Raw genomic sequence first — 57,671 nt, forward strand, 5'->3', positions numbered from 1 at the left:
AAGAGCATCAATAACAAGGGATTGCAGGGCTTAGCAACAGGAACTTACAAGCTCAAGCTGGTGGCAACCGATAATGATGGCGCCACAGCTCAAGCCACCAAGAACCTGACCATCAAATCCACTCAAACTAAAAAACGCTGAGCCTCCAGTCTGCTTGTCGAATCCCTATGACTTTTGATGTCTTGGGAGATGACATGCTCTCTCAAGAGTAGATCCGCTCAAGGCAATGCTTGAACCCAGATGATACAGTAGGGACTTAAAAATCTACGCAAGATCTTAGTCCCCAGAAACGGAGAGCCTCCTAGAGGTATCATCTTTTGGAGTGATGTGATTGATGCATCTTCATCGACGCTCTTTGCCTTGTGGCTCAAGCTTTGGTGTATCTCCTTCAACTTCTATGACCGCTTCCGTTTTAAATGATTAGGGTTGACCCAGTGTTGTTATCTTATGACGCCAAAACTGCTGCTTACCCTAATGCAACAGGGGTGTTATTTTGCCATTTGTAGCTTGGCATGGCACCGTTAGATGTAGCCACAAACTCACCCATACGACATGCTCGGCTTAACGCTGATTGTGGGTCTTCCGTCCCTTGGACTAATGAGGTTATGAGAGCTCCCAAGAAACTATCTCCAGCACCCACGGTATCTTTAACTTCAACTTTGTTGGCTTTCTCACTGTACCACTTATCATCAATTAATAGACCTGCGCCGTTTCCTCCATCCGTGATACAAATTTTTTTATCACCGACTGATTCTTGGAATACCCGCGCCATATCTTCTAGTGAGGAATTTTCTGAATCTACCAACACCTTTAATTCATCTGCGTTCATCTTGATAAGATCTGCCTCTTCCGATAGAGTTCTGACAAGTTCAAGGTCGTCAAAGGGGGGACGTAAATTGACATCAAAGCACTTGAGGGCATGTTCTGCCCCATTAAGCAAAGCGGATAGAACAGCTCGGTTAGGAAGCGCCCGTAGCGCAAGGCTTCCGAAGATAATCGCACTAGCTCTATGCGCTATTTCTTCAAGATGTGAGGTAAGCCCAATGTGATCCCACGCTACATTTTCTTTAATCTCGTAAGTCGCATTGCCAGCTTCATCAATTGATACGAGCACCACACCCGTAGACTTATGGTCAATTACCGTAACAAAGGTATCCGATAGCCCAGCTTTCTTGAGGCGCCGTAATATTTCCTCTCCTAAAAAATCGCTGCCTACAGCAGTAACTGGATAGACCTCGAGGCCACCCTGCTGAATATGGTAGGCTACATTACACGGTGCTCCTCCCATGAAAAGCCCCGCTGGTAAACAATCCCATAATACTTCTCCAAAACAAAATACTGGACCCTTACTTTCCATTGGAGCCGGCCCCCGTTTTCTCTGCCTTTAGATGCAACTCATGACAAGCGCGGATATAAGAAGCCGCGGACCATGCCTGATAACGTTTCCCCATAGGTCTGCCTGTTTTTCCATGGGCCCATTCATTAAATTCCCATTCATCTTCCACACCAAGTTTATTGAGCTCTGCTAATTTTACTAGCTCTCGCGCAGCGACATCAGCGAGTCCAAGTCTATGAATAAACACAACCCATAGCCCCCCCACCAGAGGCCATATACCCCCGTTGTGGTAATGATGCGGCAGATTCAAAAGGTTCACAGTATAATAAGGCATCCAATCAGGATCCCCCGCTTGCACCGGCGGATACAAGTTGGCTATGGGCCAAGGCTCATTAACACCCACTCCCCACAAGTATTTAAAGGCGGTCTTTGCACGATCTATATCTAAAAGATTAAATATAAATGCCAGCAAGTTTCCAAAGGTGTCACACCTCCAATTAAAATTAAAGGGCGAGATTTGAGCTAAAAGATACTGCGCATCACCAACCGAAAACTGTCTATCTGCAAAAGTTACATTGTCGTCCAGTTGCTGTGCCCTTTTGGTCGTAGGCCAAAAATTGTCTAGAATCTCGGCTTGAATATGCTGCGACCAGCGGAAATAGTCCGCTGCTCTATCATGATCACTCCTCCATTCCATGATGTGCCCATAACAAACATTGGTTCGGTACCACAAGACCTCGTCGTATAGAACATTATAGCTGCGTCCAAACAAGTCAGTCCAATCACCTGCCTCTGGAATTTCCAAAAGGCCATCATTATTACTATCATGCGCACTTAGCCAATTCATGACTTTTTGCAATGAATCAGCATATTGCTCTAAAAAGTCAAAATCCTCTGTCGCACGGACATAGGTATAAAAAGCAATAACCGCCCACAATCCACTATCAATCGAACAGATACCCCCAACACCAGAGTAATCAGGCTTTCCCGAGTCGATACGAACATTACTCGGAATTTGTCCATTTGGTGTAATGTTATCAAAGAGCGTCATCAACGTTTGTTTCTGAGCTTGGCGCATCTTGGGGCTGTCCAAAGAAATGCTACAAATAATAGTAATTGCTCCATCTCTACCCCAAACGCTGCGATAGTTCTCATCTGTTCCCGTCACTGTATTGTCTTCTAAAGAAGCCGCAGAAAACCCCATGGGAGTAATGTTCTTCTCGAGTGTCCTAACGGCCTTACGGTACCCCTCTTTGATCAAGCTCTGCTCTTTCTTGGAAATAGAAGTAAGCAAACCTTCCTCAAAGAGCATCCTTAAGGAGGGGTCTACGTCAATCTGTAGATCCCTAACTGATTGCGCGTCAGGAAGTTTATCTATCACTCCAAAATGCCTTAGTCCAAGCAGTACGCCATCCGCCATGACATCTTTTGCCAAGTAAACATCCTGATGATTGACAACCGCCTCGAAAAGCTCCGGCTGAGCATTATCTACCACTATGCCTTTAACACCTGGAAGATGGAACATACTTGCGTCTGTTCCGCTATCCCCAGCTACAAGAACTTTATCTAGAGGAATCTTTAACCAGCTACATAGCCAATCTAGTGCCTGATCCTTATTGGCTCTAGCAGGAAGGATATCCAAATATTTATAACGCGAATAGTTAACAACCACATCCAGCCCGGCACCTTTAAGATTTTCTTTGAGTTCAGCGATCACTTCATCACTCGCATTTTCCAAAAACCAACTAGACTTGTAGGTATGAAGCAGCTCCTCGGGCTGCTTCTCAGTTCCGGGAATTGCTTCTAAAATTCTCTCCACCTCAGACAAATCCCATCCTTGGCAAAAATGACCCCGAAATTCAGGAACAGATTCTCCCTTTTTACAATCCCAAACATCTGTTCCCAAGAGACTGATGATGTAATCTGGTTCTGGCAACGTTTGCTCTTCTAAGACTGTCATGATCTCCGCGTGTGGACGGCCTGAATTTAAAATAAGCAAGGGCTTACGCTCTGGCTCAAGCCCTTCCCAGGACTGCTTAAACTTAGCTACCGCCTCCGGGTTACCAAGCAAAGTCCCATCTAAGTCTGTTGAAAATAAACGTATCACTAACTTATACTCCTTTAACTGTGCAAATAAGCCGAGACCATTTTACAGTTTCCATGGCATCTTTAACGACTCCAGCTATTTAGGTCGTCCATACTGGGCATGCCAAAACCTGATGACTTCCTTTGCTCTACCGCGCTTATCAACTGTTGCGCTATTCCAGTCCACGTAAACAAACTGCGTGCCAATTGCGCACCGTTTCTGGATAAGCGATTCCAAATTTTTGGATACTTCAATGCTTTCATCATCGTTATTCCTAAATCCTCTTTATCAAATGTATCGGCATATAGACCGTGATATCCATAGTCCAGCACCCGGTAAAGTCCTCCATGAATCGTGGCTACAGTTGGAGTGCCACAAGCCATGGCTTCGATAGCTGTCATGCCAAAAGGCTCATAACGGCTGGATAGTGCAAAAACATCTGCCGCCCTGTAAAAATCTGCCAGATCATCATCTGAGACAAAGCCAGAGAATTCCACCCGATCCTGTATTTTTAACTCTTGGGCTAAGCGCTTGAGACTATCAAGAATCCCCGTTTCATATTCATCCATCTTTTCCCCTCCGACTGCCAAGTGCAATCTGACATCTGGCATTCGCTTAGCAGCTTCCGAAAATCCCTGAATGAGTAAATCATACCCCTTATTCGTGGCTAAACGCCCCAGGGCCATCACGGTTTTCTGAGTCATATTAAATTTCTGTCTCAGGGCAGCTCGGGAAGCACTACTTACGGGGAAAAAGCGATTATCATCGTAGCCTGGCGGAATCATACGAATTTTTTCTGCAGGCACATCATAATCCTCTCGAATCATATCCACCTGGATCGGAGTAGTGGCAATCACCATATCGCACTCCGCATAGAGTATGCGCTCGTGGTGATTCCTTCGGCTGAAATTAAAAGTTTTTTCGAACTCCTCCTTTTTTTCCGGGTAATCCTTCTCCATTTGGCGCTCTTTCCAAACTCCTAGGGAATGAGGGGTGTGAAGATGAGGAATCTTGAGAACCGTGCTTAGATGCTGGCCAGCAAGCCCAGCGTCCCAATAGTGGCTGTTAATAAATTCGTATTTTAATTGATACTTTTCTATGAAGCGCAGTGTATGCTCACCCCACTCTGGCAATTTTTTGTAGAGATACTCCTTGGGGATGAAATCCTTCCCTCCACAAGGCATCCTTAAGACCCTTACTTGGTCTCCCATTTCGTCGATCTCCGGTTGATCCTCGAAGCGTCTTGTCCAAATATCGACCTCATATCCAAGCTGAGCCAATTTCTTCGATAACTCCAAAACAAAAACAACTTGCCCACCCGTATCTGCAGCACCTAAAGGGGGCTCTGCTGCAACATAACCATGGGTGGATATCATGCAGATCCGAGGCAGCCCGGAGTCATTTATCAAATTACCATCAACCATAGCTGCCAGGTTAGTCTGGCTTTACACTTTCTGGAAGAAGAAATATTGAAGAGTCTCAAAAGCCTCGTAAAATAGCATTTCATTTAAAAATCTAACCGTTGCTTTGCCAGAAGCATGATCTCTCCGAAGCGTGTCACACTTCCACAAACTAAGCACTTATGACTCTCAATAACTAGCAGCCAGAAAATAACCTACCCCATGAAACTCATACGTTTTGGAGAACCTGGACAAGAGAAACCAGGACTTGAAATAAAGGACGCTCGTTACGACGTGAGCAATTTGGTACGTGATTATAACGAATTTTTTTTCGCAAAGGATGGCATTGCTAAGCTTGCTACTGATTTTAACAAAGGAAACGCTTCCGAGATATCACAAGATGTGCGACTTGGCCCGCCCATCGCCAGGCCTAGTAAACTGATATGTATTGGGTTGAACTACCATAAGCATGCCGAAGAACTAGGAATGGAAGCACCCAAAGAACCTGTCGTCTTTTTCAAATCGACAACTGCTATCACGGGGCCCTATGACAATGTTATGATCCCTAGAGGTGGTGAGAAGACAGATTGGGAAGTCGAACTGGCCATCGTTATAGCTAAGACTGCTCGTTACATTTCCAAAGACAAAGCCATGGACCACATAGCAGGTTACACTCTGCACAACGATGTCAGCGAACGAGCCTTCCAATTAGAAAGATGCGGGCAATGGGTGAAAGGCAAGAGCTGTGATACATTTGCTCCACTGGGACCATGCCTTGTCACCAAAGATGAAGTCCCAGACCCACACAACCTAAATATCTGGCTCTCTCTAAATGGCCAAACCATGCAAAATAATAACACCAAGGATATGATTTTTGATGTCCCCACGTTGGTGAGCTATTTATCAGAATTCATGACCCTGTTACCTGGTGATGTCATCTCTACCGGTACACCCGAGGGAGTTGGCTTTGGCTTTGATCCACCAGTCTATCTTAGGCCGAATGACATTATGGAATTAGGCATTGACCGCCTTGGAACCTCGAAACAAAAAGTCGCCGCCTTCCGTCCTCAATCTTATGGAAATGGCACAGAAATGCATAGGTATAAATGACAGGCGCCTCAAAAGCTCAAATTTAAATATATGAGCAAACTATTTATGCTTTCTCCTTAAGTTAAATACAATTGCGCCGATCTAGGTGCATGATGCTTACTAAAAATTGCTCCTTCGCGTACATTGTCTGCTTCCTGTTACTTACAAATATTACTATTTGTCCCATAGCCACAGCAGGTCCTGGATCTGATCCAATGGGACTAGATGTGATAGAAGTGGACTATGAGAAAAAGAACTGGAAGTTTGGAGATCCCTTCAAGTTCTATGATGACAAGCTGCAATTTGACTTTGAGCTGAGACAAAAATTTGAATGGAGGGATAATACGGTTGATTTCACAGACAAGAGTGACATTCGCGATGATGCCGGACTTTTGTCGCGAGTTCGTCTAGGTCTTAAATGGATTGCAACCGAAGAACTCACCTTTTATTCACAACTACAAGATTCCCGAACCCTGTTTGATGATCCTGAAGGAATCGTGGACAACAGAGAATTCAGTAAAAACGATAGCCCCATTGATTTACGACAAGCTTGGGTCAAATGGGACATGCAACAGGATATCCCCTTCACTTTAACCTTTGGCAGACAAGTATGGAAATATGGCGACAGTCGTTTATTAGGAGAGGATGACTGGGGCAATAATTCAAACACCTTTGATTCCGTCAAACTTCGCTACCATGCTGATGACTACTGGGTAGAATTTTTCTCTGGCTGGATCGTAAGACACATCACAGACAGCTTCAATGAACCTGACACAGAGGACCTCATTACAGGTCTTTGGTCACATACCGATATCATCCCCAAGGTCGATTCCAATTTTTATGCCATTTTTCGGAGCAAGAGCGATGTGGATACAAAAACCGTTCTTAAAAATGTAGACAAGCAAAGCTCAGGAAATGTCGCTCCCGCTGGTGACTATTTAACGCTGGGAACTTTTATCAAAAGTAAGAAGGGTGAATGGGATAATTGGGATTTTGAAGCAGAGCTTAACCTGCAGGTCGGCGAAATTTCCAATCCGCTACAAACCAGCTCAACTTTAAAGAAAGTAGTAGTCAATACCTCTCGACAAGACCATTTGGCTTTCGCCAGCCACATTGAGGCCGGATACAAACTAGAGAAAGAATACAAAACGAGAGTATATGTAGAATATAACTATGCCAGCGGCGACGACGACCCCGGAGACGACATCAACCACAGCTTCCAAAATCTACATCCGTCCAACCATTATAAAGACGGGCGTTATGGCATTATGGATCGCTTTGCTTGGTCAAATATACATAACCTAGGCTTTGGCATACAGACGAAACCCCTAAAGAACTTCTCTGTTAAACTATCCCATCAGCTCTATTGGTTAGATTCTACAAACAGTCCTTGGACCGGATCTGACCTTAAACCAGTGGGTGACAAAGACCGCTTTGGTAAAGCTCTCCAAAAGAATGTCTCCCACTTCGTAGGTAACGAACTCAACCTAGTCATGAAATATAAACCAAAGAAATGGTTTAGTGTAGAAGTAGGCTATGCCCACTTCTTTGCCGGTGATTATGTTTACGATACCGACCCAATTGATAAAGGGGTGGATGACGCAGATTTTCTCTATCTAAAAACCACTCTCGCTTTTTAGAGATCTGAGCATTCTTCACCTTTTCCTCTTTCCTTTTCCCAAAAAATCTGGTCATAAAGACAAAACATGTTGACTTTTACTGGATCCCCCGATCAAGTCGTGGGATGAGGTTAGGATATGGTGTTAGGAAGGAGTCATGATATAGTTTGGGGTGTTGGTAAGAGGATCATACCCGTGCGGATTCACCTTCCTTATGTCATACCTCGGTTTGACCGAGGTACTTAGAGGGAACAGGCACGGCATTTTGGGCGAATTCTTTCCTCCAAGCATGATCTTTCCGTGGGAGACTTTCTAGATTTGATCTCTTGATGCCGGCCTCGATTTAGGCGAGACGCAAATTCTCAAGATTGCTCGATCAAATTGTAAGATGACGGTAGGGTGGGCTTGGTGGTGAGATACGGGCAAGTCGTGGAGTGAAGGAAAAGAACTTGGTAGAGACAAAGCGAGGGTTAGGCTTCATGTCATAGCCGTATGGAACTCAGTTATGACCATCAAATCAGGGACAATGCGCGTTTGAATCATGCTTATGCTTGCCAACCGCCGATGTGCTTCGCACTATCTGGGCTATGCCGTATCTTGCCATTCATACCAATACAGATATACCAGCCGCCAAGCATGACACCCTTTTAAGGGAGGCCTCTAAACAGGCTTCTGAGTCTCTAGGTAAGCCTGAGCAATATGTCATGGTTTCGTTGTATCCCAATGAAAGTTTAAACTTTGCCGGAAATGCTGATCCTGCTGCTTATATCGAGCTTAAGAGTATAGGCTTGCCTGAGTCTAGGGCTCTAGATCTATCTGCCAGTTTATGTTCTTTTTGTGAGGCCCACTTAGGGATTAGTCCTTCAAGAATTTACATTGAGTTTTCGGATGCACCTCGTGCCATGTGGGGATGGAATGGAAAAACCTTTGCTTAGAGATATTTACGGTCCCACTAATCTCTGCTTTCCCATCTCCGAAACGAGTCCTAGTCTTCCGTATGCACTGGATCTATCTTATTTTGGGTATCTTGTTTGAAGTGGCGGGCTCTGCTTGCATGAAATTCTCCAAGGGTTTTACATACATGACCCCTTCCATTCTTATTTTTGTTTTCTACGGGATCGCGTTCTTTTTCCTAAACCTTTGTGTCAAAACATTGGAGATTGGGATGGTTTACGCCATGTGGGCGGGTATAGGGACCGCATTGATTGCGCTCTTGGGGATTCTGTGCTTTCAAGAGTCCGCCTCTTTTTCTAAACTATTCTTTATTGGGCTTATCATTGTGGGTGTTGGTGGGCTTCATTTAACGTCTATGTCCCATTCTTAAAGATGAAATCGAGTTCCCCTCTCTATCTCATTGCCGGGTTGTTTGCTTTGCTTATTATTGTATTAGGTTTAGTAAACAGGTATGAAATTATCACTGTTCCGGAGCAAGGGAAAATAGTCAGATTAGATCGCTATACAGGGGATGTGAGCGTAGAGGATATGTATCCCGCATCTGTAGAGCCCTAAGGAGCTGCCTCAAAATGACTAATCCCATGGTAAAGTGTCCCACCTGCGGAAAAAAGGGTCATTGGTTTGCGACTGATTTGGGGCCCTTTTGCAGTAGGCGTTGCAGACTGATTGACCTTGGCAAGTGGTTTGATGAAGATCACCGAATTTCAGAGCGATTGCGCCCAGATCATCTAGAAGACTACGAAGAGCTTCCGCCTGGCACTTATCTGGATTACCCGGAAAGGGATTAGAGTCTTCCTATTTGCGCAGCTTGTTCTAGGGTCAAAACATGATCGCATTTATTTCAGGTAAACTTGTCGAATCACTTCCAGGGCGAATCATTATTGAAACCGGGGGATTAGGATACGAAATTCTCATACCGAATTCCACCTACGAGAATTTGCCAAATGAAGGGCAAGACCTGAGGCTCTGGACACATTTGCAGGTTAAGGAAGATGCGCATACGCTATACGGGTTTCATAAAACGGAACAGCGTGATCTCTTTAGGCTGCTCATTTCTTATGTCTCAGGCGTAGGGCCCAAATTGGCGTTATCCTTATTGAGTGGATGTACGTCGCCTCAATTTCGCACGGCAGTGGCACATGGCGATGTAGGATTTCTTTCCAAGATTAAAGGTGTGGGCAAAAAAACGGCTGAGCGCATCATTGTTGAACTCAAGGATAAAATGGGGGTGACGGAGGCGTGGGCAACTTCAACGGGAACAGCTTTAAGTGCTAGTGAGGAGGTTGTTAATCCGCAACAAGAATTAAATAACGATGCCCTGTTGGCTCTCATGGCATTGGGCTATAAACAACCTCATGCTCTTAAAGCTCTGGAGAAAGTAACAGAAAAAACGAGTATTGAACAGATGGTTAGGGATGCCTTGAAGTTGTTGTCCTGAATAGTTTTTTAGCCAACGAACTGCCAAGGTGCTTCAGTTCAAGGTGAAAATTAGCCTGATGTGATTTGCGTCATCCGAGTTTAAGTGGCCAAATCACTTTAAAAATTTCTCAAAATCAATAAACTGACTCTATGGCTGAACATACCATTGCGCAATTTAATCATGATGAAGCAAATTCCGACCATTATGAGATTTCACTGCGCCCACAGAGATTAGAAGATTTTGTCGGCCAGGATAAAATCAAAGAACGTCTCCGAGTCATGGTGCAATCAGCCAAAATGAGGGAAGAGGCTCTGGATCATCTTCTTCTCTGCGGCCCGCCGGGCCTGGGCAAAACAACTCTGGCAAATATTCTCTCTCAAGAACTCAACGTCAATCTTCGCACGACCTCTGGGCCAGTCATTGACAAGGCCGGCGACTTAGCTGGTCTGCTCACCAATTTGCAGCAGGGTGATATTCTCTTTATAGACGAAATCCATCGGCTCAATAAGGCGATTGAAGAGTATCTCTATCCAGCTATGGAAGATTACCGGATTGATATTATTATTGATCAAGGTCCCAATGCGCGTTCGGTGTGTTTGAATCTTCCCAAGTTCACGCTCGTTGGAGCCACAACCCGCGCCGGCATGCTTAGTGCACCACTTCGCTCAAGGTTTAGCATGATCAATCGCTTGGATTACTACTCTGCTGAGTTTTTGCAAAAAGTTGTCTTACGTTCAGCTGATTTGTTAGATTTGCCTATGGATCCGAATGGAGCTTTTGAAATTGCCCGCCGGTCAAGGGGCACGCCTCGGATAGCGAATAATCTTTTGCGTTGGGTGCGTGACTATGCCTTAGTCAATGCAGGTGGAAGAGTAACATCTGAAGTTGCAGACAAAGCTCTCAATATGATCGAAATTGATTCCCATGGACTCGATGAAATGGATAAGCGAATTTTGGAGGCTCTGATAAATAAATTTCAAGGGGGACCTGTTGGGATGAGCTCCCTGGCGGTTGCTACTGGCGAAGAGCCTGGCACGGTTGAGGAAGTGCACGAGCCTTACTTGATTTTAGAGGGCTATTTGCAACGCACACAACAAGGTAGAATTGCTTTGCCATTGGCTTATGAACGGCTAGGGCTAACGGCTCCCAAAAGGCAAAATGAGCTTATATAGTTGCCAATAACCAAGATTTAACATTTTCTCTTCACAGACTAGAAATTGGGTCTATTGTTTCGCCCAATGCCTAAACGCGACGATATTCAATCGATTCTCCTCATTGGTTCAGGACCCATTATTATTGGTCAGGCTTGCGAATTTGATTATTCAGGCGTTCAAGCCTGTAAAGCTTTGAAAGCAGAAGGCTTCAGAGTCATCTTGGTCAATAGTAATCCGGCGACGATTATGACGGACCCAGAGTTCGCTGATCGAACCTACATAGAGCCTATTACTCCAGAAGCTGTAGAGCTCATTATCAAAAAAGAGAAACCGGATGCGCTTCTACCAACTTTGGGTGGTCAAACGGCCTTGAACACCGCGATGAAGCTTTTTGAGTCGGGGGTGCTTAAGAAGCACAATGTGGAAATGATAGGCGCTAATGCTGATGCGATTCATAAGGGGGAAAACCGCCAAGTCTTTAAAGAACTAATGATCAAGATTGGGCTAGATGTCGCCCAGTCCGGGATAGCTCACAATCTTCAAGAGGCTAAGGATGTTGCCAAAGAAATTGGACAATTTCCAGTCATCACGCGGCCTGCTTTTACCTTGGGAGGCACGGGCGGAGGTGTTGCTTACAATTGGGAGGAGTTTGAGGAGTTGGCAGCTCGTGGATTAGATCTATCACCTACAACAGAAATTCTGATAGAAGAGTCACTTCTTGGATGGAAAGAGTATGAAATGGAGGTCGTTCGGGATAAGAATGATAACTGCATTATTATCTGTTCCATTGAAAATTTTGACCCTATGGGAGTGCATACCGGAGATTCTATAACGGTAGCCCCTGCGCAAACTTTAACAGATAAAGAGTTTCAATACATGCGGGATGCTTCCTTTGCCATCATCCGTGAGATAGGTGTCGAGACTGGCGGGTCGAATATCCAATTTTCAATAGATCCTAGATCTGGCCGCATGATTGTCATTGAGATGAACCCCAGGGTATCGCGCTCATCGGCCTTGGCATCTAAAGCAACCGGATTTCCCATTGCCAAAGTTGCCGCCAAATTGGCGGTTGGGTATACTCTGGATGAGCTCAAAAATGATATCACACGTGATACACCAGCTTCTTTCGAGCCCACGATTGATTATGTAGTCACTAAGATTCCTCGATTCACTTTTGAGAAATTTTCTGATGCTGACAGCACCTTAACATCGCAAATGAAAAGTGTGGGAGAAGCCATGGCTATCGGCCGAACGTTTAAGGAGTCCTTCCAGAAGGCGGTTCGATCACTTGATCTTAAAGAGAGGGACGGAAGCTTGGCTTTGGGGTCCCCTACAGAGAAAGAGCCTGATGAACTGATACGAACTAAATTGCGCTCCCCGAACAATCAGCGCCTATGGTGGATAACCCATGCATTACAGCACGGATTTTCTCTAGAAGAAATCCACCAAATTTCTGCGATAGATCGTTGGTTTTTGCAGAATATCAAGCAGATTTATGATCTCTCTATTGAGGTTGAAGATAAATCTTTTGTAGGCAATAAAGAGTTATTACCTCTTCTCGCCAAAGCCAAAAGCTACGGTTTCTCTGACAAACAAATTGCTGAACTCACTGCACCAAAAGACCAGTACCAAGAAGCTAAGGATGCGCTTTTGGCCTGGAGAATAGAAAATGGACTGACACCAAGCTATCGCCTCGTGGATACTTGCGCGGCAGAATTTGAAGCTTATACCCCATACTTTTATTCCACCTATGATCGCGGGGACAATGAACATAGGTTAACAGATACAAAGAAAGTGATTATTTTAGGGGGTGGTCCAAATCGTATAGGCCAAGGCATAGAATTCGATTACTGCTGTGTACATGCAAGTCTCTCTCTGCAGAAGCAAGGCTTCGAAACGATTATGGTAAATTCCAATCCTGAGACAGTTTCCACGGACTATGATACATCTGACAAGCTCTACTTTGAACCACTTACAGTAGAGGATGTTCTGAGTATTTATCATGCAGAGAATACCAACGATTCAGTCTTAGGTGTCATTGTGCAGTTTGGAGGGCAGACCCCTCTCAATCTTGCTTCAGGTTTGGCAAGCAAAGGTGTCCGTATCATTGGCACTTCTGTCAATTCTATTGAGAGGGCGGAGGACCGTAAACTATTCCAAGAGATGATTCAAAAGCTCGACCTTCGTCAGCCAATTAATGCAACTGCGATTGATACGGAAGGTGCACTTAGCGCGGCAACAAAAGTGGGATACCCTGTTCTTATGCGTCCGTCCTTCGTTTTAGGTGGACGCGCTATGCAGGTTGTTTACAGCGACAAGGAGCTTCTCGAATACATGGAAACAAATACTGTGCAGGTTAGTTCTGAAAGACCTGTTTTGTTGGATCAGTTTCTCGATGACGCGACAGAAATTGATGTGGATTGTTTAGCGGATGGAGAGAAAGCCATTGTTGGTGCCATTATGGAGCATATTGAGCGTGCTGGGGTACATTCAGGTGATAGTGCTTGCACCATTCCTCCCTACTCTTTGAGTTCCGGAATGATCGAGACAATTCGGTCTGCTACGTTGGCAATCGCCAAGGAACTTCATGTGAAGGGTCTGATGAATGTGCAATATGCTGTTAAGGACGACACGCTTTATATTATTGAGGTAAACCCTAGAGCCTCCCGAACTGTGCCTTTTGTCAGTAAGGCTGTTGGAGTGCCACTGGCAAAGTACGCTTCGCGGATTATGGCTGGAGAAAGTCTGGACGACATTGGCTTTCATAAAGAAGTTACACCGGATTACTTCTGCGTGAAAGAAGCCGTTTTTCCTTTTGTTAAGTTTCGAGGTGTTGACATATTGCTCGGCCCAGAAATGAAATCAACTGGAGAGGTCATGGGGATAGATGCAGATTTTGGTTTGGCCTATGGCAAAGCACAAATGGCGGCTCAACCCCCTTTGCCCTCAAAAGGCAAAGTATTTGTGTCCGTGAGGGATCAAGACAAGGAGGCTGCCATCAAGCTAGCAGGAGAGCTCTCCGGACTCGGTTTTGAAATATGCAGCACGCATGGCACGGCACAAGCCATTCGGGATCATAAGATTCCTGTGACGCCTTTACTAAAACTCGCTGAAGGAAGACCAAATGTCCTCGACTTGATTAAGAATGATGAAATCAAGCTGGTGGTTAATACTCCTGCAGGTCCAGTCGCGCGCCAAGACGAGGTAAAAATTCGCACGCAAGCTCTTTACCATCATGTTCCAGTCATGACCACCATTTCAGCCGCTCAGGCGTCTGTTGAGGCGATAGCTTCCTTTAAGAAAGAGGGTTTAAGTGTGCAGCCTCTACAGGATTACCACGCAAACTGAGTTTGGTTCACTACCCCGTCTCATGCACGGTTGCCGAAGGTGAGTTGCGTTTTTTTAGTTTGCTTCCAATTAAGACTGCTAGGAAGAAGGCTGCAAAAATAAAGATACCTGTAAATTGGAGTTTTGACCAAAGCACCCAGAGGCTGCTGCCACCTGCTACTAGAGTAGCGACAAACATCGCACCGTTCCAGACAAACTTCATTTTGCCTTGTGGCGTTTGTTTTCCCAATAATGTCTTTTGATTCATTAATAGGAAAAAGGCAATATAGGCAATAGGAAGAAGGACCATGCCAAAAACCGATGTAGGAATAGCTAGCCAAAGCTTTGCTTGATTCCAAGCAAAAGGTCCAATAGCCCCAATGAATACCATGAAAACACCTATCCTGAAATAGTGCTTGTTTCCAGGTTTATTCAAAGCCTCGCATAAACAGAATCCGTTGATTGTCATGAGTACAATTGCGGTGCTCAATGCCATTCCAAAGATTCCTAGGCCAAATATATAATGGGCTAGAGTAGGGCCTGTGATGGGTGTTAATGCGTTAGAGAGTTGGAATGCGTCTCTTTTAACGAGCATGGCAGCCATACGCTTTTCGGCTACAGGCATCTTTGAAATTTGCTGTATGATATCATTATCTGAGAGATTCGCAAAGGCTTCGCCACCTAATTGGCTTTTGAGTCGCCCTTCTAAGTTTTTCTGGTAGCCACTTTGTAAAGTCTTAGGAACTTGGAGCTCCAAGTTATTTTGTGAATTTTCCAGGCCTGCCGGGATTTTGGCATGGAATTGAGAGGCTGAAACAATGACGACACAGGCTGTAGCTATGACAAAGGGAATAAAAAGCCCAGTAGATAAGTCAAAAACCGCGAGTCCTTTAAACTCTTTACTCCAGCCTTTCTTTAGCATCGAATAGGGAAGTAAGAAGGTCATATTAATGCCGACAGCAGCAGCAGCAGCACTGATAATTATCGAGCGTTGTTGATCAACAATTAAACCGCTCCAATAAGCTCTTCCCTCAGCGGTTAAGTCCGCCAGAAATGGGGAGAAGCTCGCCGTAGGTTCTGAAAGCGAGCTCCAACTGGGGATCAGTCCGAGGAAAATCTTATTCCATGCTACTTCACCACTGATGCTCATGCGAATGACAACCGCAAAAAAGCAAAGCACGATGCCTCCCACCATGGTTTTCATAGTCCAATCAAATGCCTTTACACCCCATCCCCCACGGCTGTAGAGCATGACGACTGTAGCCGCTACAGCTAATGTAGTGCCAACAATGATGATTTTGCTCCATGGTTCGGGAATGCCGCCCTCTCCTAAAAACTGTGGTAATAAGTTTTGTTGAACGGCTGCCGTAGCAAGGGAAAATTGCGGCATGGACCAAACCATGTTTGCAGCCATAGAAGCAAGTAGCCATCCCCAACCAAGAACAGGGCTGATGTGTTCATTGATCGCTTTGAAAGGGCTCTTGCCCGTGGAAAGTGTGACGTAGGCTATGGCACTTAACATGATGACTCCAAGAATCATAGCCAGAGGTTGTACCCACATAAAGGCAAAGCCAGCTATGATTCCTAAGTAAAGGGCTGATGAAAGCGAGCCACCCCCCAAGGTGATTGCGCTTTGGATCCAACCTGGTCCAGATAATTTGGTATAGGCCAATAAGGTGCCCAAGGAGCCTTGGGCTTTTCCTTCGGTAATGATTTGTTTATGTTTTTCGATATCTGGGTTTGAAAAGGATTGAGAAGGTGTTACAGGATTAGTCATTCCATCAGGAGCTTGGTTTTCTGTGTTGATCATCCTTGTTCCTTACGTTGATTATTAAGGAGGCGTAGTAATCCTTCAGTCTTTATAAGAATCGGCAATTTCTTGGGCCATTAGTGATAGTTCAGCCGCTTTAAAAACATGCTCTTGGGTCATCGCTTTTTCAGTTCTATTGAGTAGGTCTAAGATAAGCTCTCCAAAAAAGGGATACCCTACTTTCCCCTCACATTCAATCATCTTAGGTTCATGATCAGTTGTGAGATAAATTCTCTGCCCCGGGTTGCCTGATTGGGCAATGTCTAAGTATTTGCGGACTTCCAGAGTACCTTTAGTGCCTAAGACGAAAGTGCGTCCATCACCCCATATAGGCATTCCGTCAGGAGTCCACCAATCTACTCGGCAATAGCACGAGGATCCCGTTGAGGTGATGAGTTGGGCTTCGCCAAAGTCTTCCAAGCCGGGTTTGTCAGGATTGCCAAAATTAGCTACACGCGCATATTTGACAACGGCATCTTCTACACCGGCATAAGTCAAAAATTGCTCAAATTGATGCGATCCAATATCTGTAAGAATGCCTCCGTAGGCTTCTTTATCAAAGAACCAATCAGGTCTTGCAGATTTAGAAAGTCTATGAGGCGCTATGATGAGCACTTGAAGAACGTCGCCAATCAGGTCCTGACTTATTAATTCTCCTGCATGCCAGCCCGCTTCTGTGTGAAGGCGCTCCGAGAAATAGACCATGTATTTTTTATGAGTCTCTTTGACAAGCTTCTTAGCTCTTTCAAGTTGTTCTAAGGTGGTGAAAGGAGATTTGTCAGTAAAATAGTCTTTACCAGCTCGCATAGCTTTTTCCCCGACCTCATATCTTTTATTGGGTATAGCTGCGGCATTGACTAAAAGAATCTCCTGATCATCTAGAATCTGTTCATAGCTATCAGCAACGGAGATGCCTGGAAATTTTTTTAAGTAGCTTTCAATTTTTTGAGGATCTGAATCGTATACCCATTTGCATACACCTCCAGCTTCTAAAAGCCCATTGGTCTGCCCATAGATGTGACCATGGTCTAGGTATGCTGTGGCAAAAACAAACTCTCCCTTTTCAACGACTGGTTTTGTTTCTCCAGATGGTGCGTAGTCAAACCCCGTCTTGCTCATTCTTTATTTTCGCTCACTCATATTGGGATATGTTTATAATGTGACTACAGTCAATAGCAAGTGAATGCGTAAGTTTGTATAAAAATTTCTTGAGAGATTTGATTTACCTAAAAGACTTTGCCATGTCTACGGGCGCTTTAGCCTTAATTGTTTCGCGTGATAGAGAATTTTTTTTGCGTTCAACTAGAGCTTCTCGGTATTCTATTCCATCGAGAGGAAGCAGGACGCGTTGCTCCTTCCATGAAGACAACAAGATAGCGTTAGCTATTTCTACGGACATAGAGGCATCTCTCAAGGGGCCAATGAGCGCATCATCATTTGCAAGTGCATCGATGAAATTTCGCAAAACTCCAACATGCTGAGTACCTTTGTCTTCGCCAAACTTTTCAGTTCGAGTCTTCGTTTCAGGTGTTCCAAACATGTCATCTGTTTGTTTGGAGAATTCGTCAGAGGGCTGCGACAGGGTGCTCACAAGAAGTTCTCTATTTTCCGCTATAATTGTGCCTTTGTTACCTACAATTTCTAGCCTGTTCACTCCGGGGTGTTCGCCTGTTGACCCTACAAAAATGGCCTTAGCTCCGGATGGCAAATCAAAAAAAGCGGAAACACTGTCCTCTACTTCAATGTCATGAAATTTACCAAATTCGCACTCTGCCCTAACAGACCGTGGCATACCAAAGATCCAAGAGAATATATCGATATTGTGGATGCATTGGTTCATAAGTGCTCCACCGCCTTCACCAGACCAAGTGCCTCGCCATGGACTGCAGCTAAAGTAAATTTCAGGTCGAAACCAGTTTGTCATAGTCCACTGGATTCGGTTTAACTCGCCTAGTTCGCCATCCGAGACAAGATCTCTAATTCTAGTGTAGTAAGGGTCGGTTCTTTGATTGAGCACAACTGCAGCAACTTTATTTTTTCTTTTGGTAAGTTGTATGAGGTCTCTGGCATCTTGGATTTCCAGTGCCACTGGTTTTTCGACAAGCACATGCTTTCCAGCTTCAATGGCTTCCACCGCCAGACTCGCATGCAAGTGAGTAGGGGTAGCCAGTATCACGGCATCAATTTCTGAATTTTTTAAAAGCTCTTTGTAATCTTTATAATAGCGAACTCCACCCATTGATGATGGATCCATATCTGTTCTATCCGAAACGGCTAAAAGTTTGGCGCCATGGATTTTGTCTTCAGTAAGATTGCTGGCATGCAGCCTCCCAATATTACCAAAACCAATCAGCCCGAAATTTATCATATGAATTTTGCTCGTTAAATTATTATTAAATCGATATGAGGCTAAAGAGACTTAAAGATTTTGCAAGATCTTGGCTTCAAGTAACATAGAGTTTTCTAGGAGTATTACCTTTTTTGAGACTGATGTCTTAACACTATTTGGATGGGGCTACGCACTTGACCGCTTCGCTTTAGCTTGCTAGTAAAGGCTACGCGAACAGGATGTGATGGATATATCTTCGTTGACTCTCTTTTTCTTGTGGCTCAGGCTCTAACGGATTTCGTTCAGCTTGTATCAGATCATCCAGGCCAGGCTAAATGGATCTTAAGCTTTTTGATGGGCCGCTTCTCGAATAGGGGGGTTTTCCATTACGGCGTAATATATGGTAGCAATACAACCCATCAACTGGTCATCTTCCGATTCACTGATTTCAATAGCAAAACCTTCACTCATGTGTTCTAAGATTTGGTTATCGATTGATATTTTAATGGAATCTTGCATATGTGCAATGAGCTCTCGCAAATCGCCGCCTATGATAATGAGTTCCGGGTTAAAAACGTGAACAAGTCTGGCGATTCCTTGGCCCAGTTTTGTTCCGACATCTTGAAGGACTTTAAGCATTCTTTCATCTTTACTTTCTATTAGGGAGGTGGCCTCATTTATCCAGTCAATGCGTAATCTATTTCGTTCTGTAAAATCCACTCCGGCGTCACATAGCTTTCGGATGATTGCCTTGGCACCTACCTCAGTAATCCAACAACCCCTTTTGCCGCAGCCGCATACATGACCATTTTCTACAAAAGGCACATGGGCAATCTGTCCCGCAAAGCCTGATTCGCCCAAAAGCAATTGACCATCAACATAAATACCTGCTGCCATGCCTACACCGACACTCAGATATATGATGTTTCTAACCTTTTCTTGATTGCCAAACAAATAGGCTCCGACAGCTCCGGCATGAGCTTCATTGATCAAATGGATAGGAATGTTAAATTTCTCCTCCCACATGGCCTTGAGAGGAACATTATTCCAGCCAAACAATGGGCCATGAGCTAAGATACCTTTTTCATAATTCACTAAACCAGCCCAGGCAACGCATAAACCGCGACATTTAAGAGTTTTTTTCTCAGCTTGGGCAAGAGCTCTTTGTACTAAAAGCTCTGCTTCCTTAATGTAATCATCTTGCTTAATCTCATGCTCAAGGAAGCGTTCAGAACGCCATATAAAGTCTTGCCCCATATTAGAAAGAACCACTGTGATTCGGTGCAGATTCATTTCCACGCCAATCATGCAGCCACAATTCGCATTAAGTTCTAGCAATAACCCCGGTCGCCCGGCAAAACCTTCTTTGTAGTGAGTCTCTTTAACCAAGTCTGCCTCTATTAGGTCTGCGACGATATTAGATACGGTTGCTCGAGTTAACCCTTGCTTTTCAGCTATTTCAGCTCGTGATAGGGAGCCATTTTTGCGCAATTGGTTTAGCACACCTACCGAGTTCAGCCTTCGGATGTCTACTCGATCGTAACGAGTTTGGTTTTTGAGTATATGATGTAACATGGCGATGCTATAGTTTAGATTTTGAATTAATTCTGGGGTAAATCATTATATAAAATGTAAAATCAATAATAAGTCTTTTTGATTAAATGGAAACTATTAATTTGCAAAAATTCTAAATAAGGTTGCTTGGGACTTGCGGAGACGCTATTTAGTTTAATTTTTCAACTATGGCAGCTAGTTTCGTTATTACGTTTGTTTAACTAAAAATCTGCTCAATATTCTTATAATTAGTAGTTTAGCAGAAATTACTAGCAATTTATTATATACAAATACGTAAAAAGTATTTACTCTCTGATTATGCGCTATCAGCCCAACAGAGACTATGTAAGTAATGATGAAATACAGACACCTGATTACCTAGCTAAACAGCTTGTGGAGCATTTTCAGCCGATTGGTCGAATTTTGGAGCCCTGCAGGGGGGATGGAAATATATACCAATATTTACCAGAAGATGCCCTATGGTGCGAAATTAATGAGGGCCGCGATTTTTTAAATTGGGATAAGAAGGTGGATTGGATTATGACGAATCCACCTTGGAGTAAAGTTCGAGTGTTTCTGAATCACGCGATGTCTATAGCTGATGATATTGTCTTTCTTATGACTGTGAATCATATATGGACAAAAGCTCGTATACGCGACATCAACACGGCAGGATTTGGTATAAAAGAGATTAGTTTGGCAGATATGCCCAAATCATTTCCTCAATCTGGCTTTCAGTTAGGTGCTATTCATGTGAGCAAAGGATGGCTAGGCCAAATACGCATGAGCTATTTGGCTAATGAGAATGAATGGATGCCAACAGAGGCAACTCGGCTTAAACTGCGCAGGCAAGATGCTGCACATGGTGCTCTCGATCATTTAGAAGAGACCCGGAAGATTTCATTTAGCGCTGATTCCTTGGTAGTCAGCGAAAAATAATTCTTCTGATAGAGATACTTAAGACTTTGGATAGTTCTCTAGGTAAGGATGGGTTTCTCCTTAATTCATAAATTCTTGAGGAACTAAGACATTTGCATATAGCAAGTCCTCGCTGCTCGTCTACGCGGACCAGCTCAGAGTCCATAGCAACTTCGCTGCCAACTACGGTTGCCCAAGCCTGTTGGAGAGATCCAGAGCCGTGTCTTTGAGCACTACGAATTTTTTTCATTACCTTTTGCAAAACCATCTTTCTAGCTTTAAGCGAATGGTCCTCAGGGCTTGCGTTAGTTGATGGAGATAACCTCTCCTCTTTGTTAATCAACTTTGAATAAAGTTTGAATTCATGTGGTGTCATCTTGCGGCCATGTTGCTGCAGAAAGCCACTTTCTAAGTTTTCAAGGGCCTGTGAGTGATCTGCTAGTCGCTCGTAAACGCTGCGTTGAACTTTTCCGCTACTTAAATCCATGATCTGCTCCATGCGCAATCCGCTATTCTTTAGTTCAAGCCTTACTTCATGGACGACTTCTATCCAGACCTTTTGGTATTCAGATTTGAGCACTTTTAGGTAGGGACGATTGGGAGAGTCTCCGCCGATATAGCAGTAAATCATCTGCTCACTAAGGGCTTGTCTCCGAGAACGTGATTTATGAGTCCTATTTAATTTAAGAGCTCGGTAGGTAGAAAATTCACTTCTCTTGTAGGAGCCAAAAAAGGGACGGTCTGCCATGAAAGAAATATAGACAGATTCCCATGGTTCTTCGAAACAAAATTGCAGCTGCTATTACTTAAAATCGTTCCAAGAATAGCGGTTAGTATGGGGCAAGACAGCTTGTTGGATTGTTGTTTGAGTGGTCGCTGCCTCATCGACCGTCCTAGGAGAGGATGAGTTCATTCCTTCAGAGGGACTTTTTGCCTGGGACTGAGCTGTTCGAAGGTCTGGGGTCGGAATGCCTTTGGCAGCTAAAGCTCCTCTTAGGCTGCGGATTTCGGCTGCTTGGTTGTTAACAAGCACGGTTAGGTTCTTGATGTCTGTCTCAAGCCTAGAGAGCAATTTGTCCTTCTCTGATAATTTTTCATCTAGGGAGTTTTGAATTTGATCGACGGAATTAGAGTGGGCTTTAGACTTAACTACCAATCCATCTACACGTTTATCCAAAACAGCTACTACAGCAGCGCCCTCGTCTTTGACTAACTTAAGATCTGATTTCAGCTCGGCTAATTTGTTTTCATGCGTAACCTTCTGAATTTTAATGGTGTGCTGAACTTCATTTAGAACGGTTTCGTGAACAGAAACTTCTTGTGAAAGCTTCATCATGGCCATGTACCGTTTATTCAGGAGGTCATTTTGCTCCGTTATTTGCGACACAAGAGACTTTTTTGTGTCTTCGAGAGTCTGATTCAGGGCGGCAAATTCGCGATTTTGCGTCCAGTAAGTGGTTCCTAAAAACCCTGCCAATGCTACTAAAATTAGGATAAGCGGCAGCCATGCCGATGGGCGGGATTCGACTTTGATTGAATCAGTATTACTCATAAATCACCTCAAGATAGACAACCACCTATAGTATCGGACGTAGTTAACTTAATCTTTAATTTTAGTTTGAGACTAAATGACTTCTTCAGTATAAGACGATCTGGTATCATACATACATTAGTAAGTGGCGACTGATCGCTTTCAGAAACATTATGACAATCCTATCCTCACAAGAGGCATATCAAAAAAGTTTGCAAGGCGGACTTTTGGTAGATGTTAGAACCAAGCCAGAATATGAAGCAATGCATGCACGAGGAGCGGAACATTTGCCTCTGGATAGCCTTACCATAGAAAAGGCAAGTGAGTTACGACGAAAAGTATTCGAGGATGAACAGATCTTGCTGCTTTGTAAATCAGGCAAAAGGGCTAGCCGAGCCGCAAGCATATTTTCTAAAGCAGGGCATCCGGATGTTTGTGTTGTTGAAGGCGGCACAGACCAATGGGTGCAAGCTAACTTGCCTCATTTGAGGGGGCCGAAAATGATGAGTCTAGAAAGGCAAGTGCGAATTGCTGCGGGTGTTCTGGTGGCAGTTGGAGCTGCTTTGACTTATTGGGTTAATCCAGCTTTTACTATAGTTCCGGCTTTTGTGGGGTGTGGGCTGGTTTTTGCAGGCTTAACGGACTGGTGTGGTATGGGTTTACTTCTAGCGAAGATGCCGTGGAATAGATAATTGGAGTATTTTAGAGCTCAGCGCACTGAAGCTTAATGGAAAATGTCTTGGCATCCTTGGGAGGTATATCGAAAGGCCAGCCAATTAGTAAGGCGTTACCTTGTAATACTTCATGTGAAATCTTATCGTTAGTTTCTGAGCTCATCAGTGGATAGCACCACAGGTTGGCTTCCTGTTCAGAGAGCAACTGTACTTCAAGTCCAGCAGTTTGAGAATGATAGACAATTTTTTTCCCATAACCGTCAAAGCTTATTTCTGTAGGGGATGTTTCTCGATCCTCTAAGATAATCCGGTCGTTTGATTGCTTAGAGAACGGTAAATGAAGATTCACCTCTGTAGCTAGAATGGCTTCGAGTGGAAGGTCGCTGGTATTAATGATTTGGTATACTACTTTTAGTTGATAAGTCTCTGCTCCCCAATGGTATGTTTTGCGAAGGGTAACTTTTTGGTGCATCTGATTTCGGTAAAGCCCCCCCTTTCTTTCCAAGGTTATAAGGGCTCGGTTGCTAAGGTTTTGGGAATCAACTATTTCATAAGGCTGATCAATAAAATCACCTAATTCTACCGCTTTGTTCTCGAAGAGATCCTCAGAATGAGTATGCCTATTGAAGAGGTGATCTTGGAAAAGATGCCTTTTGTACCAATCGCTTTTAGATTGGTCCTCTTGTTCCTGCAGATCAGATGGAGGGATCAGAGAATCATCTGTTAAACCACTAAGAGACTCCGAATGACGAGTTAAATGAGAGGCTAGGTTGAGGTGTTTCGGTAGTAAGCTATACTCAAAGCAGGACCCTCCGTAGGCCGGATGGATGCCACAGAAAATTTTAGGGTGAGTAACCAGCACCTCTTCTTGTCCATCTGCATTAATATCATGGCTGGAGATGTTCCATCCATTGCGATTCGCTGCTAGAATTGATTCTGCATGCAAGAGGCGCTTCCAGATTGCTTGTCTCAGGTGGGGTTGGTAAAGTCCTCCAGATGTTCCAAACCAATAGGCGGTGTTGCACTGGGCCTGCCACAGTAGATCTTGGCATTCATCTATTTGAGAAGGACTAGAATCTTTAAGCAATTTTTTGAGCCATAGCCCCTTTTTATGCATTTGATTAGCCTCGTGATAACGTGCTTTAAATGAGGCAAATGAGCCGGAGCGAAAGAAAGGGAGAAAAAGGTGAGAGTCGTGACGGATGGCTAGGTTGCGGCGCGCTCTTCTGTAGTCTGTTCGCGAACCATCGGGTAATGACCAGGCGCCCATCTCCCATCTTGAGCCCGCAGGTATATAAATAAGCCTAGTTGGTTTATGAGATAGTAAATAATCTTTAAAGCGAATGAGCTTAAGCCATCCAGACGCATCTGATAAAGTCGTGAAAAGTTCTGAGAGATAACCAGATTGATGAACACTGTCGAAAGTTCCAGGCCATACTCCCCAGCGTTCTGCAATATCAGCTGCGGTAAATGTCTGTTCATTTCTACGATTTGCAACGCGCCGTAAATAGATGAGCAAATCGTCCACTTTCCCAAAAGGCATGCGCTTTAGAATATTCGTGTCATTGGGAAATAGATATATCGGGTGGCCTAAGTGTTCAGTAACGAAGGCGCCATTTAGTTCATTTTCCTTTTCTCCAGCATAGACGAAGCGCCCTGCTCTTAAAATAGTATAGCGAAGGCCATTTTCAAAATAAGTTTGGGCTAGTGAAGGGCTCCACACGCCTTCGGCTGTCCAAACACCATGGGGAGCATATCCCAGATGCTCTGCTTGCCATTGATTCATCTTCCGAAGTTGGCCAATACGGTCTTCCTCCGGTAGCTCAGCAAGCACGGGCTCATAAAATCCATCAGATAGGATTTCAATTTGATCACGTTCTATAAGGCACTTGAGTCGTTCCAAGTATTCAGGGTGTTTCTCAAGTAAGAATTGGAGAATAGGTCCTGAGTAAGATAAAGTGATGTTGATTTTAGGATGTGCCTCTATGGCCTTTAGCAGTGGCTCATAGCAACGTGTGTAGCATAGCTCCAAAACTTCCGGGAAGTTTCCAATAGGCTGGTGGTGATGTAGAGAGAGGATTAGGTTTAAGTGATTCATCAATAAGAGGCTTGAATTTGACCTGGATTATGGACTAAAGGCTAGAAGATCTGCGCCACATCTTTGCCTTAAATTACATAGAGTCTGCTAGAGGTATCACCTTTTTGGTACATCTTTGTCGACTCTCTTTTTCTTGCGGCTCAAGTTTTTACGCATCTCATTCAACTTCTATTACATCATCCTAGTTTAAACAATATAATTATGGAGCATATATTGGGTATCAGTATGCCAAAGTTTTTCATGTATTTTTATCAAGTAAGATTGATATAACAAGTAATGCTTGTGATTACTACTTAAAAGTAAACGGCACTGAATTATCAGCTGACGGATGGACTGATTTTAGGTAGATGGCTGTATTTCTCATGCGTGTGATTGAGTTTTAAACAAACCAGTTTTTTAAAGTGAATTTTGGAGAGGGAGCCGTGAATTCAATAAGGCCTGTAGAAGGGTAAATTTCTTTTTCTGTCCCATTCTCTAAAATCTGCAGGGTCATCGTGACTGTTTCTCCTTCACTCTTCCAATCCAGGGCATGAACACTCGTAGATAATTCAATGCGCTGTGGCTTAATGGCAAGGTGAACCGTCTCTTTTCTAGAGTAGTAGCGGACCCCATCTTTACTTCTTTCGATTTTAGCGAGGTAGGTTTCGAGCTTATTGTGCTTGCTAGCTTCTCTATTAATAACAATTCGAGCGGGTTCGGGTTTGTGAAAAGTGTAAATAAGCTGGTCTGGGGATTGCCCCTTGTAGTCAAAGCGAAGAAAAATGTTTTCAGGATTAAAGCCAAAGTAGAGCTCCCTGGCAATCCTGTCGGATTGGTACATTGCACCGCCGCTGTTTTCAAGATTCATATGCCCTGCGCCCATCCAATCAAAGTAGCTTTCCTTATCTTGTTCTAATTCTGGGTAAATATAGCTGGTGGGCACTGTGTAGGTAAAGAGGCGGCCCTTTTGTCGTATGGGGGCGCTTAAGTATTTTGGAGGCACTTCATTGAGTAAATAATAGACATTCTTAAGATGTGTTCTAAATAGCTCATCAAAGAGAAAGTCAGAATCGGTCTGGAAATCAGGACCATACCACCAGAACCAATCACTTCCTTCGGCTGCGTATATTTCTCTCCAGGCATTTTCGAGAACTTCGCTGGGAAGTGTATTTTCCGCTGCGTATTCAATCAGGAAATTTCTTGTTTTGCCTAGCCACTCCCACCCTCTATTTTCCTCTCCGTCACCAATCCAAATATCAAAGTCGCCGTTGATCCACGAACCTGAATGCAGATGGTGAACGGTATTATGAGGAGGGAATTCTGCAAAGACATCGCCAAGTCTCCTTGCTCGTAGTTTATGACTTGCTTGGATACGCTGATAAACCATGTGTAGAAAGCTTTTGCCGCCGTCATGAAAAGTTTCCCAAGCATTTTCTCCGTCCAAGACTACACCAACGACTCGATTGGGATTATCAGATGGAACAACTTCGTCTAGATGCTCTAAATGATGAATGAGAAAATCGGTAGCTTCTTGATCAGTTTGTCGTGCAGCATTAAATCCTACGAAGTCGGATAAAGGGCGTTCACGAAATAAAGCGTTGACTCTTGCTCCTTCAAATTCGCATGCCCAGGTTTTGAAGAGTTCAATATGGTCTGTTTCTGGTGGTAAGCTCTGAAATAAAACTTTTTCGTCCGTGCAAAAATATTCAATCCCCTCTTCTTTGAAATGAGGTATTAACTCTGGGGCAACAGATCCTTCTGAAGGCCATAGGCCTTTTGCTTTTTCCCCAAAGACTGACTCGTGTAACTCTTGGGCCATCCTCAAGTGAGCTTTGACATCATCTGGGGCAGAGAATGGGGGCGGCAACTCCCTGCCAGGCATGCAGCGGTGTGCAAAATCAGTGTTGTATACAAGAGGCATGATTGGGTGATAAAAAGGGGTAGTGGTAATTTCTACTTGGCCAGCGTCTTTGGCTTCTCTGTAGTAATTGAGAACCGTACAAACAATTTCATGATGAATATCCAAAACGCGATTTTTTTCTTCTTCAGTGAATCCTCTAGCTTTCCGTTTCAACTCCTTTAGCTCTGGATAATTTTCTTCTGCACTGAAACCACACCAAGAGAGGTTATACCACGTTTGGAGGTCTAGATAGTCTTGGTCTTCGAAGTGGCGGGTGCTCTCTTTAATGGTTGTTAGGTCATAGTTTTGACCGCGAAGATCAAGTAACTCTTTATATCTAGGGAATGGATAAATCAAATTATCCCAATGAATCTTAAAAAAATTTTCTAAAATATGAATTTTATCTTCGTGGGATAACTCAGAGGCAGGTTTACGGCTTAGTTCTTCCCATGCATCTGTTACTTCTCTTTGGGCAAGTTCTTGAAGCTGCTTTATAAGCACGGGGGTAAAATTGAAATTGAGATGAACCTCTGGGTACATTCTTCCTACCATAATCATGTCTAAGTAGCCTTTGACTGCATGAAGCCGGACCCAAGGCATCAATGCTGTTTTCGTCAATGGGTTGACATAGTACGGTTGGTGCATATGCCATAAGAAGACAACATTCATCATAAGATCTTGGCCTCCTTCAATATAGTAGCTGCTTCCTCGGGTAGAACAGTATTGATATGGAACCCTGTCCCGAATTCAAACCCTGCAATTCCTGTAAGACGAGGTAAGATCTCAACATGCCAGCGATAGTCAAAAGTCGCTGTTTGCATGTCAGGCTTATCTATTCTTTTGATAGGAGCCGTATGAATGATCATGTTATAATCGGGTTTTCCGACAGCCTCAGAAAGTTGTCGAAGCACCGTTCGGACGGCATCAGCAAGGAGGAAGAGTTCATGGTCATCGCATTCAGCAAAGTGGGGTTTCTGTTGGCGGGGCATAATGCATATCTCAAAGGGAAAGCGAGATGCAAAAGGACAAAAGGCTGCGAAACCGGCGTTTTCAAACACCAGTCGCTCATTGTTTTTTAATTCATTTCGTAAAATATCCTCAAAGATATTGCGGTCCTTTTGCAAAAAATAATGACGTGCGGCTACGAGCTTTTCTTTAATAGTTATAGGTGTGATAGGCAAGGCTATGATCTGAGAATGGGAGTGGTAGATGGAAGCACCAGCCAATGCACCAAAGTTTTTGAACACAATGATGTAACGAAAGCGCTTATCTTGACTCAAATCATGAGAGCGCGCCCGGTAGGCTTTAAGCACATTGGCTACTTCGGTGAGTTTTAGGTCTTCTAAGCATTGTTGAGCATTGGGAGTTTCAATCACTACTTCATGAGCGCCAATACCATTGATGCGGTCGTAAAATCCGACTGCTTCTTTATCTAAATTGCCTTCAACCCGCAGGGCGGGAAATCTGTTAGGAACTACACGAACCTGCCAGCCGGGCTTATTAGGTTGTGAATGCTCGTTGCGAATCGCAAAGACTTCATCAGGAGTATAACTTTCATTCCCTTCACTAAATGGGTCAGATTCCGGGTCACCCGGCGTAGGTTCCCGCATAGTAGAGGCATTCATAGGGCGGCGTAACCGCTCGGGACTAAATACAACCCATCGTCCTATGAGTGGATCTTTGCGTATTTCAGGCATAGTCTTTACAAAAAAATTCTTAGCTAGTTGGAGACCTTACTTTTATGCAGTAAGGCATCCTCGTAGGATTTTCCATATTCATCAATTCTACCCGACCAAGAAAAATCCTGTTGCATGGCATTCATGCGGATAGTCTGCCACTTCTTGGTGCTCTGTCGCAATCGTATTCCTTGTAAAACTTGGGCAAGGAAAGCTTCTTTGTGAAACTCTTTAAAAACGAAGCCAGTTCCGGTTAACGCGTGGTCATCCCAAGGTTGCACCGTATCGGCTAGTCCGCCTGTTGCATGAACGATTGGAATAGTGCCATATCTTTGGCTGTATAATTGGCTGAGGCCGCAAGGCTCAAAACGCGAAGGCATCAGGAAAAAGTCGCAACCCGCTTCAATCAGGTGGGATAGAGGCATATCAAAGCCTATATGCACACTCACTTGGTTGGGGTTATCTTTGGCGAGGTTTGAAAAATAGTTTTCATAAGAAGCATCGCCAGATCCTAGGAGAATAAATTGTGCCCCGAGACGTAAGATTTCCTCTACTATACTCTGCGTCAACTCGAGTCCTTTTTGTTCAACGAGGCGAGTGACAATGCCAAATAGGGGTGGATTTTCATCAACTGGCAAGTGAAAAGCTTCCTGTAGTCTACGCTTGCAAAGGGCTTTGCCTTTCATATGTTTGGTCGAGTAGTTTTCCGGAATATGGGGGTCTGTTTCAGGGTTCCATGTTTCGTTGTCCATGCCGTTAGTGATGCCTCTTAATTTATGTTTATATTTCTTTAATACTCCATCTAGTCCGCAGCCTTTTGCAGGGGTAAGAATTTCATTGGCATAAGTTGGACTTACCGTGGTGATAGCATCTGCGCAAACAAGTCCTCCTTTCATCAAGTTGAGGCGTCCATAATACTCCAGGATTTCGGGCGAATTAAAAACCTTTGGAAGTCCAAGAAGGTTGAAATCTTGGGAAGAAAATATTCCCTGGTAGGCAAGGTTGTGAATGGTAAATACCGTGGCGGTTTCAAGTGCCAGGTGTCGAATAAAAACAGGCACTAAAGCACAATGCCAATCGTGAAGATGTAGAATTTGTGGCGCTGGAGTAAGAAGCTGGCTTAGCGCGGTGACAGCTTTGCTGAAGAAAACGAAACGGCTCAAGTTGTCGGGGTATTGTCCGTAGCGGTCACCATAGAGGCCCTGTCGATCAAATAATCTTGGTTCTTCAATAGCAAAAAGACGAACATGGTTTGCAGTCTTGCCCTGCCAGATTTGTGCTCGGTACCTGTTATTGCCTACTGGAACTTCATACTGAATCCTGGTATTCCGCCATGGTTGCTCCTTGTGATCATGCATGATTCGATACATGGGGACAGTAACGGAGACACTGTGTCCAGCGCTGCGCAATGCACCTGGCAATCCTGCTAATACGTCTCCCAGGCCGCCCGTGTGCGCGTAAGGGCTAATTTCACTGGATGCGAATAATATGTTCATACCTCAACTACAGTGATAGATTGGGATCAAAGCTGCATCAGTGTCGATCAGCAATTTCTTTTAACTATTTATAAGGCATTTACCAAAGACTCTATGTCGCGACAGAAAAAACTCTCCGAGGCGGTTGTCAAACTTCTAAGCCAGCCCAGATACCAGCCACTCGACAAAAATCAAATAGCAGGAAAGCTCAAAGTGGCTTCTGACCACCGTAGAGATCTTCGAAAGGCTTTGCGCGATTTAGAGGAAGAGGGGGAAATCGCAAAAGTGCGTAAGAACTGCTGGGTCTTGGCTCAACAGGTTGATCTGATCACTGGTGTCTTAAGTTTTAGTCACAAGGGCTATGCCTTTTTGATCCCCGAGAAAGGGGGCGATGATTATTACATTGCCGCAGAGGATACTGGAGTGGCTATGCACCAAGACCTCGTGACAGCTCGCCTGAAGATAAAGTCCAAAGGCCGCTATGTTAAAGAGGACTCCAAGCGCGAAGCGGAGGTGATTAGGGTGCTTAAGAGAAGGCGTCATACCATAGTTGGGACTTTAGATAAGGCTGGTAGCTTTTGGATTGTGACTCCAGATGATTCACGCATGGTACATGATTTTTATGTTCCAGAGCCGAAGACTGGAGATCAAGCGATAGCCAACCCAGGTGATAAGGTGGTGGTAGAAATGACTGAATGGCAAAATCGTCATGTCAACCCAGAAGGTGTCATCATAGAAAGGCTAGGCAAAGCAGGTGACCCTACCATTGATTTTATTTCCATCGTGAAAAAATATGATCTGGCAACTGAATTTGATTCATTGGCTTTAGCTGAGCTAGCCCAATTTGCTCATCCGGAAGGAGATGCTCCTTTTCCTAAGGGCAAAGATAGACTGGATCTAAGAAAAGATTTTGTCGTTACCATAGACCCTGACGATGCGAAAGATTTTGATGACGCTATTTCGATCAATAAACTGGTAGGCGGGAAAGTTGAGGTTGGCATCCACATCGCGGATGTAGCTCACTATGTGAGAGTAAAGTCAACGCTGGATAAGGAGGCAAAGTCTCGAGGAAATAGTGTTTACCTTCCTGGCAAGGTCATTCCTATGTTGCCTGAGGAGCTCTCCAATGGTTTATGCTCGTTAAAGCCAAAAGTGGATCGCTTGGCCTTCTCTGCTTTTATTACCCTGAGTGCTAGAGGGAAAATGACGAAGATGCGCTTCGCGAAGAGTGTGATTCATTCCAACCACCGCCTTACCTACCAAGAAGCTCTCACTCGCCTTCAACGAAAACCAAAGGACAAGCTAGACAAGTTTTTGCACAAAGCTTGGAGTGTCGCCTCATTACTAAGGAAAAACCGTTTTGCCAATGGGGCGTTAGATTTAGAAATGCCTGAAGTAAAGGTTTATTGTGATAAGCATGGTAAGGTTAAAAAAATAGCAAAGATGGAGCATGATATTTCGCATCAGCTCATAGAAGAATTTATGCTCTTAGCCAATGAAGCGGTCGCCAGTGCACTTAAAAATAATCAGCAGCCTGCTATATACAGGGTACATGAAAAACCGGATCCTTCTAAACTAGCAGAATATCGAGAGCTCTTAGCGATTCATGGCGTGAAAGTAGGAGATCTTACAAAGGCAGGAGAGCTACAAAAGGCTCTGCAAAAAATTGCGGAGCTTCCAGAGGCGCATAGTCTGCGTGTAGGGTTATTAAAATCACTGAAACGTGCGCACTATCGACCGGAACCATTTGGACACTTTGGGTTGGCGAAAACGAATTACACCCACTTCACCTCTCCCATTCGTCGCTATTCGGATTTGGTGGTACACCGCGCTTTGGAGCGATATGTCAGAAAAAATAAGACAAGGGCTGTATCAGGGAAAGCCCTCAAAGATGTATCAGATCATCTTTCTTTTACCGAGAGGAATGCGGCGGAAGCCGAAAATGAACTGACCAAAATCAAGAAACTCCAGTATTTTGCCGATCAACTAAAACGCAAGAAGCGTCACAAATATACGGCTCTTATTATGGAGGTGCTCAACTTTGGCATAGTTATAGAGCTTTCAGATTTTTTGATGACAGGGCTCATTCATGTAAGTTCTATGAAAAATGACTTCTATCAATATGACCGCAGAAGAGGTCGCTTCAAAGGCCGGCGGCTTATGAACCAGTATGCGGCAGGTCAGAAAGTTTTAGTAGAAGTAGATAAGGTTGATATGCAAAAGCAACTCATCGACTTCAAGTTGGTGAAATAAATCCAAATACAGAATTCGGGCAAATATAGTGACTAATGAGCCTGAACTATTTCGAGATTATCACAGAAATTTATGCCCACTTCGCGACACATCCCTACCATTTGATTTTCAGGAGTGACTTTTTTAATTCTAGAGATTGCTTCCTGGAAATGGACATGTCCTACAATATAGTTTTGATAGCTAACCATATGCCCCCAGAGATCGTTGTTGACTAATTCGACAGCGCCAACTCCAAAACGTGTTCCTAAAATGCGGTCGAGTGAGGTAGGTGCTCCCCCTCTTTGTAAATGACCCAGGACTACACATCGGGTGTCTTTACCCGTAGTTGATCCAATATGATCCGCAACTCGCTGGCCAATTCCTCCTAACTTATGTTCACCTTGTGACCCGACATCTTTCTTGACCACGACATCGGTATCCTTGGCGAACGCTCCTTCAGCTACCACTACCATAGAAGTTGTCAGATTTTCATTTTCGCGAGTGTTGATTACGTCTGTAATTTGTTCGAAGGAGAAAGGGAGTTCCGGGACGAGAATGATATCCGCACCTCCGGCCAAGCCCCCATGAAGGGCGATCCATCCAGCATAACGACCCATCACTTCAACTACCATGACACGTTTATGGCTGGTGGCGGTGGTTCTTAAGCGGTCTAGAGCATCGACTACGACACTCACGGCTGAGTCAAAACCAAAGGTGATGGCTGTAGCAGAAAGGTCATTATCAATCGTCTTGGGTACGCCGATGGCTTTCACTCCGTTTTGGTGCAGCTCATAAGCGGTCGTTAAAGAACCGTCTCCGCCTATAACAATGATTCCCTCGATATCCAGGTCTTTTAAAGTTTTTTTGGTTTGCTCGATGAGTTCAGGAGCCAGTGATAATTTGCCGCCTTTGCCAATCTTGGTAACGAAGTGACCGCGATTTGTGGTCCCTAATATGGTACCACCCAAGTGCATGATGTCATCGGTATCTCGGAGATTTAGCATGTCATAATTTGGCGGTTGTAACAGTCCCTCAAAGCCGTCTTTAAAACCAACAACCTCACGATCAATTTTCGCCCCTGCATGAACAACCGCACGAATGACTGCATTAAGTCCGGGACAGTCACCGCCGCATGTTAATACTCCTATTCTCTTTTGTGCCATGGGGAAGTACTAGAGGCTCTTAGTTTCCTAGCCAAGGTGATTTTTTAAATCCTCATCTTTTCAAAACACTATTTTGTGTTGTCATTTCAGCATGCTCCCGGCAACTTGCACAGACATGGGTTGGAAGTCCAAGCGGGTTCGTTATTGTGTATTAGCAGGTTACTGCCTCATGCTTATAGGACTTTCATCTATACCAAGTCAGGCTATGCCAAACTCTCAAGTGCTCAATTATGATAAGGTCTTACATGCATTAGTCTATGCAGGTTTAGGGTTTTTGTTGGCATCTACTCAATGGCCGTGGTTTGTCGCACTTATCATAGGAATCCTAGCTGGCGGGTTGGATGAGCTTTATCAAAATGTCACACCGGGCCGTATGCCTTCTTTGTCCGACTGGGTGGCAGATTCTTTTGGGGTAGCCATGGGAATTCTAGTCTATAGAATTTTCCTGCATGTCACCAAGCTACACTCAAGAGGCCGCAAAGAAAAGGCACGATGAGCTGAGTCAACTACTGCGTGAACATAATGTGGCCTATTATGTACTTGCCTGCCCCACTATATCAGACCGCGAATACGATAAACTCTACCAAGAGTTAGTTGAGCTTGAGCACGAGTTTCCAGAATTTGTGACTGCATCGTCACCTACGCAACAAGTAGGAGCGGAGCCTGTAGCATCCTTCCGGACTGTCGCTCATTCTGTGCCTATGCAGAGTCTGGATAATACCTATTCCGAAGAGGAGTTAATGGCATTTATTGATAGAGTTCATAAGACTCTAGGAGATGATAAGGTATCTTTTATTCTAGAACCAAAGATTGATGGCGTGGCAGTGAGTGTGCGTTATGAGAATGGTTCATTTGTGCAGGGCTTAACTCGTGGTGATGGCACAAAGGGGGATGATATTACAGCGAACTTAAGAACGTTAAGGCAGTTGCCAATGACACTGAAAAGCGACTCGCTGGAAGTTTTGGAGTTGAGAGGGGAAGTCTTTATGACGCATGCAGCTTTTCAGCGTATGAATGAGGAGCGAGAGAAAAATAAGGAAGCTACTTTTGCCAACGCCCGAAATGCAACAGCTGGCACTTTGAAATTATTGGATTCTAAGATTGTTGCCACTCGCCCGCTGGCCATTGCCTTGTATGGGTTAGGGCAAGTGACAGGAAAAACTTTTGCCACCCATCAGGGCACTTTACAGTACCTTGCCAGCCAAGGGGTGCCTACGCCAGAAAAGAATTGGTACTGTCAATCTAAGCCAGAGATTCTCGCTGCATTGGGAGAACTCAATGAGTTGCGTAAGAATTTTGGTTATCCTACAGATGGCGCAGTTCTAAAGGTAAATGAATTAAATCTCAGAGATGAGTTGGGCTCGACTGCAAAAGCCCCTCGCTGGGCTATAGCTTATAAATTCGAGGCCGAGCAAGCGGAAACACGATTAAAAAATGTCACTTTCCAAGTAGGTCGTACTGGAACAATCACGCCCGTAGCAGAGTTGTCCCCTGTCTTACTAAGTGGAACAACAGTGAGCCGAGCAACACTGCACAACTTTGAAGAGGTTAAAAGGAAGGACGTCCGGGTTGGAGATGTAGTTGTCTTGGAAAAGGCGGGGGAGATTATTCCTGCGGTAATCAGTGTTAATTTAGGGTTGCGCCCGAAAAATAGCGTTCCTGTTGAAGCTCCTAGAAAGTGTCCTTGTTGCTCGTTTCAGACGGAATATGAGGGAATCTTTTTGCGTTGTCCCAATGATCAATGCCCGGAAATAGTGAAACGAAAGTTGGAGCATTTTTGCCATCGTGGGGCAATGGATATAGAAGGCTTAGGAGAGAGTGTTGTCGAGCAGCTAGTCGATAACAAACTCATTTCTCGAGTCGACGATATCTATCATCTCAAGAAGGAAAAGCTCATTGCTCTTGAGAGAATGGGTGAGAAATCGGTTAATAACTTAATTAATGCAATTGAGGCAAGTAAGAGCCAGCCCATGTGGCGTTTACTATTTGGGTTGGGCATTTTGCATGTAGGCGCTGGTTTGGCCAAGCAATTGGAGCGTTCATTTTCCTCGGTTCATGATTTAGCTGCTGCCGAAATAGAGCAGCTATTAGATATATCAGATGTAGGAGAGGTTGTTGCTCAAAGTTTGTATCATTATTTTCGTGAAGAGGAGTCTATACGCCTTATTTCCAGTCTTGAGCAGCTAGGGTTACACCTAAGCTCTATGCTAAAGCATGAGGAGGGTTCTACATCTTCTTCAGTCTTGTCGGGTAAGAAATTTGTGATTACGGGCACCCTTTCAAAATCACGGCAACACTTTGTAGAAATGATTGAAAAAATTGGAGGGAATGTTGTTGGGAGTATTAGCTCCAAGACAGATTACCTGTTAGCTGGAGAACAGACCGGCTCTAAGTTGGCTAAAGCGCAAAAACTTGGAGTGACAGTGATAGATGAAACGGCTTTTGAAAAACTTGCCACTGAAGGCAGCAATGATTAATATCCACTGCTGATGTTGATTGCTTTTTGGAAAAACTCGAGTGCAGGTTACCTAAAGGTCTTTTTCATAACATTAACCTGCTTGGTATTGTCGTTGGAGGTGCCGATCCATGCGCAGACTCATCATCCTAGTGCTCGAGAAGATGCCGCCATTGAGCGCGGGAAGATTCTTAGGACGGCTGATCAAATAGATATTTTATGGAATAAAATAGAAAATCTTGAGAAAGAGGCCTCCTTTTTTAAGAAAAGAATCCAAAGTCTTGAAGAACAAAACCGCTTATTGGAAAAACAATTAGCCATTCAACAGAAGGATGCGCAACAGAATAGAAAAGCTTTGTTAAAAGAAGTTGCTTCTATCATCGAAGATTCGCAAAAGAATGGCGTGGGTTCATCTATGGCATCTCGGTCTACAACAGAAAACACATCCGCTATACCCGAAAAGGGCTATGAGCATGTGGTTGCTAAGGGAGAGAGTTTATGGGGAATTTCAAGAAATTATACCAATCAAGGAATTAAAGTTACTGTTGAAGATATCCGCTTGGCAAATCAGTTGGCCAAAGGTCAAATTATTCGCGAAGGCCAAAAATTATTTATACCAATTAAGTAGAACCTAGGTATGGGGAAAAAAGACGCTAGATACCTGCTCAAGAAAACAGAGGATGGAAATACAATTGGTCCACTTACCAAGGAGGGTCTTAAAGAACTGGCTCAATCTGCCAGAGTCGCCCCGGATGATGAAGTAGCGCTGACAACGAAGCAAAATATCTGGCAGCCTGCGCCCAATGTGGATTTTTTAGAAATGAATTGGCTTGTGCCCAGGGGTGAAAACTCCACTGGCTATGGTCCTACTACGCTAGGCACCTTACACGAATTCCTAATTGCTGGTGAAATTACGGCAGAGCACTTGGTAGAACATAAGAAAACCGGCCAGAAAAAGAAAATTATTGAATTAGTCGAAGTGCTCACAGACAAGCAAATTAAGGTCAGAAACGAAGCTAAAGAAAGTAATCCCCCAACACTAAAAAATAACGATGCCGCGCATGCAGTAGAAGAAGTTTTGGAAACGGCACGCCAATTAAGAATTCGCCAACTAGCACACGACTTGGATGATCTTACTAAAAAACATGATGCCCTTTTGCAAAAATTTCGAAAACTCTCTGTTCAGCTTGCCCAAAAGAAGTAGTTTAAGCCAGTTGGCTTTATTCACCAACCTGATAAGATAAATAGCAGAGGATGAAGAATTTCTGAGGAGGCTTTTGGATCATCGTCTGATTCAATAATCCGAGAAGCTTTTCATTTTGCTCACTCCGTCGAATGTTAGCTTCTCATACACTCTCACATCTGCGTCTCATATTTTATAGGGTCTCGCTTTATTCTCAGTTCAATCTGCTTGGAGTATTTATCAACAGGCTTCAGCCCGAACCCTTAAATTTAGCAGGCATTCTTATATAGATGTTCTGCTTGTTCACAATATCAGTTCGGAATAGCAAGGGTAATGATTTGATTTCTTTCCGTCATCCTCTGACTCCTCCCTACTGTCATCTCGCACGACTCCCCCCATACCGTCATCCCACGACTTGATCGGGGGATTCAGTATTCATGGGCTGTGGCCTTAGATTGAAAGTTAAAGGCATTGCCTATGCTTAGCAGTATGAAACTCCGCAAAAGCTATGGTAGGCTGTCCGCGTTAGCTTACAAAGGAGATAAATATTGCTCTAAGTGTTTTAATTTATGAGTGTATTCGAGTCTTAATCCACTTATATGCATAGTCCGTTTTTAGAGGTCCATATTCTTGAAATGTTAGTAAATTTTGAGCTTTAAGCTTCAAGATAAAGAATTCGAGGCCGATATTTCATTACGGCCACTAATTTTTTAAATAAGGAATAATATGGTGCTATCAAAATTGACTATAGGAAACCGCTTGTCAATAGGTTTTGCTACTTTACTAATGCTAATGTTAATAGTGGGCGGTGTTTGCTACGCTATTATGTCTCAAGCAACTGGGCTATCTACCATTGTAAGTGAAGAATGTGGTGAGGCTCTAGAGATTGCAGAAGAAGTCCTTACTAGCTGGACAGAGGCAAGAGCCAACGTTGAAAAATATATCATTACAGGACAAGATAAATTTCGTGAAAAGGCCGATACTTACCTAGTTGAGGTGAAAAAAGGAGTGGATCACGGTATAGCAGCAGTTAACAAATTTACCCACCTGCCTAAGGTTCGGAAAGATATTGAGATTATGGATAATTCTTTCCGTAGATTTTCGGATGAATATCAAAAAATTATTCAAGTAATAGATAAGAAAAATAAATCGCAAACAGGCTTTGCAAAAACCGAGAAGCTATTTGTTGAGGACCTCGAAGCATTTATTTCCTATGAGAGAGGATTATTAACGTCTAATTATGAGACCTTAGCTAGTAGTGAGTTAGCACGTATTATGGGGCTCATTAGCTCAACGGCTTTGCTGGAAAAAGAGGCCGCTTCGATATATGCAATGGCTATACATGCCGAGCTCACTCATAATGTTAAGGAACTAGATGAGGCTGCCAATTCCTTTGTTAAAGTTGAAAGAGGCTTTAAAGAGCTAGAGTCAGGTGTTCAGACTGCCAAAGGAAAGGAGCTTCTAGGGGTCGCTAAGCAACATATGAATGACTACAAAGAGTCACTCTATACACTTGATAAACTGATTCATGAGTTGTATGCGCTAGAAGACAGTATCACGCAGATCGAAATAGAGTTCACCAATGCTGCTATTGCTATGGAAAAGGATTCTATAGATGTGACTCACAAAACGATAGAGGAGGAGCACCAACTTCTAAGTGTTGGCAAAAACACTGTAGTATTTGGACTGATAATTTCGGTTGTCATAGGCATCGTATGTTGTTTGCTGATATCTCGCAGTGTCACCGGTCCAATTAAAAAACTTATAGGCTCCTTGAGAGACGCATCAGAAACTACTGCGTCTGCCGCGAGAGAACTAACTAGCTCTAGCACGACTTTAGCGGATCAATCCAGTCAGCAAGCAGCATCTTTAGAGGAGACAAGCGCCTCCGTTGAGGAGATGTCAAGTATTACAAAATGTAATGCTGAAACATGCGTTAAATCCAAGACACTTTCCGCCCAAGCAGTAGCTGCTGCTCAAAACGGCCTAGATGGCATGGGTAAACTCAATCAGGGCGTAGCCACCATCAAGGAATCTACAGAAAAGATGAACTCTGCTATGGACTCGATTAAGGAAGCCAGCGGGTCTATCTCAAAAGTGATTAAAACAATAGATGAAATAGCCTTTCAAACAAATATCCTTGCCTTAAATGCAGCAGTAGAAGCGGCTCGCGCCGGTGATGCGGGGTTGGGGTTCGCGGTAGTGGCAGATGAAGTACGGGGGCTTGCTCAGCGGAGTGCGGAAGCGGCCAAAGAAACCGCTTTGCTCATTGAAGACTCCATCGAAAAAAGTGATAGAGGGCAAGAGGTTTGCATTCTGGTAAATCAAAATTTGCAGACCATTGCTGATAATTCTTCAAAAGTCAGCAAGGACTTGGATGAAATCTCTAGCAAAGTTAAGGAATCAAATGAGTCAACCTCACAAATTACGGATGCTTCCCGCGAACAAGAGGCAGGTATATCACAGTTAAATAATGCAATTACTGAGATCGATTCATCTACTCAACAAAATGCTGCTAGTGCTGAAGAAACCGCTAGTTCTGCTAATGTGCTTCAGGAACAAGCAAGAGAACTAAAGACTATTATTGCAGAATTAGAGGCTTTAGTTACAAAGTCAGGAGTAAGACTAGAACAGGGCCATTCCTCCTCTTTGAATACTCAAAATGGGGAACCATCTAATGATGGAAAATCTCTCAGCCTTCCTTCTACCCAAAGTCGACAAGTTACTCCTATCGCTGCCGGCTCCCAACTGGATGATTCAGAATTCTTCTAGCACAGGCACAATCGCATCTGCCGTCATAAATTAATTTCCTTCAATATAATCCACCAAAATTAGGATTACCCCTGTGCCTTTAATCTATAATGGATCGTTTTTATCTCTCATTCGGGCTAGGAAAATGTGGCGGTTTCAAAAATCCTGTTATTGGTTTTTTCGAAAGTTATTGAGGTCATCTTGCAGCATAATCCATGGATCAGCGGCAAATGTTTTAAAGTCCGCTTCATTGCGGTGTCCAACATAGGGAATCCATAGAATCTCATTGGAAGCATTTCGCCAGGTAAGCATCCAGGCTATTCCTCCTGTCCCAGGAGTTGCCTTAAATTTTGCCAGATAGTCCGTCTACCAGTTTGCATTATCCGTCCTTTCTAAACCTTTATTTTGACTGCACTCAGTAAGTGCGGCGACTTCGTTATATCTTTTCGCAATACCCGCAATAATTGGAGAGTGGATAGTTGAGGGCTCCAAGATGCCATAACCGTCGAAGCCTATAACATCCATGTATTCCATCCCAGGAAAGCATTCATGATTTAGATAGGCATCTTGAGTGTAAGAGGATTGCCGGTATGGCTTAGGAAAAGCTCAGCACATTAAAAATTATCAACCTTTGCATGGTGTGATCATTTATTCATGGTGATCTTTGCACGGTCTCCTATATCAACACGAACAGGTACATCATACTGATTCAAAAAATAGGCCTCCTTAGGTGTTTTAGTGCCATTTCGAAGAAATAGCCCCCCTTCAGTTAGCCGAGAATAAAAACTATCTCGCACCGCTATTTTATTAGGCGCTTGGTAGTAATAGCCATTAGAATCCTCGTAGGTTGCAACATATTTGCCCGCAGGTAACTGAACCTTAACTGTTAGAACTCCATCTCCCCACTTAAAAGGCTCATGCACTGTAATGGATTTGTAAGGAGGTGTTGAAGTTAGACCTTGAACTGTTGCACAACCCACCATGATTAAACTTGCACTAAGTAGACAGGCTAATAATCGCAATATATTTTTTGTTTCTTTTGTCATAAATTTATACGAAGGCTTGAAAGTAGAATAGCCATAGTATTAGGTTATCTAGAATATTTAATCAAATATAATAGTATCCCTCAATGAACTCGTAAGGCCTTTTCTATTCCTCCTTACTAGAAACAACATGATGGTAGAGCAAAGAACAAAAGAGTCCACCTCCAAGGGGTCCTGCCCAGTAAACCCACATCTGCCGTAGTTGTTCTGGATCTCCACCAATGATTGCCGTTCCAAAATGACGCGCTGGATTCATCGCGACCCCCGTCAAGGGACCTCCTGCAAGAATACCCATGACGACGCGACGGCAAGGCCTATGTAAATAGCAACGGGCTTGGGCCCTCTAGGATCTACGGCCAAACCCCAGATAACATAAAGCAAGAAGAAGGTCGTAATCATTTCCAACAAAATGACCTGCCAGAGACTTATTGTTTCAGGATTATACGTGGGCGTTCCCTGGGCGATCACGTTTCTATCGACAAAGACTAGCAGTAGCAGCCCAGCCACCAAGCCCGCCAAACATTGGATAATGATGTATAAAATCGCCTTTAGGACGGTCATTTTCTGAGTGATAAGCAAACCTATGGTTATAACAGGATTAAATTGTGCGCCACTCACCTTCATGGTTGCATTAGCGAATGTTGCAACCATAACTCCATGCGCTAAGGCAATTCCAATCAGGGCGCCCGGTTGCTAGGCTAAATGCTCGACGGCTAAAACTCCCCCAAAACACAAGGCAAACGTCCCCGCAAACTCAGCAACCAGTTCTCTGACTAAAGATCTGCTCATACCGACGGTACTTAAAGGGCAGGCGGATGTTCGAAAAGTAATTTTCGTGGTTAACTAAATGAGTTCCACAGGGGTCTATCTTGTGATGTCACCCTGACCGAGAACACGGAAACCAGCCTTACCCAAAGCTTGTTCGGCAACATCAGCATCTTCTAAATTGATTGCTAGCGCAGAACAGCTACTTGGACGGCTAATAAATGCATACATGTAATGGATATTTATTTCCGCCTCAAGAAGGGAAGCCAAAACATTCGGCACCTGGGTCATCGCATCGAACTCAACAGCCAAAACTTTAGTCTCTGCATAGGGTATTAAGTGCTCCTCAAACATGGCTCGAGCCTTATCAGGATCATCCAAAATAAGGCGAATAATGGAGCTATCGGTTGTATCCAAGACTGTTACCGCTACGATGGTAATGCCGGTTTCCTTAAACATCTTAAAGATCTCCAGTAGGCGGCCCAAACGATTCTCGGTAAAAACGGAAAACTGGACAACGGGATCCTTGCGCTTACGCGACACTTCTCTTTCAATCACCCTTGGAGAATAAATGCATGCATTTGAAAATGCACCACTTTTTCTAGGATCTATTCAGGAATTCTGAAGAGCAAATGGCTGCCCCTGAGCTACTGGGTTCGTGCTCTGTTTGTCTTAAACAGAGCACTGCATGCTAAAAGCTAAATGGTGATACTAGAAGGCCCACTGCCATCCGGCAGTGGCAAACCATTCCCCTCCTAGCTGAGGTCCATCCAGGTTCTGGTAAACAGGCAGGCCTGCTTCCATGGCAATGGAATGCCCCTCCAAAAAACCTCCTGGAACCAAGAGCCTCAAGCCCCAAGACAAATCTATTCTTTCGCCCGAGCGTCGCTCCGGATCTGCAGTTGGAACTACAAGGGAAGCAGGGCGAGTATTCATCATAGGTGTAGGAACCAAAACTGCAGAATCCCTTCCAGAAATATCACCCCAAATTTTACCTCTGATGCGCATAGAGCTACTTAGCCACTCTAACCACTCGTAAGCAAGCCATCCTGTTCCATGAAATTCGTGACCTAGGGTGTAATCTTCACTATTTTCATGGGTGCGTAAAACGCCCGAAACCTGTGAACCCCAGGAGAGTTTACCATTCTGACCCAAGTAAGTAATGCCTGGCAGTAGATCTACTGATCCTGAACCCAATTGCATCGGATAAGGCAAACGCCGCTCAGTCGTCACAGTATTTCCAAGCGGTGGAGGCGCATTAGGTGTGGAATCACTCTTTGCTATAGAACCAGTTGGAACACTCAAGCCAAAATTGACATGTAGCGTTTGGTGGTTTTGATCAAAGAGCTTATACATCCCCCCCAGCTTCAGATCTCCAATCCCCTCCGAATGCGTATCAAAAGTAACACCATCAAATCGGATGTGTGACATGTCTTTGATTAGGTAGGGAACCATAATGGATAGGGTTAGCTGATCGGTCACTCCTACCATACCCCCGAACACATGCATCTGAGTTTGCATGCTCGTCGGTGCAATCACGTAACGCTGGCCTGCACCTGGGGCGGAGATAAAAGATTGTGAGCCGACTACATCGGTCCCGTCATAATTTTGTTCCATGCTCATGGTCATGTAGCGGTAGGAAAACATCCACTCACCCTTTTCATGAATATGGGAACCCATTACCCCAATTGGAGCGAGGGCATGCTCATGTTTATGCGAATGCTCATGAGCATGATGCTCCAGTGCCTGTAATTCGTTACTTTCTGTTTCTTCAATAACAAAGTCTTCTTTAGCGCTAAGCGCTGAAAATCCTAAGCCTGCACTCAGGACGCCTAATAGTGTATAAAATCTAATAAAGTTCATCTGATTATTCTGTTCTTAAATGTTTATTTAACCCAAATGATGCAAAAACACTCGGAGGTATGCGCAAGATCTTCTTGCACCCCAAGAAGCATAGTGTCCGCTACAAGCATAACCTGCATACACCTTCGCGGACTTTCTTTTCCTTGTGACTTGAGCCTTTACGCATCTCGTTCAAGTTCTATGACCTAACCCGGGTTTAGTGAGTTGATAATGATTTTAGGAGAGCCTACTTGTGCTCTACCAGTAGACTGCTGTGGAAGCAAATTACTGGCAGCCGACCAGTAAATGCACTCGGTGTGACTATAGCCTAGAGCTATCCTAGATTTCTAGATCAGTTCAGGGGGTGGAGATAACGGAGGTTCCGTAATTACCAAGCCTTCGCAGGTCAACACCCGCAAGCGCTCACCTGACAACGCTAATGGTATATACGGGACATAAGATATGAATAACGCTTGAAATTTAAAGGCTTGCAAGGAGGTCACGCTTCGCTGCTCCTGATCACTATGTCTGGTTTCCTCGATTCGTTCACACATTTTACATGGGTGCTGGCCATCAAGAGTTTGATCCAGAGCCAAAGACCAAGAATTCGTTGCCTTGTAGTAGTCTGGAAGCATCTGCCCCCACGCATAGAGCTGTGCAAAATGCAAGTGAAGCTGCGTAATCTGCAAGCAAAAAACAAAGGCAAAAAGGATATATGAGCCCCTCAAACAGTTGTTAGATCTGATCAGTGTAATCACCATAATCCTAGTAAATCCTAATCTTAAAATGCTCTCCTAAGCAATTTAATTCTTCTCACCAAAAAAAATACGGATTTAAGTTCAAATTAGGTTGACCCAAACGGTCTTTTAAGGTTCTATACACGGTTCCCGTCACAATTTAGGAGTACAAAATGGCAGAGACACTAACACTGAAAGCAAAGCCCAGAACACAGATTGGGCGTAGTTCCGTAAAGAAGGTTCGCGGAGAGGGCCAAATACCCGCAGTACTGTATGGCAAGACCGAACCTAAAGCGATTCAACTAAATACTCATGAGGTCATCAAGGCTTTCCAACATATTGAGAGCAAAAATTTTCTCGTCGATTTGTCTCTAGAAGACAGCAAGCAAAGTCACCTCGCCTTGGTGCAGGAAATTCAGATGGACCCTCTAAAAGACACCGTCAAGCATATTGACTTTCAAGAGGTCGACAACGATAAAACCATTACCGCAGAAGTATCTCTACATCCAGCTGGTGAGGCAGTAGGAGTAAAATCAGGTGGTGGTCTTCTCGAGCAGATTATTCGTTCCGTTAAGGTCGAATGCTTACCTAAAGCTCTACCATCTCACGTCGAAGCCGATATTAACAATCTCGAATTAGGTGCTGCTATGAAGATTCGCGACATTACCCCTCCTGAAGGCGTAAAGATCCTTAACCAAGGCGAATTAAACTGCTTTATCATTCACTTACCTCGAAGTGCTCGTGCGGCTAGTGCCCGTGCAGCAGCTGAGGCCAAGGATTGATTGTTTTTTGAAAGGAATAGGCCGTGTCCGGGCATTTATCCCTGGTAGTCGGCTTGGGTAATCCAGGTTTATCTTACCGTGACACGAGACATAATCTCGGGTTTGAGGTATTGGATAAATTAGCAGCAGAGGAACGTCTAACTTGGAAGAAAGCTAGATACACCTCAGCTCAGGTGTGTCAGATGGCTAATAGTATCTGGCTGCTTAAGCCTATGGACTATATGAATACCTCGGGACCGGTAGTAGCCAGGGCCATGCAGTGGTTCAAGATACCCGCTGAACGGGTTTTAGTCATGGTAGATGATGTAAATCTTCCTCTTGGAAAACTACGGCTGAGAACAAAAGGTTCTGCTGGAGGACACAATGGGCTCAAGTCAATAGAACAAGCACTGAGCACATTAGAGTATCCTAGGCTCCGCGGTGGAGTGGGTCCACCTGGAGATTCTGGCAAGGACTTAAGTACCCATGTTCTAGGACAATTTGGGGCTGATGAGAAAGACATAGTAGAAAAAATGAAAGAGCAATGTGCCGAGGTGATTAAGCATTACCACCATGCTGGCCCAGAAAGTGCCATGCTCTTAGGAAACACAGAAACATGAAGCAAACTTACGAAGCAACCTATATTTTGGACATTCAGTCCAAGGAAGAGATCGTCAAAGAGTATGTTGATCTCATCACCAAAGACATCAAGAGTTTAGACGGAACGGTAACCGGTACACAAAAGCTAGACAGGCGTCGTTTTGAACGTTCCGCAGGCAAGTTAGATACCGGTTATTATCTAGTTATGAACTTTGAATTAGATTCTAGCAAGATAGGAGAGTTGGAGGACAAATACCGCCTCAACAAAACGTTCTATCGCCAGTTTTACCTCAAAACAAAACCCAAAAAGCAGCCGTCCGAAAAGAAAGAAGTCGCCGAGTCTGCAGCCTAAACAAACAACAACCGGAGAAAAGCCATGGCCTCACTCAACAAAGTCCTCTTGATGGGAAACTTAACTCGTGACCCCGAAATCAGACACACCCCTAAAGGAACAGCTGTGGGTGATTTAGCCATGGCCATCAATATGTCTTATAAGGCCCAGGATGGAACGGATCGAGACGAGGTGTGTTATGTGGATGTTGTTGTATGGGGTCGCCAAGCAGAAACATGCCACCAATATTTGAAAAAAGGTTCTCCCCTATTCGTTGAAGGTCGCTTACAACTTGATCAATGGCAGACCCAAGAGGGCGAAAAGAAGAGCCGGCTGAGGGTTCGTGGTGAGAGAGTGCAATTTCTCAGTGGCGGCACAAGATCAAGCGGAGGCCCAAGCGAACACACCAGTTCTGCTGGGGGCTACCGTTCCGATGCGAAACCTGAACCCGGTTACAGCGGTGGTTCTAGCGCTTCGTCCTACAATCCATCATCGGTTGCACAATCCGATGATGATATACCATTTTAAAATAAGAAATTATTGGAGATATAATCATGGCAATTGAATTAATCCTAAAGAAACACATCCCAGGCTTAGGTTCTGAAGCGGACGTTGTGAAGGTCCGCCCAGGATATGCACGCAACTACCTTATTCCACGTGACTACGCAATCGTTGCAGATGGAGCCACCAAGAAGATGGTAGAAGAACTGCAAAAGCGTCGAGCAGAACGCGAGGCAGAAGAACTAAATAACGCAAATGAATTGGCAGCTAAGCTGGCTAACGTTACATTAACTTTCCAACTGGAAAGCGCCGTAAAAGGAGGCAAAGCCTTTGGCTCAGTCACTGCCAAGGATATTACAGAGCGTTTAGCTGCAATGGGTATTGGTTTATCTAGAAAAAAAATTAAACTGAAGCAGCCACTTAAAGAAAAAGGCGAACACAAGTTAGACACAGACCTTGGCAGTGGAGTTCACGCTACCATCAAGGTAGTGCTAGATATCTCAGGGGCTGAAAGCAAAGACCCTAAAAGCAATAAAGCAGCCTCTCAAAGCAAATAGTAATGCTTAGCTGTTACAAAGGAGGACAAGCTTGATTTGCCAGTGGAGCTTGGCTTAAATTTATATAACTGGACTATTCACAAAGTGCGGGTTAGATCCAACGGCAGTGTAGCTCAGTCGGTAGAGCAGAGGACTCATAAGCCTTTGGTCGGGGGTTCAAGTCCCTCCACTGCTACCATTACCTAGTTTACTTTCAAAATGCTTCCCAAAGTCTTAATTTTTCTTAGGCTATAAGGATGCTAACGATCTCCGATCTCGCTACGGGCGATTCCTCTACAGGGGAAGAGAATTACGCATCTGTTCACGCACAGATCACGCAGTTACGCTCCGCTGTCACTCAATCCAATAAACCCTATTATGACCTGGAGCTAGCAGATGAAAATACCAAGATAAAACTTAAGATTTGGTCCGGTTCTGCAGCTTTTCACTTTTGCGAACAAAGCTTTAAAGGAGATGTTTGTGAGTTAGAGGCAAAGTTCTTCCGCAATGACTATGGGCTGAATGTGCAGGACCCACGGATGCGTCGCTTAGAAGATGAAGAGAAAATTATTTTCTTTTCCGGCTCACCCGAAAGAAGAGCCCAAATCGACGAAGATTGGTTCTATGTTTGCGAAGTCTTCGAGTCTTTGAGTGAACCTCGCTTATCCCTCATTACTGCTAATTGTCTCAAGCAATTTGAAACCAAATGGCAGCGCGCAGCTGCTGCAAGAACTTATCATCACGCCCGCCGTGGAGGGCTAATTGCGCACACGTCTCAAATGCTTCGTTGTGCCCAAGCACTGGCCCCGCTTTATCCAGAAGTTACACCTGACTTACTTTTTTCAGGTATACTTTTTCATGACATCGGTAAACTTTGGGAAAATGATTTTCCATCAGAGGGTTTTGCTGTAGAGCAAACGCGATCTGGAGAACTCCTTGGGCACATCTCTATGGGAATAGAAATAGTCAACAAGTTATGGAGAGAAGCTGTTCAAGAGAACCCCGAAATATTTGAAGATCAAGAGATTCCTTCACCCATTCTGAGAGATCACTTATTACACTTAATTGCCAGCCACCACGGTGAATTACAATACGGCGCCCCGGTTACTCCAAAAATCCCTGAAGCATGGCTTTTACATTACATAGACAATCTAGACGCAAAGATGGAAATGATGCGCGGCAGCTATAATCAAAAAATTGAGCTTTGTCATGAACTTTATGAAGCACAAAGACCTTTGCATGGCGTCGTTGCCAAGCCGCTAAGCCAATGGTCCCAAGCAGAAATAGAAAAGTCCTATGAGCCCTCTCAAAGCAGTCTGGTAGAATGAATGGCAAGATGCTTGATTCCAAAGTTTCGTGAGATGGAGCATTAAGCGGATTTCGTACACTTTATGTCTCCTCATAAGTTGAACCAGATGCATAAAAGCCTGAGCTGCGAGGGAAGAGATCCCTACTGATGAAAAAAATATGTGTATATTGCGGATCGAGCAATCAAGTTGATGCTATTTATAAAGCAGAGGCTCAAAAGGTTGGGCACCTGCTGGCAGATAATGGTATTACCCTGATTTATGGGGGCGGAAATGTAGGATTGATGGGAGAGCTTGCAAGAGCCGCTTTATCGCATCAAGGTCAAGTTATTGGGATTATTCCTCAAGCACTCATGGACATTGAACTTGGTCTAATGGAAGTCACAGAGCTGATTGTGGTAGAATCCATGCATGAACGCAAATCGAGAATGGCTGAGCTTGCAGATGGCTTCATCGTTTTGCCAGGAGGTATCGGCACCCTTGAAGAGTTCTTTGAAATCTTTACCTGGGCCCAGCTAGGATTACACGAAAAGCCCATTCGAGTTCTCAATACAAATAATTACTACGAAGACTTATTGAAGTTTCTAGACAAGATGTCGAGAGAGAAATTTCTAGGCCAAGAGCATCTAGCTAAAATAGACATATGTCTTAGCTCTGAGAAGCTCCTCCCGCTACTCACCTTTGCTAACGAATAACTCCTATTTCCGCTCGACGATTCCTCTCCCAAGCAGCTTCGCTCTCAGCTGAGTCTGCTGGTCTTTCTTCTCCATAAGAAATAGTATTTAGTCTAGAAGAGGCAATACCCAAACCTATCAGGTAATCACGCGCCGCCAATGACCTACGCTCTCCGAGACCCAAATTATACTGGACTGTACCCCTTGAATCCGTATGTCCTGCAAGGATCACTTTCACATCGCCGTTCGCTTTAAGGTAATTCGCCACCTCTTCAAGCTTAGTCCTTTCTGAAGCTGCTATACTAAAACTATCAAAGCCGAAGTAGACTGTGTACGCTGCCAATGTTTGATAATCTGCATCTTCGGGATTTAATGAAGGATCTCTATCTGGCAGCGCAGGAACAGGGATAGTTGATAAATCCTCATAAGCTCCACCTGTGTTAACACCTGCATTGCTGTCGTAAATACCTTCATCTGGAGGTAGTCTCTTGGTATTACTACACGACACTGACAAAAAGGCAGTGGCTAGAGCTATTACAACTTTATTGGATATAATCATTTTCTTCATTGTATTCTTATTCATGGTTTATCTTGAGCAGTGGGGTTCAGAGCATTTGCTAATTGATAGTGCTATAGGCTTGGTTTTTTTTGTAACGGCATCAAGTAAATAAATTTTTCCTTTGCGCGTGTAGATCAAATGGCGCGAGTTTCTCGCCCAACTCGGAGATTCACAAAAGCCGTCGGTTGTAAGAATAGACTGGTTGCCATTTAGTGGATTTGATATACCTATTTGCATCTGTCCAGCAGTCATAATGGAGTAGGCAATACTTTTACCATCAGGCGACCAAGCAGGCTCCGTAGTGTAAGTAGAATTTGTCCTCATCCGACGCACCGATTTCGAAGATCTGTTCAAAATCATAATCTGCGGAGAACCTCGATCATCTGATGTGAAAGCAATCTCCTTACCACTAGGCGACCAAGTAGGCGATGCTTCTGTTCCTCTAGTATTTGTTAGCCGGTTTGGAGAGCCTCCATTGGCATTGACTGTATAGAGTTCCGTATTTCCATCCTTTGATAAGGTTAAGGCCAGTTTGGCCCCATCAGGCGAAAAAGCTGGAGCAGAATTAATCCCTGGGTAAAAACTGACCGAGCGCCTTTTTTGTAAGACAAGATTAATGACCCATACATCTGGGTAACCACTCTTATAAGATGTGTATGCTATACTATCACCACTAGGTGAAAATTTCGGACCCAAACTGATAGATTTATCAGAAGTAAGTTGGCGTATGTTATGCCCATCTATGTCCGTCATATACACTTCTTTCTTTCCAGAATGACTCGAAATAAAGGTAATACGGCTCGTGGCTATTCCAGGTTTGCCCGTAATAGCGAGAACGACTTCATCATTAAACTGATGTGCTGCGCGCCTGAGGTTATCCGTAAACCTCTGAGCAAACACTTCTTTGCCAGAAGGGTCAGTCAATCTACCGGTAATCGTATTTCCAGAGATAGAGCCTGATACTTGGTATACACCCTTTTCACTATTTACTGCTTTGAGAGAGCCACTATTGTTTAGGTCATTTGTTAATACCGTTTTTACTAGATCTGCTTGCCCGCCCTTGATAGTTCCTACTGCGACTGGAATAGCTGAGTCTCCCTCGATAACTAAAACGGGTTGGCCAGCGGCAAGAAATGGCATAAAGAGAGCACCCATAGCCAGAAGCGCCAGGATCATTCTCAGTGAAATAACTAGAATAGCCATATTATGCCGTAAGCTTCGCAAGACCTTCACAAGATCCTGGCAACAGGAAGCATATAGCCCTTCTGATGGCCTCTTCAGAAGAGAACCTTCAGTGTCTCTCTCTTTCTTTTCACTCAAACTTTTACGCACCTCACTCATTTCCTAATGGATAATCCCGCTTAAAATTGAACATATAACTAGAAACCATGATGCATAGGACAATAAAATTGTACAGGTGAAATCTACTCGAATTGTAGGGTTACCTGGTAGCTTGGGTTGCCAAGATTAGAGGGTAATGGCTGGGAGACACGCTTAGTAGCCTGGATAGCCTTCACAATGGACTGATCAAAAGCTGCTTTTTGTGAAGACTTAATAATTCTGTTGTAAATGATGCTACCGTCAGGCTTGATTGTCACACTCATTTGAGCCACCAGAGGATTTTCGTTCGAGGGCTTCATCCAATTGCTTTTTACGGACTTTATGATGAGCGCGTTGTACCAGTCAGCTGTGTTTGAGCGAGCTGAATCAGAGTAAGCTGTTTGACCTAAAACGCTATGGAGTCGTTTTTGAATATCCTGCTTAGAACTTTGGCTCAACCGCGTCACAACAGGGCTAGGCTTCAGTGGTTCTTTTGATCTTGTTACTATCTTGGTGCTGATATTCGGCTGTGGCTTTTTAGCGGCCTGAGTAGGTTCCGATTTTTTATTCGCAGGCTCAACAGGATTAACAACCTTTTGAGCTACTTTAGGTTTGGGTGGAGCGGCTATCTCTCTAACAACTCGATTCGAAGGTGAAGCTGGCTTAGCAATATGCTGGTTGGTAACAGGTTTTTGATACCGTTGGACTGGTGAAGGTACTTGAACGGCTTCTAATCCTTCTAAATCTACAAGCTCTATGAACTGAAATTCTTGCTTTTCCTGATGGGGTATTTTGAAAGCAAAGAGTAAGAAAAGCAATATTACCATATGAGCGGCGGTCACAAGGCCAAAGCGTCTCCAAAAAAATAAGTCTGGCGTCTTTGTCATGATTGATCTGGCAGAGTTGCTAATCCGACTTTTATATCGGCTTTTCTGACGGCATCGAAGACATAGACGATCGCTTCGTACTTCGTATTCATATCTGCCCTCAGAGAAATAACCGCACGAGGGTTTTGATTCTTCAAATTCAGCAATGCTGTTTCGAGTGCCGCCTTAGTGAGTAGCTTCTTATCTAGTAAAATCTGCCCTGACTTATTGATTGAAAGAAAATGAACATCCTTTGTGTCAATGGGATCTGCAGTTGAAGCTTTGGGAAGTTCGACCTCCATCTGCTGCTCGATAAGTGGCGTTGCTATCATAAAAATAATAAGCAAAGTAAAGGCCAAGTCTATCAGGGGAGTAACATTCAGATCATTAACAATGTCCCTTTTGTATCTATCTGAAAAACGCTTCATTCTTCTAAAATTTTCTCTGACTAAATTGATGCTCAAAAAGATTAGCGCATTCTACAGAAAAATTCTCCATTTCTACTGTTAGCTTACGAATCGTGTTTAATAGAAAGTTGTATCCAAACATGGCCGGAATAGCCACAAGTAGTCCTGCTATGGTCGTTAGCAATGCCCCCGAAACACCTGGAGCAAGCACTTGTAGACTAGAGTTACCGGCTTGTGCCACATCCGTAAAAGCATCCATCACTCCCCAAACGGTTCCGAGCAACCCTAAAAAAGGCGCACCACTAACAACCGTGGCTAGCAGAATAAGCTGTGATTCAATTTTAAGTGCCTCCTCGCTCACTGCTTGCTCCAGAGAAGATCGGACTGCCTTCATCGCTTCCGGGGTAACATGGCTAGCACGTTCCAATCTAGACTCAAAGGTTTCGTCTATCTCACTAGATCCTAACAAGTGAAAACATAGCTCAGATGCTGCTTGGCGAAAGATAGCTGCTAACGGCGAAGGCTCGTAGTGTCTCTTGCTATTGAATAGAAGTAATGGACGCTTAGCGGACCTAAACCTATTAAGAAAAATTCTGTTTTGCTTTTGCGCAGTTGTAATAAAAGAGAATTTTACGACCATAACAGTCCAAGAAAAAAGAGAGGCCATAAAGAGGATAAGGATAATAAATTTTCCCGCTAAATTGGAGTTCTCAAAAGCATACAAAGGTCCTGATATAGAGAGAAGATTCAGCGAGCTGACGACTATCGTGTTAAACATTCTCAATATCATTGTAAACCTAAGTTCATTCGTCAATGCTGAGCAGTATTTCAGCCAAGAAAGCTTGAGATTGACTATTAGTATTATGGATCTATCTTGTAATTAGGGAACACACAGCCATGGAACACGAACCGGATCCTGAAAAACTAAAGCTGAAACCTAGCGAAATCAATACCACTACAGGTCGTATTATCATACCAGATATCAATCCTGACGCCGCACCTAACAAGAAGAGTCAAACCAAGCCATTGGCTATCCCACAAAATGTTAACTATGACCCCAATCGGGCTCCTTACACCCATGCTCCTGGATCGTGGCGACCTCCCACAGCGACTGCATCCAAGCTATCTCAAGTTCCTACCACTCCTCCTCCCCTTAAACCACAGCCAAACTCCAATCAAGGCACACAACTCTTATTAGGAGGAGTCATTGTCGTCTCTGTCTTTCTTGGAGCTTGCCTCGTCATGCTTTGGAAGTCTAATGAGGAACTAAAGACTCAGCTCAATGAGGTTTCTAAGCAACTTGCCGTTGTTGATACCTTCAGCAAAGGTCAAACTGTGAGAATGTCTGACATCAATAAGTCTGTAAAGGAGGTGAAGATAGAAGTTGGCAAAATGAAGAAAAATGCGGTGCGACAAGAAGTGTTACTTTCTGAGCTGACACAGAATCAAGCTGCACTGGCTGGCTCATTCGACAGCCTCGTCATCGAGGACCCTATTGACCCTGCAGCTATCCAAGAAACTGCCGCCACCAATATTCAGCAAATTCCACCAGTTGTCGTGATTCCCGAGCCTGAATTAGAACCCGAATCACAAAATAGTACCGAGCCATTAGAGCCTTTTCAGTCCTTTGAGTAGCACACTGCAGCTATTCTTTCTTTTTCTTAAAAATCTCTAAAGGATTAAAGCCCTTCACTTTGTCTTTTAACACTTCCGCAATGAGATAATCCATTTTCACCTTAGGTTGCTCAGTTGTGCCAACCATCTCAAACGGAATAATAGCGCCATTACGATCATTTTTTTTAAAAACATTTCTTGCTATTTCAGGGATACCAGCAGCTATCGCCTCATTTGTATTGAGCACCCAACTACTCTTTACTTCTTTATCGTAATGAACTCTAAGGCTCCCCTTTAAATCTAGGTTGTCATTCATTAACTCAAAATCATTTGCGGTAATGCTTCCATTTTCTAAGAGAAACGCATTCTCTCCTCGCAGTGCCTTGATTACTTTAAGCTCCCGAATGATTCGCGCATCATTATTCATGGGAAAGGTCGGAAAGACAACTTTAGCTGTTGTATCCGAAAGTTCTATATGACCGCTTCCATTAAGTGATTTAGCGGTAGGGGTAAAGTTCCCAGATGCTAGTAATTCTAAAGATACCACGCCACTGAAGCGCTCAGAATAACCAAGCTTTGGAAGCAAGTGCTCAATTTTCGCCTCACTTAACTTGATGGATAAGTCATGAATACCGTGGTCACCTGTCAGGCTTTCTTTTCCTGAAAGCACTAAATCACCGCCACCAAATACTGCTTCTAGGTTCTCAACAACAAGTGTGTCTTTCCTAAGTTGCGCACTGCTTTCAAGATCAATCAAAGTCATTTGCCCAATTTCAGCTTGCGGAGATTTAAAACGAATCTTCAGATGAAAATTCTCATGTGAGCTCAGGTGCGGACGTTCTATCTCCAAATCACAATTTGCTAAGTTCAAATCATATCCACTCAGATCGTGAACGACTACCTTTGCATTTACTGCAGAAAAGCGCTCAATATCAAGCTTTGTCCATAGCCTTTCTTGTAGTCCAGACGACAAGTGATACTGGATAGTGCTATCGTGCGTTTGAATCTCTGTAATATCTAGTTTACCCAGAAGAACTGGCCAAAGCGCAAAAGAAATATCCAGTTGCTTTGTCTCTAGGCTCTGGAAATTTCTGGTATCTGCGGGTGTACTATATTTGAAGTCATAAAAAGTTAGTCTCAAAGGCGTTCCCTTGATAGATGAAAAAGAAGCCGTTCCGCCATCACTATTATGACTAATGAGGGAAATAAGCCATCCACGCAATGGAGTAGAGCCCAACAAGAAGCCAGAGTTATAGAAAGCTAGCACCCCAATACCTAAAATAACCATGCATGCCGTCGTTAAGATGAGAAGCTTAGCGAGCGGACTAAGTGCTTTAACTGTTTTAAGTTGAGCGCGCAAATTCGACGGTTTCATGGCCTTCATAGTCTTTTACTATCAAAGACACCCGAATCAATAGGTCAATGCTACAATAATGATGTCAGATAACTAGAAACCGAGCTACTTGCTCAGAGGCCCGAATCAGAGCATCTTAGTAATTAATGTGGCCATGTTGCTAGAGGTCTTCATTTTTCTGGTAGCTCATCTACCTCTGAAAACTGCAGTCCATGACTCGAATTCTAATGTCATTCTCAGTCGTGTAGCGCATTTTTCTAGCATTAGCACCTTCTTCCATACTGAATATGACAGTAGCAGAACCTCCCGGTCATTAAATAATGTTTTCGAATTGCACTTTAAATTCTCCATCAAATACCTTGAACGTTGCTCGTCCATCTCACTTGACAATTTCTGGCCTAACTCGTCCACATATGTCTTTTGAATCTCCGCAATATCTTCAACATGATATACTGTTTGCCTAGTAGATGGATCTTGCATGGATAAAACAGCACATTATCCACAATGCCTTATTTATCGCCGTCGCTGAATCACCAAGAATAGAATCTATTCGCTCTGCTTGTTCTTCCGATAATTGAAGATAGTCAATCAAAGCCTCATGGAACTCCTTCTCTTCTGACAATTCCCCCATTTTTTCTTTCTGAGTTCCAAGTTGAAGTAAGAGTTCTTGTTCCTTTTCTTTAAACTCTGCCATGGACTTGTCGACACTCGACTTACCTGAGCCTGCTGTTTTTCTTATTTGGCTTACTTTCATGACTAACATCGTATAAGCTAGCTCTCGCAAATCCGGATATCCATAGTTGTCCAAACTGTCCATTGCCTGCTTGAGCAAATGGAGGATTCATGCCATCACTACCGGTAGTAGTAACTATATTTTTTGTCTGTATGCTATAGTAGAGAATACAGATGCTGCTGAAAGCAGCATAATTAATAGACCTATTTTTTATTCATTGTTTTTCTTTCTTTAGGGTTAGTATTTTAGTAGCGCTCACCGTTATTCCAATATAACGCCGATACTTGTCACTATTTTTACACCAAAGAATCTTCTCATCTAAATGGATAATTATCTCACATCCACAGATGTAATACAGGCCTCGCAATAGTCATCTCTTATTTGCATTAATGGATATGAAATAATTATTATGTATCTATTCATGATAATCTCAAAATATGAGCCAATGTTCTTCACATAAATGTCACTTAATCGTAACGGCTAAGAATCTTAAGTTGCTTTAGGTTATAGCGTGGGTTTGAACCCAACTGAATAAAAGTTAAAAAACAAACCAATTGTGAATACAACATATATGACAAAATACTTAATCAAGAATCTAAGAATTCTTACCGGTGCGTTTATCGCACTTCTAACGACAGGCTTGGAGCCTGCCTTTGCACAAACTACGCTGCAAATACTACATGCCTCTGATTTAGAAGGTGGTGTTGATGCGGTCAAAGATGCGCCTAACTTTGCTGCTGTCGTTGAATCACTAGAAACTGATGCTACTACTCATGGTTATGATTCAATCATCTTATCTGCTGGTGATAATTACATCCCAGGGCCATTTTTTGGCGCAGCTGGTGACCGCTCTTTGCGCGACATCTTCCAAACAGTATACCAGAACTTTTTCGATGAGCGTGCGCTGACTAACGTCCGCGAATCTCCGGGAAGAGCTGACATCACGATCATGAATCTCATTGGATTTGATGCTTCTGCGTTAGGTAACCATGAGTTCGATGCTGGAACAAGCACCATAGAGAGTATCATTGGCTCTGATATCCGTGGCGCCACTCTTGGTGATGTTCGTTGGCTCGGAGCGCAATTCCCCTACCTATCTAGCAACCTAGATTTCTCAGGAGACGGTGAACTCTCAGATCTCTTTACTACTGATGTATTAGAGAGCACAGAATTTATCTCTACACCATCAGACTTAACTGCTGCAACTAATACACCTAAACTTGCTCCCGCAACAATCATTGTAAGAGGTGCTGAGAATTATGGTGTAATCGGCGTAACAACACCACTACTTGCAACTATATCTTCACCTGGTCTAACTACGATTCTGGAACCAGGAGCTGGCACTAATGACATGGCTGCTTTAGCTTCTATCGTCCAGCCTGTAGTGGATGCCATGACATCTGCCGGCATCAACAAAATCATTGTCGTATCTCACTTACAACAAATCGCCCTTGAAAAAGAACTTCTAGGGTTACTAGAGAATGTTGATATTATTATCGCTGGAGGATCTGACACACTTCAAGCAGACGGAACGGATATTTTGCGTTCAGGAGATGTTGCCGATGAAACATACCCTTACATTGGATCTGACAAGAATGGAACTCCTGG

54 protein-coding genes, 1 tRNA gene and 1 pseudogene (1 of these 56 running past the window's edge) are annotated in these 57,671 nt (G+C 43.8%); 27 read left to right on the forward strand and 29 right to left on the reverse strand.

The window, feature by feature from the left end; all coding sequences use genetic code 11:
• Nucleotides 1-466 precede the first annotated feature (466 nt).
• From AAGA18_08125 to AAGA18_08135, 3 genes are all read right to left on the reverse strand, one after another.
• Nucleotides 467-1,357, reverse strand: coding sequence for a carbohydrate kinase (locus AAGA18_08125; protein MEM9445308.1), 891 nt, complete (start codon nt 1,355-1,357; stop codon nt 467-469).
• Nucleotides 1,347-3,443 carry an HAD-IIB family hydrolase gene (locus AAGA18_08130; protein ID MEM9445309.1) on the reverse strand — a complete coding sequence of 699 codons (2,097 nt, stop codon included), beginning with the start codon at nt 3,441-3,443 and terminating at the stop codon, nt 1,347-1,349. Before AAGA18_08130 ends, AAGA18_08125 begins: the two co-directional genes overlap by 11 nt.
• Nucleotides 3,444-3,505: 62 nt before the next feature.
• Nucleotides 3,506-4,798: a glycosyltransferase gene (locus AAGA18_08135; GenBank protein ID MEM9445310.1), complete on the reverse strand. Its 1,293-nt coding sequence runs from the start codon at nt 4,796-4,798 to the stop codon at nt 3,506-3,508.
• 246 nt (nt 4,799-5,044) lie between these two features.
• Here AAGA18_08135 and AAGA18_08140 point away from each other — a divergent pair, with 246 nt between their 5' ends.
• The 9 genes from AAGA18_08140 (at nt 5,045) to carB (ending at nt 14,406) form a co-directional block, all read left to right on the forward strand.
• Nucleotides 5,045-5,932, forward strand: a complete 888-nt coding sequence (locus AAGA18_08140; protein ID MEM9445311.1) for a fumarylacetoacetate hydrolase family protein — start codon at nt 5,045-5,047, stop codon at nt 5,930-5,932.
• Between the two features lie 89 nt (nt 5,933-6,021).
• Nucleotides 6,022-7,551: an alginate export family protein gene (locus tag AAGA18_08145; GenBank protein ID MEM9445312.1), complete on the forward strand. Its 1,530-nt coding sequence runs from the start codon at nt 6,022-6,024 to the stop codon at nt 7,549-7,551.
• A gap of 566 nt (nt 7,552-8,117) precedes the next feature.
• Nucleotides 8,118-8,465, forward strand: coding sequence for a phenylpyruvate tautomerase MIF-related protein (locus AAGA18_08150; GenBank protein MEM9445313.1), 348 nt, complete (start codon nt 8,118-8,120; stop codon nt 8,463-8,465).
• Nucleotides 8,466-8,527: 62 nt separating this feature from the next.
• On the forward strand, nt 8,528-8,854 hold the full coding sequence (locus tag AAGA18_08155; GenBank protein MEM9445314.1) for a multidrug efflux SMR transporter: 327 nt from the start codon (nt 8,528-8,530) through the stop codon (nt 8,852-8,854).
• A gap of 2 nt (nt 8,855-8,856) precedes the next feature.
• Entirely contained in the window at nt 8,857-9,039 is a 183-nt protein-coding gene (locus AAGA18_08160; protein MEM9445315.1) for a hypothetical protein, read from the forward strand.
• Nucleotides 9,040-9,065: 26 nt separating this feature from the next.
• Nucleotides 9,066-9,272, forward strand: a complete 207-nt coding sequence (gene yacG, locus AAGA18_08165) for a DNA gyrase inhibitor YacG (protein ID MEM9445316.1) — start codon at nt 9,066-9,068, stop codon at nt 9,270-9,272.
• Between the two features lie 38 nt (nt 9,273-9,310).
• On the forward strand, nt 9,311-9,922 hold the full coding sequence (ruvA, locus tag AAGA18_08170; GenBank protein ID MEM9445317.1) for a Holliday junction branch migration protein RuvA: 612 nt from the start codon (nt 9,311-9,313) through the stop codon (nt 9,920-9,922).
• Between the two features lie 131 nt (nt 9,923-10,053).
• Nucleotides 10,054-11,076, forward strand: coding sequence for a Holliday junction branch migration DNA helicase RuvB (gene ruvB / locus AAGA18_08175; GenBank protein ID MEM9445318.1), 1,023 nt, complete (start codon nt 10,054-10,056; stop codon nt 11,074-11,076).
• 66 nt (nt 11,077-11,142) lie between these two features.
• Entirely contained in the window at nt 11,143-14,406 is a 3,264-nt protein-coding gene (gene carB / locus AAGA18_08180) for a carbamoyl-phosphate synthase large subunit (protein ID MEM9445319.1), read from the forward strand.
• Nucleotides 14,407-14,416: 10 nt separating this feature from the next.
• Here the strand turns inward: carB and AAGA18_08185 are convergent, their stop codons facing one another.
• The 4 genes from AAGA18_08185 to AAGA18_08200 all read right to left on the reverse strand — a co-directional run bounded on the left by AAGA18_08185 (nt 14,417) and on the right by AAGA18_08200 (nt 20,099).
• Nucleotides 14,417-16,195 (reverse strand): divalent metal cation transporter, encoded by a 1,779-nt coding sequence (locus AAGA18_08185; GenBank protein MEM9445320.1) that lies wholly within the window; start codon nt 16,193-16,195, stop codon nt 14,417-14,419.
• A gap of 42 nt (nt 16,196-16,237) precedes the next feature.
• Entirely contained in the window at nt 16,238-17,314 is a 1,077-nt protein-coding gene (locus AAGA18_08190; GenBank protein ID MEM9445321.1) for a Gfo/Idh/MocA family oxidoreductase, read from the reverse strand.
• A 103-nt stretch (nt 17,315-17,417) separates the two neighbouring features.
• Complete coding sequence (locus AAGA18_08195; protein ID MEM9445322.1) at nt 17,418-18,563, reverse strand: Gfo/Idh/MocA family oxidoreductase; 1,146 nt, start codon at nt 18,561-18,563, stop codon at nt 17,418-17,420.
• Between the two features lie 303 nt (nt 18,564-18,866).
• The gene (locus tag AAGA18_08200) at nt 18,867-20,099 is read right to left on the reverse strand and encodes an ROK family transcriptional regulator (GenBank protein ID MEM9445323.1); all 1,233 of its coding nucleotides are present in this window, start codon (nt 20,097-20,099) and stop codon (nt 18,867-18,869) included.
• Between the two features lie 297 nt (nt 20,100-20,396).
• Between AAGA18_08200 and AAGA18_08205 the strand changes: the two genes are divergently transcribed.
• Nucleotides 20,397-21,017, forward strand: a complete 621-nt coding sequence (locus AAGA18_08205; protein ID MEM9445324.1) for a hypothetical protein — start codon at nt 20,397-20,399, stop codon at nt 21,015-21,017.
• Here the strand turns inward: AAGA18_08205 and AAGA18_08210 are convergent.
• Nucleotides 21,004-21,744 (reverse strand): hypothetical protein, encoded by a 741-nt coding sequence (locus tag AAGA18_08210; GenBank protein ID MEM9445325.1) that lies wholly within the window; start codon nt 21,742-21,744, stop codon nt 21,004-21,006. The genes AAGA18_08205 and AAGA18_08210 overlap by 14 nt on opposite strands.
• A 54-nt stretch (nt 21,745-21,798) precedes the next feature.
• Complete coding sequence (locus AAGA18_08215) at nt 21,799-22,548, reverse strand: hypothetical protein (protein MEM9445326.1); 750 nt, start codon at nt 22,546-22,548, stop codon at nt 21,799-21,801.
• A 152-nt stretch (nt 22,549-22,700) separates the two neighbouring features.
• On the opposite strand from AAGA18_08215, the gene AAGA18_08220 reads away from it, so the two are divergent.
• Entirely contained in the window at nt 22,701-23,219 is a 519-nt protein-coding gene (locus AAGA18_08220; GenBank protein ID MEM9445327.1) for a rhodanese-like domain-containing protein, read from the forward strand.
• Nucleotides 23,220-23,229: 10 nt separating this feature from the next.
• On the opposite strand, the gene AAGA18_08225 is transcribed toward AAGA18_08220, so the two are convergent.
• The 4 genes and pseudogenes from AAGA18_08225 to glgA all read right to left on the reverse strand — a co-directional run bounded on the left by AAGA18_08225 (nt 23,230) and on the right by glgA (nt 30,350).
• Complete coding sequence (locus AAGA18_08225) at nt 23,230-25,299, reverse strand: alpha-amylase/4-alpha-glucanotransferase domain-containing protein (GenBank protein ID MEM9445328.1); 2,070 nt, start codon at nt 25,297-25,299, stop codon at nt 23,230-23,232.
• Between the two features lie 379 nt (nt 25,300-25,678).
• Nucleotides 25,679-27,850: a glycoside hydrolase family 57 protein gene (locus AAGA18_08230; protein ID MEM9445329.1), complete on the reverse strand. Its 2,172-nt coding sequence runs from the start codon at nt 27,848-27,850 to the stop codon at nt 25,679-25,681.
• Nucleotides 27,847-28,878 (reverse strand): annotated as a pseudogene (locus AAGA18_08235) (DUF4931 domain-containing protein). Before AAGA18_08235 ends, AAGA18_08230 begins: the two are co-directional and overlap by 4 nt.
• A 20-nt stretch (nt 28,879-28,898) precedes the next feature.
• A complete protein-coding gene (gene glgA, locus AAGA18_08240) occupies nt 28,899-30,350 on the reverse strand; it encodes a glycogen synthase GlgA (GenBank protein MEM9445330.1) in 1,452 nt (483 codons plus the stop codon).
• Between the two features lie 93 nt (nt 30,351-30,443).
• Between glgA and rnr the strand changes: the two genes are divergently transcribed.
• Nucleotides 30,444-32,582, forward strand: a complete 2,139-nt coding sequence (rnr, locus tag AAGA18_08245; protein MEM9445331.1) for a ribonuclease R — start codon at nt 30,444-30,446, stop codon at nt 32,580-32,582.
• Between the two features lie 32 nt (nt 32,583-32,614).
• Here rnr and AAGA18_08250 read toward each other — a convergent pair whose 3' ends face one another.
• Nucleotides 32,615-33,724, reverse strand: a complete 1,110-nt coding sequence (locus AAGA18_08250; GenBank protein MEM9445332.1) for an ATP-dependent 6-phosphofructokinase — start codon at nt 33,722-33,724, stop codon at nt 32,615-32,617.
• A gap of 91 nt (nt 33,725-33,815) precedes the next feature.
• On the opposite strand from AAGA18_08250, the gene AAGA18_08255 reads away from it, so the two are divergent.
• The 5 genes from AAGA18_08255 (at nt 33,816) to AAGA18_08275 (ending at nt 40,134) form a co-directional block, all read left to right on the forward strand.
• Nucleotides 33,816-34,220 (forward strand): VanZ family protein, encoded by a 405-nt coding sequence (locus AAGA18_08255; protein MEM9445333.1) that lies wholly within the window; start codon nt 33,816-33,818, stop codon nt 34,218-34,220.
• Nucleotides 34,174-36,201, forward strand: a complete 2,028-nt coding sequence (ligA, locus tag AAGA18_08260; protein ID MEM9445334.1) for an NAD-dependent DNA ligase LigA — start codon at nt 34,174-34,176, stop codon at nt 36,199-36,201. Before AAGA18_08255 ends, ligA begins: the two co-directional genes overlap by 47 nt.
• 12 nt (nt 36,202-36,213) lie before the next feature.
• Complete coding sequence (locus tag AAGA18_08265) at nt 36,214-36,807, forward strand: LysM peptidoglycan-binding domain-containing protein (protein ID MEM9445335.1); 594 nt, start codon at nt 36,214-36,216, stop codon at nt 36,805-36,807.
• Between the two features lie 9 nt (nt 36,808-36,816).
• Nucleotides 36,817-37,383 (forward strand): hypothetical protein, encoded by a 567-nt coding sequence (locus AAGA18_08270; protein MEM9445336.1) that lies wholly within the window; start codon nt 36,817-36,819, stop codon nt 37,381-37,383.
• Between the two features lie 705 nt (nt 37,384-38,088).
• Nucleotides 38,089-40,134, forward strand: a complete 2,046-nt coding sequence (locus tag AAGA18_08275) for a methyl-accepting chemotaxis protein (protein MEM9445337.1) — start codon at nt 38,089-38,091, stop codon at nt 40,132-40,134.
• Between the two features lie 147 nt (nt 40,135-40,281).
• Here AAGA18_08275 and AAGA18_08280 read toward each other — a convergent pair whose 3' ends face one another.
• The 8 genes from AAGA18_08280 to AAGA18_08315 all read right to left on the reverse strand — a co-directional run bounded on the left by AAGA18_08280 (nt 40,282) and on the right by AAGA18_08315 (nt 44,524).
• Nucleotides 40,282-40,425, reverse strand: a complete 144-nt coding sequence (locus AAGA18_08280; GenBank protein MEM9445338.1) for a hypothetical protein — start codon at nt 40,423-40,425, stop codon at nt 40,282-40,284.
• A gap of 54 nt (nt 40,426-40,479) precedes the next feature.
• Nucleotides 40,480-40,647, reverse strand: coding sequence for a hypothetical protein (locus tag AAGA18_08285; GenBank protein ID MEM9445339.1), 168 nt, complete (start codon nt 40,645-40,647; stop codon nt 40,480-40,482).
• Between the two features lie 110 nt (nt 40,648-40,757).
• The gene (locus AAGA18_08290; protein MEM9445340.1) at nt 40,758-41,159 is read right to left on the reverse strand and encodes a hypothetical protein; all 402 of its coding nucleotides are present in this window, start codon (nt 41,157-41,159) and stop codon (nt 40,758-40,760) included.
• Between the two features lie 103 nt (nt 41,160-41,262).
• Nucleotides 41,263-41,451, reverse strand: a complete 189-nt coding sequence (locus AAGA18_08295; protein MEM9445341.1) for an aquaporin — start codon at nt 41,449-41,451, stop codon at nt 41,263-41,265.
• A complete protein-coding gene (locus AAGA18_08300) occupies nt 41,424-41,837 on the reverse strand; it encodes an aquaporin (GenBank protein ID MEM9445342.1) in 414 nt (137 codons plus the stop codon). Before AAGA18_08300 ends, AAGA18_08295 begins: the two co-directional genes overlap by 28 nt.
• A gap of 183 nt (nt 41,838-42,020) precedes the next feature.
• Nucleotides 42,021-42,464: an acetolactate synthase gene (locus AAGA18_08305; protein ID MEM9445343.1), complete on the reverse strand. Its 444-nt coding sequence runs from the start codon at nt 42,462-42,464 to the stop codon at nt 42,021-42,023.
• Nucleotides 42,465-42,632: 168 nt separating this feature from the next.
• Nucleotides 42,633-43,784: a transporter gene (locus tag AAGA18_08310; GenBank protein ID MEM9445344.1), complete on the reverse strand. Its 1,152-nt coding sequence runs from the start codon at nt 43,782-43,784 to the stop codon at nt 42,633-42,635.
• Nucleotides 43,785-44,110: 326 nt separating this feature from the next.
• Nucleotides 44,111-44,524 carry a hypothetical protein gene (locus AAGA18_08315; protein MEM9445345.1) on the reverse strand — a complete coding sequence of 138 codons (414 nt, stop codon included), beginning with the start codon at nt 44,522-44,524 and terminating at the stop codon, nt 44,111-44,113.
• A 149-nt stretch (nt 44,525-44,673) separates the two neighbouring features.
• On the opposite strand from AAGA18_08315, the gene AAGA18_08320 reads away from it, so the two are divergent.
• From AAGA18_08320 to AAGA18_08355, 8 genes are all read left to right on the forward strand, one after another.
• On the forward strand, nt 44,674-45,282 hold the full coding sequence (locus AAGA18_08320) for a 50S ribosomal protein L25 (protein ID MEM9445346.1): 609 nt from the start codon (nt 44,674-44,676) through the stop codon (nt 45,280-45,282).
• A 23-nt stretch (nt 45,283-45,305) separates the two neighbouring features.
• A complete protein-coding gene (pth, locus tag AAGA18_08325; protein MEM9445347.1) occupies nt 45,306-45,881 on the forward strand; it encodes an aminoacyl-tRNA hydrolase in 576 nt (191 codons plus the stop codon).
• Nucleotides 45,878-46,213: a 30S ribosomal protein S6 gene (gene rpsF / locus AAGA18_08330; protein MEM9445348.1), complete on the forward strand. Its 336-nt coding sequence runs from the start codon at nt 45,878-45,880 to the stop codon at nt 46,211-46,213. The genes pth and rpsF overlap by 4 nt, the downstream gene beginning before the upstream one ends.
• A 24-nt stretch (nt 46,214-46,237) precedes the next feature.
• The gene (gene ssb, locus AAGA18_08335) at nt 46,238-46,720 is read left to right on the forward strand and encodes a single-stranded DNA-binding protein (protein MEM9445349.1); all 483 of its coding nucleotides are present in this window, start codon (nt 46,238-46,240) and stop codon (nt 46,718-46,720) included.
• A gap of 26 nt (nt 46,721-46,746) precedes the next feature.
• Nucleotides 46,747-47,250, forward strand: coding sequence for a 50S ribosomal protein L9 (rplI, locus tag AAGA18_08340; GenBank protein ID MEM9445350.1), 504 nt, complete (start codon nt 46,747-46,749; stop codon nt 47,248-47,250).
• 102 nt (nt 47,251-47,352) lie between these two features.
• Nucleotides 47,353-47,428: transfer RNA gene (locus tag AAGA18_08345), tRNA-Met, on the forward strand.
• Between the two features lie 58 nt (nt 47,429-47,486).
• A complete protein-coding gene (locus AAGA18_08350; GenBank protein MEM9445351.1) occupies nt 47,487-48,557 on the forward strand; it encodes an HD domain-containing protein in 1,071 nt (356 codons plus the stop codon).
• 128 nt (nt 48,558-48,685) lie between these two features.
• A complete protein-coding gene (locus AAGA18_08355; GenBank protein MEM9445352.1) occupies nt 48,686-49,231 on the forward strand; it encodes a TIGR00730 family Rossman fold protein in 546 nt (181 codons plus the stop codon).
• Here AAGA18_08355 and AAGA18_08360 read toward each other — a convergent pair.
• From AAGA18_08360 to AAGA18_08380, 5 genes are all read right to left on the reverse strand, one after another.
• On the reverse strand, nt 49,221-49,793 hold the full coding sequence (locus tag AAGA18_08360; GenBank protein ID MEM9445353.1) for an OmpA family protein: 573 nt from the start codon (nt 49,791-49,793) through the stop codon (nt 49,221-49,223). The two genes, AAGA18_08355 and AAGA18_08360, sit on opposite strands and share 11 nt — an antisense overlap.
• Nucleotides 49,794-49,796: 3 nt before the next feature.
• Nucleotides 49,797-50,972 (reverse strand): biopolymer transporter Tol, encoded by a 1,176-nt coding sequence (locus tag AAGA18_08365; GenBank protein ID MEM9445354.1) that lies wholly within the window; start codon nt 50,970-50,972, stop codon nt 49,797-49,799.
• A 221-nt stretch (nt 50,973-51,193) separates the two neighbouring features.
• Entirely contained in the window at nt 51,194-51,976 is a 783-nt protein-coding gene (locus tag AAGA18_08370) for a TonB family protein (protein ID MEM9445355.1), read from the reverse strand.
• Nucleotides 51,973-52,383 carry a biopolymer transporter ExbD gene (locus tag AAGA18_08375; GenBank protein MEM9445356.1) on the reverse strand — a complete coding sequence of 137 codons (411 nt, stop codon included), beginning with the start codon at nt 52,381-52,383 and terminating at the stop codon, nt 51,973-51,975. The genes AAGA18_08370 and AAGA18_08375 overlap by 4 nt, the downstream gene beginning before the upstream one ends.
• Nucleotides 52,384-52,387: 4 nt before the next feature.
• The gene (locus tag AAGA18_08380) at nt 52,388-53,152 is read right to left on the reverse strand and encodes a MotA/TolQ/ExbB proton channel family protein (GenBank protein ID MEM9445357.1); all 765 of its coding nucleotides are present in this window, start codon (nt 53,150-53,152) and stop codon (nt 52,388-52,390) included.
• 107 nt (nt 53,153-53,259) lie between these two features.
• Here AAGA18_08380 and AAGA18_08385 point away from each other — a divergent pair, with 107 nt between their 5' ends.
• Complete coding sequence (locus tag AAGA18_08385) at nt 53,260-53,997, forward strand: hypothetical protein (protein ID MEM9445358.1); 738 nt, start codon at nt 53,260-53,262, stop codon at nt 53,995-53,997.
• 10 nt (nt 53,998-54,007) lie between these two features.
• On the opposite strand, the gene AAGA18_08390 is transcribed toward AAGA18_08385, so the two are convergent.
• Entirely contained in the window at nt 54,008-55,360 is a 1,353-nt protein-coding gene (locus AAGA18_08390) for an AsmA-like C-terminal region-containing protein (GenBank protein MEM9445359.1), read from the reverse strand.
• Between the two features lie 430 nt (nt 55,361-55,790).
• Nucleotides 55,791-56,147 carry a hypothetical protein gene (locus tag AAGA18_08395; protein ID MEM9445360.1) on the reverse strand — a complete coding sequence of 119 codons (357 nt, stop codon included), beginning with the start codon at nt 56,145-56,147 and terminating at the stop codon, nt 55,791-55,793.
• Between the two features lie 487 nt (nt 56,148-56,634).
• Between AAGA18_08395 and AAGA18_08400 the strand changes: the two genes are divergently transcribed.
• A protein-coding gene (locus tag AAGA18_08400) for a choice-of-anchor I family protein (GenBank protein ID MEM9445361.1) crosses the window boundary here: on the forward strand, nt 56,635-57,671 show its beginning. It continues 2,623 nt past the right edge of the window; only the first 1,037 of its 3,660 coding nucleotides appear in the window; it begins with the start codon at nt 56,635-56,637; its stop codon lies off the right edge, out of view.

This window comes from Verrucomicrobiota bacterium, from assembly GCA_039192515.1.
Classification (GTDB): domain Bacteria; phylum Verrucomicrobiota; class Verrucomicrobiia; order Methylacidiphilales; family JBCCWR01; genus JBCCWR01.

Bases quoted from the DNA above. Each gene is read 5' to 3' on its own strand.
- AAGA18_08190 (MEM9445321.1), bottom strand. From the start codon at position 17,314: ATGAGCAAGACGGGGTTTGACTACGCACCATCTGGAGAAACAAAACCA.
- AAGA18_08210 (MEM9445325.1), bottom strand. From the start codon at position 21,744: ATGGCAGACCGTCCCTTTTTTGGCTCCTACAAGAGAAGTGAATTTTCT.
- AAGA18_08355 (MEM9445352.1), top strand. From the start codon at position 48,686: ATGAAAAAAATATGTGTATATTGCGGATCGAGCAATCAAGTTGATGCT.
- AAGA18_08350 (MEM9445351.1), top strand. From the start codon at position 47,487: ATGCTAACGATCTCCGATCTCGCTACGGGCGATTCCTCTACAGGGGAA.
- AAGA18_08280 (MEM9445338.1), bottom strand. From the start codon at position 40,425: ATGCTTACCTGGCGAAATGCTTCCAATGAGATTCTATGGATTCCCTAT.
- AAGA18_08275 (MEM9445337.1), top strand. From the start codon at position 38,089: ATGGTGCTATCAAAATTGACTATAGGAAACCGCTTGTCAATAGGTTTT.
- AAGA18_08385 (MEM9445358.1), top strand. From the start codon at position 53,260: ATGGAACACGAACCGGATCCTGAAAAACTAAAGCTGAAACCTAGCGAA.
- AAGA18_08285 (MEM9445339.1), bottom strand. From the start codon at position 40,647: ATGGAATACATGGATGTTATAGGCTTCGACGGTTATGGCATCTTGGAG.
- AAGA18_08265 (MEM9445335.1), top strand. From the start codon at position 36,214: ATGTTGATTGCTTTTTGGAAAAACTCGAGTGCAGGTTACCTAAAGGTC.
- ruvB (MEM9445318.1), top strand. From the start codon at position 10,054: ATGGCTGAACATACCATTGCGCAATTTAATCATGATGAAGCAAATTCC.
- AAGA18_08295 (MEM9445341.1), bottom strand. From the start codon at position 41,451: ATGGGTATTCTTGCAGGAGGTCCCTTGACGGGGGTCGCGATGAATCCA.
- AAGA18_08225 (MEM9445328.1), bottom strand. From the start codon at position 25,299: ATGAATCACTTAAACCTAATCCTCTCTCTACATCACCACCAGCCTATT.
- AAGA18_08135 (MEM9445310.1), bottom strand. From the start codon at position 4,798: ATGATATCCACCCATGGTTATGTTGCAGCAGAGCCCCCTTTAGGTGCT.
- AAGA18_08390 (MEM9445359.1), bottom strand. From the start codon at position 55,360: ATGAAGGCCATGAAACCGTCGAATTTGCGCGCTCAACTTAAAACAGTT.
- AAGA18_08270 (MEM9445336.1), top strand. From the start codon at position 36,817: ATGGGGAAAAAAGACGCTAGATACCTGCTCAAGAAAACAGAGGATGGA.
- AAGA18_08150 (MEM9445313.1), top strand. From the start codon at position 8,118: ATGCCGTATCTTGCCATTCATACCAATACAGATATACCAGCCGCCAAG.
- AAGA18_08360 (MEM9445353.1), bottom strand. From the start codon at position 49,793: ATGAATAAGAATACAATGAAGAAAATGATTATATCCAATAAAGTTGTA.
- AAGA18_08125 (MEM9445308.1), bottom strand. From the start codon at position 1,357: ATGGAAAGTAAGGGTCCAGTATTTTGTTTTGGAGAAGTATTATGGGAT.
- AAGA18_08315 (MEM9445345.1), bottom strand. From the start codon at position 44,524: ATGGTGATTACACTGATCAGATCTAACAACTGTTTGAGGGGCTCATAT.
- rnr (MEM9445331.1), top strand. From the start codon at position 30,444: ATGTCGCGACAGAAAAAACTCTCCGAGGCGGTTGTCAAACTTCTAAGC.
- carB (MEM9445319.1), top strand. From the start codon at position 11,143: ATGCCTAAACGCGACGATATTCAATCGATTCTCCTCATTGGTTCAGGA.
- AAGA18_08160 (MEM9445315.1), top strand. From the start codon at position 8,857: ATGAAATCGAGTTCCCCTCTCTATCTCATTGCCGGGTTGTTTGCTTTG.
- rpsF (MEM9445348.1), top strand. From the start codon at position 45,878: ATGAAGCAAACTTACGAAGCAACCTATATTTTGGACATTCAGTCCAAG.
- AAGA18_08145 (MEM9445312.1), top strand. From the start codon at position 6,022: ATGATGCTTACTAAAAATTGCTCCTTCGCGTACATTGTCTGCTTCCTG.
- ssb (MEM9445349.1), top strand. From the start codon at position 46,238: ATGGCCTCACTCAACAAAGTCCTCTTGATGGGAAACTTAACTCGTGAC.
- rplI (MEM9445350.1), top strand. From the start codon at position 46,747: ATGGCAATTGAATTAATCCTAAAGAAACACATCCCAGGCTTAGGTTCT.
- AAGA18_08185 (MEM9445320.1), bottom strand. From the start codon at position 16,195: ATGATCAACACAGAAAACCAAGCTCCTGATGGAATGACTAATCCTGTA.
- AAGA18_08250 (MEM9445332.1), bottom strand. From the start codon at position 33,724: ATGGCACAAAAGAGAATAGGAGTATTAACATGCGGCGGTGACTGTCCC.
- AAGA18_08375 (MEM9445356.1), bottom strand. From the start codon at position 52,383: ATGAAGCGTTTTTCAGATAGATACAAAAGGGACATTGTTAATGATCTG.
- AAGA18_08220 (MEM9445327.1), top strand. From the start codon at position 22,701: ATGACAATCCTATCCTCACAAGAGGCATATCAAAAAAGTTTGCAAGGC.
- ligA (MEM9445334.1), top strand. From the start codon at position 34,174: ATGTCACCAAGCTACACTCAAGAGGCCGCAAAGAAAAGGCACGATGAG.
- AAGA18_08215 (MEM9445326.1), bottom strand. From the start codon at position 22,548: ATGAGTAATACTGATTCAATCAAAGTCGAATCCCGCCCATCGGCATGG.
- AAGA18_08140 (MEM9445311.1), top strand. From the start codon at position 5,045: ATGAAACTCATACGTTTTGGAGAACCTGGACAAGAGAAACCAGGACTT.
- yacG (MEM9445316.1), top strand. From the start codon at position 9,066: ATGGTAAAGTGTCCCACCTGCGGAAAAAAGGGTCATTGGTTTGCGACT.
- AAGA18_08200 (MEM9445323.1), bottom strand. From the start codon at position 20,099: ATGTTACATCATATACTCAAAAACCAAACTCGTTACGATCGAGTAGAC.
- glgA (MEM9445330.1), bottom strand. From the start codon at position 30,350: ATGAACATATTATTCGCATCCAGTGAAATTAGCCCTTACGCGCACACG.
- AAGA18_08395 (MEM9445360.1), bottom strand. From the start codon at position 56,147: ATGGACAGTTTGGACAACTATGGATATCCGGATTTGCGAGAGCTAGCT.
- AAGA18_08370 (MEM9445355.1), bottom strand. From the start codon at position 51,976: ATGACAAAGACGCCAGACTTATTTTTTTGGAGACGCTTTGGCCTTGTG.
- ruvA (MEM9445317.1), top strand. From the start codon at position 9,311: ATGATCGCATTTATTTCAGGTAAACTTGTCGAATCACTTCCAGGGCGA.
- AAGA18_08195 (MEM9445322.1), bottom strand. From the start codon at position 18,563: ATGATAAATTTCGGGCTGATTGGTTTTGGTAATATTGGGAGGCTGCAT.
- AAGA18_08230 (MEM9445329.1), bottom strand. From the start codon at position 27,850: ATGATGAATGTTGTCTTCTTATGGCATATGCACCAACCGTACTATGTC.
- AAGA18_08290 (MEM9445340.1), bottom strand. From the start codon at position 41,159: ATGACAAAAGAAACAAAAAATATATTGCGATTATTAGCCTGTCTACTT.
- AAGA18_08205 (MEM9445324.1), top strand. From the start codon at position 20,397: ATGCGCTATCAGCCCAACAGAGACTATGTAAGTAATGATGAAATACAG.
- AAGA18_08310 (MEM9445344.1), bottom strand. From the start codon at position 43,784: ATGAACTTTATTAGATTTTATACACTATTAGGCGTCCTGAGTGCAGGC.
- AAGA18_08320 (MEM9445346.1), top strand. From the start codon at position 44,674: ATGGCAGAGACACTAACACTGAAAGCAAAGCCCAGAACACAGATTGGG.
- AAGA18_08255 (MEM9445333.1), top strand. From the start codon at position 33,816: ATGCTCCCGGCAACTTGCACAGACATGGGTTGGAAGTCCAAGCGGGTT.
- AAGA18_08380 (MEM9445357.1), bottom strand. From the start codon at position 53,152: ATGATATTGAGAATGTTTAACACGATAGTCGTCAGCTCGCTGAATCTT.
- AAGA18_08365 (MEM9445354.1), bottom strand. From the start codon at position 50,972: ATGGCTATTCTAGTTATTTCACTGAGAATGATCCTGGCGCTTCTGGCT.
- AAGA18_08155 (MEM9445314.1), top strand. From the start codon at position 8,528: ATGCACTGGATCTATCTTATTTTGGGTATCTTGTTTGAAGTGGCGGGC.